The following is a 55281-nucleotide window of genomic DNA, read 5'->3' as shown; positions in this document are numbered from 1 at the left end:
TGGTCGGTGCCGACGGCAAACGCTACCTCGACGCCGTCAGCTCCTGGTGGACGAACCTGTTCGGCCACGCCGAGCCACGGATCGGGGCGGCCCTGAAAGACCAGCTCGACACACTGGAGCACGTGATCTTCGCCGGCTTCACGCACGCACCGGCGCTTGAGCTGGCCGAGGAACTCGTCCGCATCACGCCCCCCGGACTGGAACGCGTCTTCCTCGCCGACAACGGCTCGGCCGCGATCGAGGTCGCGCTGAAAATGAGCTTCCATTACTGGCTCAACCGCGGCCACGGCGAGAAGACGCGGTTCATTGCGCTGACGGGCAGCTACCACGGCGAAACCCTCGGCGCGCTCTCCGTCAGCGACGTGGCGCTGTACCGCAAGACGTACGCACCGCTGCTGCTCACGCCCGAACTCGCGCCGTCTCCCGACGCTTACGAAGGCGAACCCGGTGAGTCGCCGAAAGAGGTCGCGAACCGGCGCCTCGGGGAGATGCGCGCGATCCTCGAGCGCCATGCGCACGAAACCTGCGCCGTGATCGTCGAGCCGTTGGTGCAGTGTGCCGGTGGCATGCGCATGTACGATCCGTCCTACCTCTCGGGACTGCGCGCGCTCTGCGACGCATTCCAGGTCCACCTGATCGCGGACGAGATCGCCGTCGGCTTCGGCCGCACCGGCACGATGTTCGCCTGCGAGCAGGCCGGTATCTCGCCGGACTTCATGTGTCTCTCGAAGGGGCTCACGGGCGGCTTCCTCCCGCTCTCAGCGGTGCTCACCACGCAAGATGTCTATGCGGCGTTCTATGCGGAATACGCCTCGGGCAAGGCGTTCCTGCACTCGCACAGCTATACCGGCAATCCCCTCGCCTGCCGCGCCGCCACGGCGACACTGAAGATCTTCCGCGACGATCCCGTGCTCGAGCGCAATCGAGTACTCGCCGCGCACATGGCCGCGCGCATCGCACCGCTGGTCGATCATCCGCACGTGGCCGACGTGCGCCAGACGGGGATGATCGCCGCCATCGAACTGGTCGCGGACAAGGCACGCCGCACGCCCTTCCCGGCCGCGGACCGGCGCGGCCTGCGCGTCTATCGGCATGGCCTCGAAACGGGTGCCTTGCTGCGGCCCCTCGGCAACATCGTGTACTTCATGCCGCCGTACGTGGTGACCGAAGCGGAGATCGACTTCATGGTCGACACGGCGGTCGCGGGTATCGAAAAAGCCGTCGCCTAGAAGCGGGAAATACCAACGGGCAAGGCGCCGAGCCTAGCCATCTCGCCCTCCGCGAACAGGTCCGGATGGACGAGGAAATCCATCGCGAACGCGTGCGCGTCAGAGCCCCAGAACAGCTCGTCGCCGATCGCCAGCGTCGGCACGCCGAACACCTGCTGACGCATCGCCTGCTCGAAGTTCGCCTGCAACGCCGCCTTGACCTCGGGCGTGCCCAGCGCGGCGCGGACATCGACGATACCCAAGGACACCGCCAGCGGCTCCAGCGCTTCCGCCGTGTCGGCGGCGCGCCCGTGCGCCCATATCCATTCGAAGATCGCGCCGACCGCGTCCACCGTCGTGCCCGCCGCGATGCAGAGGCGCAGCGCGGGTAGCGGATTGAAGGGATGCGAGGGCGGGAAGCGAAGAGGGATGCCTGCCTCGCGGGCGCGCCATTGCGCATATCGGTAACTGAATTCCCGCTTCCGGGGGATCTCCGCGGGACCGCGCTGCTCCATCTGCTTCAGCAAGGCGCCGAACAGCATGGGCCGCAACGACACCTCGCGCTGCGCTGCCAGTGCGCGTATCGACGGCCATTGCAGCCAGGAGAACATCGAGACGAAATCGAAGTACCAGGCGATCGGCATGCGGCGGCTCCTCGGTGACCCTGCGGACGATAGCGGCCCCGGCGGATCGCTACAATGCATGTTCCGTGACACGAGGCACATCCATGCGCACCATCCGCATCCACGTCGACTCCCCGCTCGCCAGCGGCAGCGATATCGTCCTGCCCGCCCAGGCCGGGGAACACGTGGCTCGTGTGCTGCGGCTGGAAGCCGGCGCGCCGGTGGTGCTGTTCTCGGGTGAGGACGGGATGGAATACGACGCCACCCTGGTCAGCGTGGGCAAGCGGGAGGTCGTCGCGGCGGTCGGGTCCGGCCGTTCGCCCGGCAACGAATCACCGCTGGCGCTCACCCTCGCGCAGGGCGTGGCACGTGGCGAGAAGATGGACCTCATCGTCCAGAAGGCGACCGAACTGGGCATTGCGCGCATCGTTCCCCTGACGACCGAGCGGTCGGAGGTGAAGCTCGACGCCGCGCGCGCCGAGAAGCGCCTTGCGCACTGGCGCGCCGTGGCGGCGAGCGCGTGCGAACAGTCCGGGCGGGCGCGCGTGCCGGCGATCGAGCCTGCCGTTTCGCTCTCGGCGTGGCTGGCGTCGTTGGGCGATGGCGGGCCGATGCGCCTCGCGCTTCTACCGGAAGGCACGAAGCGACCGAGCGAACTGGCAGTCGCGGATACCGCGATCCTCGCGATCGGCCCGGAGGGAGGATTCGGTTCGCGCGATCGCGCAGCGCTCGAGGCGAGGGGATTCACCGGGCTGAGGCTCGGGCCCCGCATCCTGCGCACGGAAACCGCGGGACTTGCCGCCATCGCGGCGCTGCAGGCCCTGTACGGCGACCTCTAGGAGCAGGCCCTGCGCTCCTACGAGAGGGCGGTCGCGATCCGCCGCATCACACCATCGTCCAGCAACGGCACGGCATCGAGGGCTTTCAGGTTTTCCTCCAGCTGCGCGACCTTGCTTGCGCCAAGGATCACCGTCGAGACGTTGGGGTTCTTGAGGCACCACGCCAACGCCATTCGCGACATCGGGATGCCCAGCTCGTCGGCGATCGGCGCCAGCGCGCGGACGCGCTTGAGCCGTTCGCCGTCGTTTTCCAGCAAGGCGTCGCGCAGCCACGCGTAGTCGGGGTGACCGAGCCGCGAATCCTCCGGCACGCCGTTGTTGTACTTGCCGGTGAGCAACCCCGACGCCAGGGGGGACCAGATCGTGGTGCCCATGCCGTAGCGCTCGTACAGCGACGCGTATTCCTGCTCCACGCGTTCGCGATGCAGCAGGTTGTACTGCGGCTGCTCCATCGACGGGGCGACCAAGTTGCGCTCTCGGGCGACGCGGTGCGCTTCCTCGATCGATCCCGCATCCCATTCGCTCGTGCCCCAGTAGAGCACCTTGCCCTGGCGCACCAGCGTGTCCATCGCCAGGACCGTCTCTTCCACAGGCGTCTCGGGATCCGGCCGGTGGCAGAAATACATGTCGAGGTAATCGACGCGCAGACGCTCCAGCGCCTGGTGACAGGCGTCGAAGACGTGCTTGCGCGAGAGGCCGCGCTGGGTCGGACGCGGGTGTTCCGTTGCGCCGAAGTACACCTTGCTCGAGACGCAGTACGCGTCGCGCGGCAGGCGCAGGTCGGCGATGACGTCGCCCATCAGGCGCTCGGCGTCGCCGGCGTTGTATGTCTCGGCGTTGTCGAAGAAATTGATCCCGCGGTCATACGCGAGCGCGATCAACTCGCGGGCCGCGCTACGCCCGACCTGGCGTCCGAAGGTGACCCAGGCACCGTAGGAAAGTGCGGAGACCTTCAGGCCGGTCGAGCCAAGGCGGCGGTATTCCATGGGAATCACCTGGAGACGTGGAGGATCAGGAAGAGGACGACGGCCGCGAAGAGTCCGGCGATGACATCGTCCAGCATGACGCCCAGGCCGCCTTTCACCCGGCGGTCGAACCACCCGATCGGCCAGGGCTTCCAGACGTCGAACAGCCGGAACAGAACGAAGCCGCCGAGCACCGCCCACCACGGTGCCAGCAACGCGGGCAGCAAGGCGATCCACTGGCCGACGAACTCGTCCCAGACGATGCTGCGATGGTCGGCGACGCCGAGGATGCGCCCGGCCACTTCGCACGCCCAGACGCCCACCGCGAAGGCGACGACGATGATGGCGACCCACGCCGGCACGGAGAGATCGCGCAGCAGCAGCCACGGCAACAGCGCCGCGAGCGACCCGAACGTGCCTTGGGCTTTCGGTGCCAGTCCGGAGCCGAGGCCACACGCCAGCCAGCCTGCCGGCGAGGCGAGCAGCCGGCGCCGGTCGGCGGGGTCGAGGACGTATTTCGTGCTCATGCGGCGAAGTGGTTCCAGCCTGCGCGTGCCGTCTCGTAGACCTGCCCATGCGCATCGAGGACGCGCACGCCCGCGCCCTCGACGATGCGGCCCACGCGAGTCGCGCCACAGCCGAGGCGGGCGAGCGTCGCGCCGACCTCGCCCGCGCGGTCGGCGGGAACGGTGAAGCACAGTTCGTAGTCGTCGCCACCCGCCAGCGCGAAATCCAGCGCGTCGGCCTCGGCGAAATGAGTGAGCAACGCGGAGGACCGCGGCAGCATCGCCGCGTCGATGTCGGCGCCGACGCCGCTCGCCGCGCAGATATGGCCGAGGTCGGCGACGAGGCCATCGGAGACGTCGATACAGGCCGTCGCGATGCCCCGCAGCGCCTGCCCCGCCGATACGCGGGGCGTGGGGCGATGGAGGCGCTCCACCAGCGCCGCATAGACCGAGGCGTCGGGTTCGTCGAGGCAACGGAGACCGGCGGCGGCGTCGCCCAGTGTCCCGGTGACCATCACGACATCGCCCACCCGCGCACCCGAACGCAACAAGGCTTCACCAGGGGCGCTGAAGCCGTGCACGGCCACCGTCACCGTCAACGGGCCGCGCGTGGTGTCCCCGCCAATGAGCGCGAGCCGGTACGGCGTGGCGAGTTCCGCGAAACCGCGCGCGAGCCCGTCGAAGAAGGCCTCGTCGCCGTCAGGCGTCGTGAGCGCGAGCAGGGCCCAGGCCGGCGTGGCGCCCATCGCGGCAAGGTCGGAGAGATTGACCGCGAGGGCTTTCCAGCCGATATCGGCGGGCGCGGTGCCCGCTGGGAAATGCACGCCTTCGACGAGCGTGTCCACCGCGATGGCGAGTTCACGACCCGCGGGGACGGCGACCACCGCGGCATCGTCGCCGATGCCTTCGATGACGTCGTCGCGATTGACCTCGGTGTGCCGGCGGATCCGTTCGATCAGGTCGAATTCCATGCGTTTCCCTTCAGGAGCGAGCCTGGTGGACTGTTGGAAGCGCGCTAGGATCGCTTTTCGGACGTACGCCAATGTGTCGCGAGTTTGTCGAGCACGCCGTTCACATAGCTGTGCCCGTGGTCCGCGCCGAACCGCTTGGTGGCTTCCACCGCCTCGTTGATGACGACGCGGTAAGGCACGTCCGGGCGGTACTTCAGTTCGTACGCGCCCATGCGCAACGCGGCGCGCTCGATCGGATCGATCTGCGCCACGTCGCGGTCGACGAACGGCTTGATGCCATCGTCGAGTTCCTTCACATGCTTTTCGACCCCGCGCAGGATGTCCTCGAAGTACTCGAGGTCGGCCACTTCCATGTCCTGCTCGTGGCGGAACTGATCGATGACGCTGGTCATCTTGCTGCCGCCCACCTGCCACGCGTACAGCGCCTGCAAGGCGCGGCGGCGGGCGCGCGAGCGCGCGGCGAGGTCGATACCGTGCGGAGGCGTGGCGTTCATCGGTCGAGCTTCGCGTAGAGGTTGACCATCTCGATGGCCACCATGGCAGCGTCGGCGCCCTTGTTGCCGGCCTTGGTGCCCGAGCGCTCGATCGCCTGCTCGATGCTGTCGGTCGTGAGGACGCCGAAGCACACCGGCACGCCGGAGGCGTAGGCCGCCTGACCGAGGCCCTTGGCGGCCTCTCCCGCGACATAGTCAAAATGCGGTGTCGACCCGCGGATGACCGCGCCCAGCCCGATGACGGCGGCATAGCCGCCGGAGGCGGCGAGCTTGTGTGCCGCCTGCGGGATTTCCCAAGCACCGGGAACGCGGATCAGGTCGATCCCGTCGTCCTTCACGCCGTGACGAACCAGCGTGTCGCGCGCGCCCTGGACCAGCGCCTCGACGACGAATGCGTTGAAGCGGCCCGCGACGATGGCGAAGCAGCCCTTGGGAGTGGCGAAATCGCCTTCGATGATCTTCATGCTCGGAAAGTCCTGTGGCGGATCGGCCGCCGCGCGACCGGACATTTTACGGGGTTTTCGGCCGGGGGTGGCCGTTGAAGCGAAGCGTGGCATGGCCGTCCGCCACCGCGAGGCGGGCGGCGGCGCCGAACGGCAGGGTGAACTTGGCCGGCCCGTGGCCGAACGGCAGCCCGCGCACCAGGGGGATGCCCGCGGCAGCGGCGATGCGGTCCAGGGCAACGCCCACCTCGTAGCCGTTGTCATAGGCGGACATGCGATATCCGGTGAAGTCGCCCACGATGAGCGCCTTCTGGCGCCCCAGCACGCCCGCATGGAGCAAGTGGTAGAGCATGCGCTCCACCCGGTACGGCGGTTCGGCGACGTCCTCCACGAAGAGCAGCCCACCCTCGATGCGAGGGAAATACGGCGAGCCCACGAGTCCGGCGAGGATGGCGAGGTTGCCGCCCCAGAGGGTGCCTTCGAGGGCCAGTGCCGGGGTTTCCGGCGCGGCCCATTCGGCATGGCCGTCATCGTGGCCGAGCGTGTTCCAGAAGTGCTCCCAGGTGAGCGGGTCCAGTTCGGCGGCACCGAAGTCGGCGCCGAGCATCGGCCCGCCGTAGGTCACGATGCCGCTTTTCGCGTATAGCGCGCATTGCACGGCGGTGAAGTCGCTATGCCCGACGAGCGCCACGGGAGCATGGCGCAAGCGCACTTCGAGACCGGCGTAATCGAGCATCGGCAGGATCGGGTGCGCGCCATATCCGCCGCGGATCGCCAGCGCGATGTCCGGCAGCGGGCGCGATGCATCGGCGAGCGCATTGATGTCGGCTGCCCGCTCGGCGTCCGTGCCGGCGAAGCGCAGTTCGCGGCGGTCGAGCACGTCCTTGCCGCTCACGCGATGTCCCGCCCCTTCCAGCCGCGCGATGCCGCGCTGCATCGCTTCGGGGGCGTGCGGGTAACCGGAAGGGGCGATCAGGCGGATGTTGTAACCGGGGTGCATGCGTTGCGCCGTCATCCTGCCTGTTCCACCACCTCGAGGCCGAAACCGGCGATACCGACGAACTTGCGCGGCGTGCCCAGCACGCGCAGGCGGGTCACGCCCAGGTCGGCGAGGATCTGCGCGCCCAGCCCGAGTTGGCGCCATTCCTGGTCATCCTTCGGTGCCGGCATCGGCAGCGCGTCGCGCTTGAGACGGGCCAGCAGGGCGTCGGGCGTGTCCTCGCCTGACAGCACCAGCAGGACACCGCGATCCTCGGCGTCGATCCGGCGGAGCGCGTCGGTCACGGTCTGGCCCAGGTCGTCGCGGCGCAGGTGGAGCACGTCGGAAAGCGTGTTCCGCACGTGGACCCGCGTCAGCACCGGTTCGCCATCGGCCACGTCGCCGCGGACGAGTGCGAAGTGCAGGCCATTGCGGATCGCATCGCGGAACGCCACGAGGCGGTAGCGACCGAATTCGGTGACCACGTCTTCCTCGTGGACGCGCGTCACCGTCTTCTCCGTTTCCATGCGGTAACGGATGAGGTCGGCGATGGTTCCGATCTTCAGCCCGTGCTTTGCCGCGAACACCTCCAGCTCGGGGCGGCGGGCCATGGAGCCGTCGTCGTGCAGGATCTCGATCAGCACCGAGGACGGCTCGAGGCCTGCGAGGGCGGCGAGATCGCAGCCGGCCTCCGTGTGGCCGGCGCGGGTCAGGACGCCGCCGGGCTGCGCGGTGAGCGGGAAGACATGGCCGGGCATCGTGATGTCGCCCGGGCCGGCGTTCTTCGCCACGGCCACCTGGACGGTGCGTGCACGGTCGTGGGCGGAAATGCCGGTCGTGACGCCTTCCGCCGCCTCGATCGAGACGGTGAAGTTGGTGTGGTAGGGCGAATTGTTGTCGCTGACCATGGGCTTCAGGCCGAGCTGGCGCGTGCGCTGCTCGGTCAGCGTGAGGCAGAGCAGGCCGCGCGCCTCGCGGACCATGAAGTTCACGTCCTCGGGCCGCACCTTCTCGGCGGCCATGACGATGTCGCCTTCGTTCTCGCGGTCTTCGTCATCGAGGATCACGACCATGCGCCCGTTGCGCAGGTCCTCGAGGATCTCGGGAATGGTGTTGAATGGCATGTTCCCGCGTCCTCTCAGGCGAAACCGTGCTGCTTCAGGAACGCCTCGTCGAGGCGCGGACTGTCGCCGCTGGCAAGGAGGCGTTCGACATAGCGCGCGACGACGTCCACCTCGATGTTCACGGCGTCGCCGGGCCGGCGCGCCGAGAATGCCGTGTGTTCCACCGTGTGCGGGATAAGGTTCACCCCGAAGCGATGACCCTCGACCTCATTGACCGTGAGGCTGGTGCCGTCGATGCAGATCGACCCCTTGTGCGCGATGTATCGGGCCAGGCTGGCAGGCACCTCGAAGGTCCAGCGCAGCGAGCGGCCGTCGGGCACGACGGAAACGACCTTGCCCGTGCCGTCCACGTGGCCGGAGACGAGGTGGCCGCCCAGGCGATCCGCCAGGCGCAACGCCTTCTCGAGGTTCACGGGATCGCCCGGCTTGTGTTTGCCGAGGGTCGTGTGGGAGAGGGTCTCATTCGACACGTCGGCGGCGAAGCTGGCGGTGTCGAAGTCGATCACGGTAAGGCACACGCCGGAGACGGCGATGCTGTCGCCAAGGGCGACGTCGGCCATGTCGAGGCCCGCGGTATCGACGGTGAGGCGGACATCGCCGCCACGCGGTTCGAGCCGCGCGATGCGCCCGACGGACTGAATGATGCCGGTGAACATGTCAGTGGCCTCCCTGGCCGGACGCCGTGTGGTGCTGGTTTTTCATGGTCGTTTCCCGCGGTGGTGAGCGAAAAACGCCCCAAGGCATGGCATCGCTTCGCTCGACGAGGAGCGAACGAACGCCGTCTTCTTTCATCCGGACTGTGACCGTCGGCTCCGGCATCGGACCGGATCTGCTGACCTCCCGGTGTCACCGGGAGCGCTCGCGGGCTCGTTCCCTTGCGGGAACCTACCGCCGGTGGGGAGTTTCACCCCGCCCTGAAGACGCTGTGGAGGGCCGGCTCCCGGGAGGGGGCCAGCCACGGCAGGATACCATGTGCGCCAGCCGCCTCAGCGGCAAGGCGAGCAGCCCTACTTCAGCACCTGGTCCATCACCCAGCTGGTGCGGGCACCCGTGCGGGCCGTGGAGGGGCAGGTGCCCTTGCCCGTCAGTTCGGCCACGATGGACTCGATGAGCGGCTGCTGGATGTGCTGGGGATTCGCGATGCGGATCTCCTCGCGACGGTCGCCCGCATCGAGGAGGATCGGGCCGTCGCCGAAGGTGGCGAAGACGAGGCGGCCGCGGTCGCCGATGACTTCCACGCGGTCCTCGCGGCGATCGGCGGCGAAGTTCCAGAGGCCGGTGCCGAGCACGCCGCTCTCGAAGCGGAACGCCATGGCGACCGTGTCTTCCGCTGGATACGCCTTCGCCTGGTTCGTCGTCATCCCGCGCGCGCGGGCGATCGGACCGAGCAGGAAGTCCAGGATGTCCAGCGTGTGGCAGCCGATGTCGACGAAGATGCCGCCGCCGGAAATCTCCGGACGCACCGTCCACGGAAGGTTTCCGGGATCGCGGTAGCGATCCTCCAGCGGATGGTGCAGCAGCACGTTCGCGATCCGCGGGGTGCCGATGGCACCGTCGCCGAGCAGCCTCGCGATGGTGCGGAAGCGCGGCAGCATGCGCCGGTAATACGCCACGAACACCGGCACGCCGGCAGCCTCACCGGCGGCGATGATGTCCAGGCATTCGTCGTGATCGATCGCCATGGGCTTCTCGACATAGACGGGCTTGCCGGCGGCGATCGCCATGAGGGCGTATTCGCGGTGGCTGGACGGAGGCGTGGCGACGTAGATCGCGTCCACGTCGGGATCGGCGATCAACGCGGCGGCATCGTCGTACCAACGGGGCACACCGTGACGCTGCGCGTAATCGCGCGCTTTCTCGCCATCGCGGCGCATGACCGCCACGAGTGACGAGTCGGGGACTTTGGAAAACGCCGGTCCGCTTTTCACCTCGGTCACGGCGCCGCACCCGACGATGCCCCAGCGAACGCGAGGAAGCGCGGGAGTCACTGGACCCCAGGCTTCGCGGGGACGACGGCGTGCGGACGCAGTTGCAGACGGGTGTCGTCGCCGACCTGGCGGCGGTCGACCGTGTACAGCTTCCAGCGCGAGGCCATGTCGTCGAGCGGGGGGAGATGCAGCATCGGGCGCGCGCTGTCGCCAAGCAGGACCGGCGCGATGTAGACGAGCAGTTCGTCCGCGAGGCCGGCAGCAAGCAGCGCGCCGCACAGGGCGGGCCCGGCTTCGACGTGCACTTCGTTCGCGTCCTGCAGGGCCAGCCAGTGCAGGACCGCGGCCAGGTCGAGGCCGCCGCGCTCGTCGCGGCGGATGGCCACGCGCGGAACGTCGGCGAGATGGGCAGGCACCGGCACGTCGGGTGCGTGCAGCAGCACGCTCGGCGCCGTTCCGTCGAGCACGTGGGCGCTTGCGGGCGTACGAAGCGTCGTGTCGACGATCGCGCGCAGGGGCGGCACGAAACGCGCCTCGCCCGGCAAGCGCACGGTGAGGTGCGGGTCGTCGGCCAGCACGGTGCCGCTGGCCGATAGGATGGCCGATGCCCGCGCGCGCCAGCGCTGCACATCGGCGCGTGCGGCATCGCCGGTGATCCATTTCGACGAACCATTGGCGAGCGCGGTGCGTCCGTCGAGGCTCATGGCGAGCTTCACCCGCACCCACGGACGACCGCGCTGGATGCGGCTGAAGAACCCGATGTTGAGTTCGTGCGCGGCGTCGCGCATCAAGCCGACCTGCACGCCGATATCCGCCGCGCGCAGCTTCTCGATGCCGGCGCCGGCGACCTTGTCGAAGGGGTCTTCATGCGCGATGACGACACGCCCTACCCCCGCTGCGATCAGGGCGTCCGCGCAAGGCGGCGTGCGACCGAAATGCGCGCAGGGCTCCAGCGTGACGTAGGCCGTCGCGCCGCGTGCCGCGGTGCCCGCTTCGCGCAGCGCATGGACCTCCGCGTGGGGTTCCCCGGCGCGCTGGTGCCAGCCGGTGCCGAGCACGGTGTCGCCACGCGCGATGACGCAGCCGACGCGGGGATTGGGTTGCGTGGTATGCAGACCTTGCTCGGCCAGGCGCAGCGCGTGCGCCATGTGGACATGGTCCATCGCCGGGAAGAACGGTCGCGACATCAGGGCTTGCGGCCGCGCCGGGCCGCGTCGAGCAGCGGCAGTTGCAGGCCTTCCAGCGAAGGCAGGTCGCGCTCGAGCTTCTCGATTTCCTCGCGGAACGCGTGCACGTCCTCGAAGCGCCGGTAGACGGAGGCGAAACGCACGTAGGCCACCTGGTCGAGTTTCTTGAGTTCGCGCATCACCAGCTCGCCGACTTCGCGCGAAGGCACTTCGCGCTCGCCGGATCGACGGAGATCGTTGATGACCGCGCGCATCGCCGTGTCCACCGCGTCGCTGGCGACAGGGCGTTTCTGCAAGGCACGTTCGAAGCTGACGCGCAGCTTGTGTTCGTCGAAGGGCTCCCGGCGATCGCCGGATTTCACGATCGCCGGGAGCTTCAGTTCAGCGGTTTCGAAGGTGTTGAAGCGCTCGCCGCACTGCGGGCACTCCCGACGGCGGCGCACCGTGCTCCCATCCTCGGTGAGGCGGGAGTCGATGACTCGCGTGTCTTCGTGCTGGCAGAAAGGGCAATGCATCGAGAGTCGGTTCCTATCCGTAGACCGGGAAGGTCGCGCACTGCGCCGTGACCTTCTCGCGCACCGCGGCGATGACCGACTCGTCCGCCGGAGCGTCGAGCACGTCGCAGATCCACTGCGTGAGCTCCACCGTCGCCGCTTCCGTATAGCCGCGGGTGGTGATCGCCGGCGTGCCGACGCGCAAGCCGGACGTGACGAAGGGCGAGCGCGGATCGTTCGGCACGGCGTTCTTGTTCACCGTGATGTGCGCCTTGCCCAGTGCGGCCTCCGCATCCTTGCCGGTGACCTCGCGACCGATCAGGTCGATCAGCATGAGGTGGTTTTCCGTGCCGCCGGAGACGATCCGGTAACCCCGCTCAATGAAGGTTTTCGCCATGGCCTTCGCGTTCTTCACGACCTGCTTCTGGTAGTCGGTGAACGAGGGCTCCAAGGCTTCCTTGAAGGCGACGGCCTTCGCGGCGATGACGTGCATCAGCGGACCGCCCTGGATGCCCGGGAACACGGTGGACTGCAGCTTCTTCTCCAGCTCCTCGCCCAGGCCCTTCGCCACGATGATGCCGCCACGCGGACCGCGCAGGGTCTTGTGCGTCGTGGAGGTGACCACGTGGGCGTGGTCGATCGGGCTCGGATACACACCCGCGGCAACGAGGCCCGCGATGTGCGCCATGTCGACGAACAGGTACGCGCCCACCTTGTCGGCGATGGCGCGGAAGCGGGCCCAGTCGAGCACCTGCGAATAGGCCGAGAAGCCGGCCACGATCATCTTCGGCTTGTGCTCGACGGCGAGCTTCTCGACCTCGTCGTAATCCACGAGGCCGGTGTCCGGATCGATGCCGTACTGCACCGCGTTGAACAGCTTGCCCGAGAGGTTCACCTTCGCGCCGTGCGTGAGGTGGCCGCCGTGGGCCAGGCTCATGCCCAGGATGGTGTCGCCCGGCTGCAGCAGCGCAAAGTACACCGCCTGGTTGGCCTGCGAACCGGAATGCGGCTGCACGTTGGCGTAGTCGGCGCCGAACAGCTTCTTCAGGCGCGAGATGGCCAGCTTTTCGGCGACGTCGACGTACTCGCAGCCACCGTAGTAGCGCTTGCCGGGGTAGCCCTCGGCGTACTTGTTGGTCAGCGAGGAGCCTTGGGCTTCCATGACGCGCGGGCTGGCGTAGTTCTCCGAGGCGATCAGCTCGACGTGATCTTCCTGGCGACGGGACTCGTCGGCGATGGCCTTGGCGAGTTCGTCGTCGTAGCCGGCGATCGTTGCATCCTTCGGGAACATCTCGACCTCGTGCGGGGATGGGTAAGAAGACCGAAAGTGTAGCGCCCATCGGGGCTTGCGGCCACTCACGGCGCGGCCCGGGGCGACGTCGCACCGCCGGGCGCGGGCCGCGCCCGGGCCCACTCGTGGGCAATTCCGGCGTGACTTACTTGAATCACGGGCGAGGGCTTACAAGGCCGGCGAAGGCCCTGCGCTAGGTTTCACACGGGCCGTCGGCCCTCCCTCCCCCGCAAGGAACCACCCCCGTGACGACGAAAATCCTGACCCTGGCCCTCGCGCTGGGCCTCGCCTCCTTCACCCGCCTCGCGGCAGCCGCCCCGGGAGACCGGCTGTCGACCTTCGACGCGCACGCGAACGCTGCCCTTCCAACGACTTTCGCGCTGCCATCGCCAGGGGGCGGCGAGCAACGCATCTCCCTCCTGGAGGAGCTGGGAGCAGAGGTCGAGGTCGACGGTCGGCGTGCCGCCATCTTCCTAGCCGAGATCGATGGTCGGCCGGGGACAATCGTGCGCCTTGGCGACGCCCTGGACATCGCCCTCGATGAGGAAGCATGGGAGCTCCCACGTTCCGGCTACGCCATCGATCGCGAATCGGATGCCCCCTCGACCGCCCCGGCGCCGCCTGGCGCGGCGCGTAAGGCCGCACAGACCAACGCCGTCGATGTCCGGATCTTCCTGCACGACGAGTCCGGCGAATCGGACCGTGCGAAGTTCCTGAACTGGTACGTGGTCTGGTGGCTCAAGGACATGCAGGAGAACGTGACGCCCGGCGCGCCCGTTCGCGTCGCCGTGCATGAACATGTCCCCGGCCTTACCGACCTCGACTACCACGTCGGCACCATCGAGGATCGTATCCGAGACGTAGCCCGTCGTGGTCGCGAGTTCATGGGTTCCTGGGGGGATCGGGTGACTCCCTTGACCGAGTACGTCTTGTTCGTCGGTTCCGCCGGAAGTACCTGGAAGCCGGGCGTCGTCGGCGGCGCCGTGGAGCTTGCGGGCGCGGCCATCGCCAGCAGGCAAGGCCCAAGGCATGTCGTCGCCCATGAACTGGGGCATTTGCTCGGCGCCCGTCACGAGGACGCCCAGCGCGACCTTTTCTGCGTCACGAACATGAAGGACGACACCCTCACCGCGGGTGCCTGCAAACGGTATTCGGACGCCAACAAGGAACGCATCCGCCGATACGTGTCGCGCCGAAGCGGCGACTGAACCCGGGATGGCGGGCGCGGGCCGGAGCCAGGTGCCCCGGCCCCGCCCGGCAAGGCGAAGCACCCGTTATAATTGGCATTTGCCCCCCGGCGCCACGCCGGCGGCACGCCATCCGACGGAGCGTCCATGCAGTACATCTACACCATGAACGGGGTGAGCAAGATCGTTCCCCCGAAGCGCCAGATCATCAAGGACATCTCGCTGTCGTTCTTCCCCGGCGCCAAGATCGGCCTGCTGGGCATCAACGGCGCGGGCAAGTCGACGGTCCTGCGGATCATGGCCGGCGTCGACAAGGACTTCCAGGGCGAGGCTCGCGCCAACCCCGGCACCAAGATCGGCTACCTCGCGCAGGAGCCGGACCTCGATCCGGAGAAGACCGTCCGCGAGGCCGTCGAGGAAGGCGTGTCCGAGGTGCTCGACGCCCAGAAGCGGCTGGACGAGGTCTATGCCGCCTATGCCGAGGAAGGCGCCGACTTCGACAAGCTCGCCAAGGAACAGGAGGCCCTGGAAGGGATCCTGGCCGCGAACGACGCCCACGCCCTGGAGCGCCAGCTGGAAGTCGCCGCCGACGCGCTGCGCCTGCCGCCCTGGGACGCGAAGATCGGCCCTCTGTCCGGTGGCGAAAAGCGTCGCGTGGCGCTGTGCCGCCTGCTGCTGTCCAAGCCGGACATGCTGCTGCTCGACGAGCCCACCAACCACCTGGACGCCGAGTCCGTGGACTGGCTGGAGACCTTCCTGCACGACTACCCCGGCACCGTCGTCGCGGTCACCCATGACCGCTACTTCCTCGACAACGCCGCCGAGTGGATCCTCGAGCTCGACCGCGGCCGCGGCATTCCCTGGAAGGGCAACTACACCGAGTGGCTGGAACAGAAGGACCAGCGCCTCGCGCAGGAAGCCAACCAGGAGAAGTCGCGCCAGAAGGCGATCAAGAAGGAACTGGAATGGGTGCGCTCCGCGGCCAAGGGTCGCCAGTCGAAGGGCAAGGCGCGCCTGAACCGCTTCGAGGAGCTGAACTCGGTCGAGTACCAGCGCCGCAATGAAACGAACGAGATCTTCATCCCGCCGGGCGAGCGCCTGGGCCAGGAAGTCATCGAGTTCAAGAACGTCACCAAGTCGTTCGGCGACCGCGTGCTGATCGAGGACCTCTCGTTCAAGATCCCGCCGGGCGCGATCGTCGGCGTCATCGGCCCGAACGGCGCGGGCAAGTCCACCATGATGAAGATGATCATGGGCAAGGAAACGCCGGACACCGGTGAAGTGAAACTCGGCCACACCGTCAAGCTTGCGTACGTCGACCAGTCGCGCGACGCGCTGGATGCGAAAAACAACGTGTGGCAGGAAGTTTCCGGCGGTTCGGACATCCTGACCATCGGCAACTTCGAGATCCAGTCGCGCGCTTACATCGGCCGGTTCAACTTCAAGGGCACCGACCAGCAGAAGATCGTCGGCCAGCTGTCGGGCGGTGAGCGCGGTCGCCTGCACATGGCGAAGACCCTGCTGCAGGGCGGCAACGTGCTGCTGCTCGACGAACCGTCGAACGACCTCGACGTGGAAACGCTCCGCGCGCTCGAAGACGCGCTGCTGGAATTCCCCGGCTGCGCGGTAGTCATCTCGCATGACCGCTGGTTCCTCGATCGCATCGCCACGCACATCATCGCGTTCGAAGGCGACTCGCACGTCGAGTTCTTCCCGGGCAACTACAACGAGTACGAAGCCGACAAGAAGCGCCGCCTCGGCGACGACGCCGGCCCGAAGCGCGTGAAATACAAGAAGCTGGTCTGACCGTTACACCGGGAAAACCAGGCAAGCCGGAAAACATGTAGGAGCCGCTATAGCGGCGAGAAGCCAGCGAAGCGATGACGTGACGAGGGCACCTCCCCTCGCCGCCATGGCGGCTCCTACACGAGATTCGCCCAACGAAGGCATCGCCACCATGACGTTCATGACAGCCCTCGAGGCCGCTTGGCAGCGAAACGATTCGCTCGTTTGCGTCGGCCTCGATCCGGAGCCCGGCCGCTTGCCGGCCGGCCTGACCGGCAATGAGGGCATCTTTGCCTTCTGCCGCGACATCGTGGACGCCACGGCCGATCTCGTCTGTGCCTATAAGCCGCAGATCGCACATTTCGCCGCGCAGCGGGCGGAAGATGTCCTCGAGCGACTGATCGCGCACATCCACGACCGGCACCCCGGCATACCCGTCATCCTCGATGCCAAGCGCGGCGACATCGGTTCCACCGCAAAACACTACGCGGCCGAAGCCTTCGATCGCTACGGCGCCGATGCCGTCACGCTCAATCCCTACCTGGGGCACGACTCCATCGCGCCTTTCCTGGAGCGCGCCGACAAGGGCGTCATCCTGCTGTGCCGGACGTCCAATCCAGGCGGCAAGGACTTCCAGGCGCTCGATTGTGGCGGGCAGCCGCTCTACCTGCGTGTGGCGGAGACCATCGCCCGCGAGTGGAACGAAAACGGCAACTGCGCCCTCGTTACCGGCGCCACCTGGCCGGAAGAGCTGGGGCGCGTGCGCGCCGCCGTGGGCGACATGCCCCTGCTCGTGCCGGGCATCGGCGCACAGGGCGGAGACGTGGCGGCGGTCATGAGGCATGGGCGGACAGCCGCCGGCACCGGGCTCATGATCTCTTCCTCGCGCGCGATCCTCTACGCTGGCGGCGGTCTCGACTTCGCCGACCTAGCACGTCGCGCCACGGAAGAAATGAGAAAATTGACCAATTCTTACCGCCAATGAGCGATAAAGTTAAACGCAGTCGCAAATTGGACGATTCAGCAACAGCAAAAGGCTCGCCCTCGCGTTCCACGCTATCGAACAATACCGGACTAGTTAAAGCGCCTAAGCGTTCCACCGGAGTTGTTATGGCACCCAGTACCCGAGGATTCTCCCAACGCCTGCACGTTGCGCTGGACATGGCCGGCGTCAAGAAAGGTCGCGGCCGCATCACGCAGCTGGCCGATCTCTTCGACGTCAGCCGGGAAACGGCTCGGAAGTGGCTGAGCGACCTCGGCCTGCCGGAACTGGAACGCCAGATCGACATGGCGGTTCGCTTCGCGGTCAATTTCGAATGGTTGGCCACGGGCCGCGGTGCGCCCCACGGTGCGACCGGCGTGCGCGAAAGCCCCGCGCTCTACCGCGCCGATTCCCGCGAGCAGCTGCGCCTCGTGGGCCTGGTCAGCCGCATGCCGAAAGAACGGCGCAAGGCGCTGCTGGTCATCATCGAAGCGCTGGCCGACGCGGACTGATCCTACGGTTGTAGGAGCTGTCACTCTTGTAGGAGCCGCTATAGCGGCGAGGGGGATTCACCTCGCCGCTTCATCGCTTCGTGGGCTTCTCGCCGCTATAGCGGCTCCCACAGTTTCGACGATTCTCAATCGTCGCCCACGTCCATCCCCGGGAACAGCACGTCGGTAAAGCCGAACCGGGTGAAATCCGTGATGCGGGATGGATAGAGGCGGCCGATGAGGTGGTCGCACTCGTGCTGCACCACACGCGCGTGGAACCCCTCGGCGGTCCGATCGATCGGCTGGCCCAGCGGGTCGACGCCGCGGTAGCGGATCAGCGAATAGCGGTTCACCACGCCACGCAATCCGGGCACCGACAGGCAACCCTCCCACCCCTCTTCCATGTCCTGGGACAGTGGCGTGATCTCCGGATTGAGCAGGATCGTACGCGGAACCGCCGGCGCGTCCGGATAACGCTCGCTGCTTTCGAACCCGAAGATCACCAACTGCAGGTCGACACCGATTTGGGGTGCGGCGAGACCCACGCCACCCGCGTCGGCCATGGTGTCGAACATGTCCGCGATCAGCTCGTCCAGTTCGGGCGAGCCGAACAGCGCGTCGGGCACGGGCGGGGCGATACGCAGCAGGCGCTCGTCGCCCATCTTGAGGATCTCGCGAATCATGCGCGTTCCGGGGAGCGGGGATACCTCCAGCATGGCGGCGGAGGGCCGCCGGCTCAAGCCTGGGACGGGCTTCCCGCCACCTTCCGTCGCGCCCTGCCATTCGACCAATGGCTAATACGGGAAAGCCCCCGCGGTCATTGACCCCCAACGCGGCGGGGACGACCCTTGGAGCATCCGCGAGGGGAGTTCCCACCATGCACAGCGCCATTCCGAAACCCAGCCCGGCCGGAAAGATCCTCTGGGCCGCCATCGCCATCGTCGGGGCCTGGTGCCTCGGCGTCATCGCGTTGCGACGGGGCGAGCCGATCAACGCCATCTGGCTGGTCACCGCCTCCATTGCCGTTTTCCTCATCGGCTACCGCTTCTACAGCCGGATGATCGCCAACCGCGTGCTCCAGCTCGACCCCTCGCGCGCCACGCCATCGGTCCTGCATAACGACGGACTGGATTACGTGCCCACCGACCGCTGGGTCGTGTTCGGCCATCATTTCGCCGCCATCGCGGGCGCGGGTCCGCTCGTCGGCCCCGTCCTCGCCGCCCAGATGGGCTACCTGCCGGGGACCCTCTGGATCCTCGTCGGCGTCGTGTTCGCCGGTGCCGTGCAGGACTTCATGATCCTGGGTCTCTCCCTGCGGCGCGATGGCCGGTCGCTCGGCCACATGCTGCGCGAGGAGCTGGGCGAGGTCCCCGGCGTGATCGCCATGGTGGGCGTCCTGGTCCTGATGATGATCGTGCTGGCCGTGCTGGCGCTGGTCGTGGTCAAGGCGCTCACGCATAGCCCGTGGGGCACCTTCACGGTGGCCGCGACGATTCCCATCGCGCTGCTGATGGGCGTGTACCTGCGCTTCATCCGGCCGGGCCGCATTCTCGAGGTCTCGATCATCGGCCTCGTGCTCCTGCTTGCCTCGATCTGGTACGGCAAAACCGTCAACGACACGCCGGCCCTGGCCGCGCTGTTCGATTTCGACGCCAAGGCACTGGCCTGGCTGCTGATCGGCTACGGCTTCTTCGCCTCCGTCCTGCCGGTGTGGCTGCTGCTCGCGCCGCGCGACTACCTGTCCACCTTCCTGAAGATCGGCACGATCGCCCTGCTCGCCCTGGCGATCTTCCTCGCCGCCCCGACGCTGCAGATGCCGGCGGTCACGAAGTTCATCGACGGCACGGGGCCGGTTTTCGCGGGCAACCTGTTCCCGTTCCTGTTCATTACCATCGCGTGCGGTGCCGTCTCCGGCTGGCACTCGATCATCGCGTCGGGCACGACGCCCAAGCTGCTCGCCAACGAGGGCGAGGCGCGCCTGGTCGGCTACGGCGGCATGCTCATGGAAGCCTTCGTCGCCATCATGGCGTTGATTGCCGCCGCGTCGCTCCACCCGGGCGTGTACTTCGCCATGAATTCGCCGGGGGCCCTGGTCGGTACCACGGCCGAGCAGGCCGCGCAGACGATCAGCACCTGGGGCTTCATGGTCACACCCGCCGAGCTGACCGACACGGCCCGGAACATCGGCGAAGGCACCATCCTCGGCCGCGCCGGTGGCGCTCCGACCCTTGCGGTCGGCATGGCGCAGCTGCTCCACGGGATCATGCCTGGCGAAGGCATGATGGCCCTCTGGTACCACTACGCCATCCTGTTCGAAGCCCTGTTCATCCTGACCACGGTCGACGCGGGCACGCGCGTGGGCCGCTTCATGATCCAGGAACTGGCCGGCATGGCCTGGGCGCCGCTGAAACAGACGGCGTCGTGGACGGGCAATATCGTTGCCACGGTCATTTGCGTGGGCTTGTGGGGGTACTTCCTCTACCAGGGCGCGGTCGATCCGCTGGGCGGCATCAACACCCTCTGGCCGCTGTTCGGCATCGCCAACCAGATGCTCGCCGCGATCGCACTGATGCTCGCTACCGTGGTGACGGTGAAGCTGAAGCGCGAGCGCTACGTGCTGGTGCCGGCGGTGCCCGCCTGCTGGCTGGTGATCTGCACTTTGACCGCGGGCTGGCAGAAGATCTTCGACGACAAGATCAGCTTCACGGCCGCGGCCCAGAAGTACGCCAACGCGATGGCCTCGAACACCGTGCTCGCGCCAGCCAAGAACATGGAGGAGATGCAACGGATCGTCACCAACAACTACGTGGACATGGGCCTGACCGCGCTGTTCATGCTGCTGGTGCTGACGATGCTGTTCTTCTCGCTCCGCTCCATCGTCCGCGCGTGGCGCGCCACGCACCCGACCGCGCACGAAGAACCGTACGTCGCGCTGTCGAGCGTGGCGCCGTAAGGAGACGGGCATGGAGACGAACGCACCCGCGGCACCTCGCTCGCTCTGGCAATGGGCGGTGCAAACCGCCCGCCTTTGCTGCGGCGTACCCGACTACGACGTGTACGTGAAGCACCTGCGCGAACACCACCCGGAGCGGCCGGTACCGAGCTACGGAGAGTTCTTCCGCGAACGGCAGGAAGCACGGTATCGCGGCACGGGCGGGCGTTGTTGCTGAGGGCGCCCGACCGACCGTTCAGCGCCTGCGGGCTTTGCGCATGTTGGCGCGGGAGTCCGCGATCATCGTATGCATGGCCGCCGCGGCCTCGTTGGGGCGGCGGCGGCGGATGGCTTCGTAGACGGCGCGGTGGTGCGGCAGCGAATACTTGAAGTTCTTCGCCGTCCGCGCCGACATCACGAAGAAGGTCGCCAGCGCGGTTTCGATCACCGAGAACAGCGAACTGAGGAGTTCGTTGTTCGTCGCCATCAGAACGGCCTCGTGGAAGCGCAGGTCGGCCTCGGCCCAATCGTCCAGGTCCTTCGCGTCCTCCATCGCCTGCAGCGCCTCGCCGATCGCCTCCAGCTGCGCCGGATCGCGACGACGGGCCGCGGCCATGACCGCGGCGGGCTCCACGATCTCGCGCATCTCGACCAGCTTGTCCACGAAGTCGTCCGTGGGCATGGAAGCACAACGCCAGCCCAGCACGTCCGCGTCCAGGTGGTTCCAGTAGCGGTGCTCGCGCACTCGCATGCCGGTCTTCTGTCGCGTTTCGATGAGGCCCTTCGCCGCCAGCACCTTCAGCGCCTCGCGTAGCACGGTGCGACTGACCGCCATCTGGCACGCGAGCTGCGCCTCTCCCGGCAGGGGATCGCCGGGTTGGAACACGCCGCCGACGATGGACTCGCCGAGATCCTCGATGACCTGCATGTGCAGGTTTTTCGCACCGCCCGTTTTCGACGCCATGGCACTCCTCCCCCACGATTCCCGACCGCCATCGTAGCGGAGGACGCGCATGGGCATTGACGCGGCGCAGCTTGTCATTTGTCCAACAAATGTGATGTGGTCGCGTGATTCAACCGAGCGGAGATACCGTAATGAAGATCGGGACGAGCCTGGCGGCCGCCATCCTGCTGGCCACCAGCGTGGGGGCCAACGCGGGCGAAGCATCGAAGGCCTCGTTCGGCCGCACACCGGATGGCAAGGACGTCACGCTGGTGACGCTCAGCAACGGCCACGGCATGACGGCGAAGGTCCTGACACTGGGTGCGGCGCTCTACGCCCTCGAGGTGCCCGACCGGAACGGCAAGCCAGGCGACATCGTGCTCGGCTACCCGGACCTCAAGGGCACGTTCGCCAAGCCCCAGTATTTCGGCGACACCGTTGGCCGCTACGCCAACCGCATCGCCAAGGGCCGTTTCACGCTGGACGGCAAGGCTTATACAGTCCCCGTGAACGATGGGCCCAACTCGCTGCACGGCGGCAAGGTCGGCTTCGACAAGGTGCTGTGGACGATCGACAAGGTGGAATCCGGTGCCCGGCCGAGCGTGACCCTCAGCTACGTCAGCCCCGACGGCGACCAGGGTTACCCCGGCACGGTCACCACAAAAGCCACGTATTCGATCGACGACAAGAACGAGCTCACGATCGAATACACCGCCACGACCGACGCGCCGACCATCGTAAACGTCACCAACCATACCTACTGGAACCTCGCCGGCGAGGGATCGGGCAGCGTCATGGACCAGCGCCTGATGATCGCCGGCGACGCCTATCTGCCGACGGACGCCACCGCCATTCCCACGGGTGAAATCCGCAGCGTGGCTGGCAGCGACTTCGATTTCCGCAAGCCGAAGGCCATCGGTCGCGACATCCGCGACGCGAAGGAACAGCAACTCGTCTTCGGTCGCGGTTACGACCACAACTGGGTCATCTCGCGGAAGGAAGCGGCGCAGCCGCGCGAAGTGGCGAGGGTGAGCGATCCGAAGAGCGGCCGCGTGCTATCCCTTTGGTCGGCCCAGCCCGGGCTGCAGTTCTATTCCGGCAACTTCCTCGACGGCACCACCTCCGGGAAGTCCGGCGGCGTCTATCGCCAGGGCGACGCCTTCGCACTGGAGCCGCAGCTGTTCCCGGATACGCCCAACCAGCCCGCCTTCGGCTCCGCCCGCCTGGCGCCGGGTCAGACCTACCGGAACGTGATGATCTACAAGTTCTCGGTGAGTCGATAGGAGCGTAACGATCGGAGCCGCTTCAGCGGCGATGCAAGCACCCATCGCCGACAGGGTCGGCTCCCACCAAGCCGACGCTTCACACCTCGTGGTGCAGTGCTTCCGCCGGCTTCTTGCGGCGGAAGCGCGGGGCGAGTTCCACCATGTACATCGCGGCCAGCACCAGCGCGCCGCCGCCGAGCATGCGTCCGGTCAGCGCATCCACGCCGAGCAGCACCGCGAAGCCGGCGGCGAACACCGGCTCGGTGGTCATCACGATCGCCGCACGGGTGGCCGGCATGTGGGTCTGCGCCCAGGTTTGCACGAGCATCGACAGCGCCCCGGCGACCAGGGCCATGTAAAGCACGACCACCCATGCCTTGCCATCCGGCGGCAGCGACGGGCCGCCGTGCGGCAGCGTGATGGCGAAGCAGACGGCGGCAATGCCGACGATCTGGATGGCCGACATGCCGAACGCGTCGCCCGCCTTCGACCAATGCCCCAGTCCCACGATGTGCAGGGCATACAAGGCCGCCGAGGCCAGGGTCAACAGCACGCCTGCATCCACCTCGAAGCCATTGAGCGCAAGCACACCAAGGCCCAGCGCGGAAAGCAGCACGGCGAGCCAGGTCGTCCACGGCATGCGCTGGCGAAACAGCAGCAGCGAAAGGATCGGCGTGAACACGACGTACATGCCCGTGACGAAACCGCTCACGCTAGGCGAGGTGCGGGCGAGGCCTTCGGTCTGGAGCCACTGCGCCACGCCGTAGAGCACGCCGAGCGCAAGCCCGCGCAGCATCTGCGCACGTCCCAGTCGCCACAGCGGAAGCGCGAAAAGGACGACCATGGCGGCCGCGGCGATGACGAAGCGCACGGCGAGGAAGTCCACCACCGGCATCCGGCCGACGACGTCCTTGATGAGGACGAAGGTGGAGCCCCAGATGGCGGTGACCGCCAGAAGCCCGAGCGTGGCGAGGCCGGCACCGCGCGTCGCCCCGGTCACCGGCGCTTCCGCAGGATCTGCCCGGGAACCCTCAGGAGGAAATGCGCCCAGATACCGAGCCAGACGAGCGCTCGCACGAGTGGATTGCGCGCGGCGGGATCGTGCCGGCGAAACCACAGGTACATGCTGCGGTGCTTGTGCCGGCTGACGAACACCGGCCGGTGGCGACTCGACCCGCCCTTGCCGTGCAGGACACGCACGTCGCCGGCGAGGAGCACCTTATAGCCCGCGTCGCGCGCGCGGCGACACAGGTCCATGTCTTCGCAATGGAGGAAAAAGGTCTCGTCGAAGCCGTGCAGGCGTTCGAAGACCTCGCGCGGCATGAGGACGATGGCGCCCGAAACGATCTCGACCTCCTCGGCGCCGTCCGGCATGGGGCCATGGATATCGATACCCGCGTCGCCACCGCGCCCCAGCTTGGTGGCGAGGGAGCGGCGCAGCAGGGGATCGCGCCGGCGCGATGCGGGGTCGGGACGGCCGTCGGGGTCGCAGACCACGGCACCGACCATGCCCGTGTGGACGTCGATGTGCGCCGCCATGCGCCGGATGGTATCGGGCTCGACGAGGCAATCCGGGTTGAGCACGAGCAGCCGCGCGCCGCGCGCTTGCGCCGCCCCGCGATTCACGGCGGGACCGAAGCCGAGGTTGGCGCGGTTGTAGACGATGCGTACGCGATCATCGTCCGCGTAAGCGCGGTCGAGCGACTCGGGCACGCCATCGGTGGAACCGTTGTCGACGACGATCAACTCGACCGGCACGTCGCTCGCGAGCGCGTGCTCGATGCACTCCCGCGTAAACGGACCGCTGTCCGCGAGGACGATGACGATACTGGTGAGGGGGACGGCGTCCATCCGAGGGTGACCGGTCTCAGCCCACCCACACGCGCGCGTTGCGGAACATGCGCATCCACGGCGAATCCTCGCCCCACTGCTCCGGGTGCCAGCTTAGCTGCGCGCTGCGGAACACGCGCTCCGGGTGCGGCATCATGATCGTGACGCGACCGTCGGCGGCGGTGAAGGCCGCCAGGCCGCCCGGGGAACCGTTCGGGTTCAGCGGGTAGCTCTCGGTGGGCTTGCCGCGGTTGTCGACGAAGCGCGCTGCCGCATGGCTCTTCGACGGACTGCACACCATCGGGAAGTGCACCCTGCCCTCGCCGTGCGCCACCGCCACCGGAATGCGCGAGCCGGCCATGCCGCGGAAGAAGATGCTGCCCGAATCGAGGATCTCCAGCGTGGCGAGGCGTGCCTCGTACTGCTCCGACTGGTTGCGCAGGAACTGCGGCCAGTGCTTCGCATCGGGAATGATGTCCTTCAGCCCCGACATCATCTGGCAGCCGTTGCAGACGCCGAGGGCGAAACGCGTGCCATCTTCGAAGAAGCGCGCGAACTGCTCGCGCAGCGCATCGTTGTAGAGGATCGAGGTGGCCCAGCCACGGCCTGCGCCGAGCACGTCGCCGTAGGAGAAACCGCCGCAAGCGGCGAGGCCGATGAAGTCCTTCAGGTGGTGCCTGCCGGTCGCGAGATCGGTCATGTGCACGTCGACCGCGTCGAAACCGGCGCGGCTGAAAGCAGCGGCCATTTCCACCTGGCCGTTGACGCCCTGCTCGCGCAGGATCGCCACGCGCGGACGGGCACCGGTGCCGATGTACGGCGCGGCGATGTCGTCGGTCGGATCGAAGACGAGCTTCGGCGTGATGCCAGGATCGGCGTCGTCGAGGCGCCACTCGTTTTCCTGGTCGGCGCTATGCGGGTTGTCGCGCAGGCGCTGCATCGCGTAGCTCGTTTCGTTCCAGGCGCGGAACAACTCCGTCCAGTTCCACTTGAACGCGGTTTCGCCATTGAGATGGAGCTTGATGCCGAGCTTTTCCTTCGGGCGACCCACGTTGTGCGTCATGCCCGCGAGGTTGTGCTTGACCAGCAATTGTTCGAACGCCTCCCGGTTGGCCGAGGCCACCTGCACGACGGCACCGAGTTCCTCGTTGAACAGCGCACGCAACGTGGCGTCGGCCCAGCCGTCGAGGCGCAGTTCGAGGCCACAGTGGCCCGCGAAGGCCATCTCCAGCAGCGTGACGATGGCGCCGCCGTCGGAGCGGTCGTGGTACGCGAGGAGCAGGCCCGCGCGGTTCGCTTCCTGGATCAACTCGAACATCGCGCGCAGGCGCTTCGGGTCGTCCAGGTCGGGCGGCACGCCGCCACCGCGGTTGAATACCTGGGTGAGCGCCGAGCCACCGAGACGGTCGCGGCCGGCGCCGATATCGATCAGCCAAAGGTCGGTATCGCCACGGTCGAGCTTCAGCTGCGGCGTGAGCGTGCGGCGCACGTCGTCGACGCGCGCGAAGCCGGTGATCACCAGCGACACGGGCGATACGGTCTTCTGCGCCTTGCCGTTGTCGTCGGTCCAAACCGTCTGCATGGACAGCGAGTCCTTGCCGACCGGAATGGCGATATCGAGGGACGGGCACAGCTCCATGCCGACGGCCTTCACGGCGTCGAACAGCGCGGCGTCCTCGCCCGGATGGTTCACGGCGGCCATCCAGTTCGCGGACAGACGCACCTCGTCGAGTTTCATCGACGCCGCGGCGAGGTTGGTGATCGCCTCGCCGACGGCCATGCGCGCGGCATCGGCGCTGGAGAGCAGCGCCACCGGAGCACGCTCGGCCATCGCCATCGCTTCGCCGGCATAGCCTTCGAAGTCCGTCATCGTGACCGCCACGTCGGCGACCGGCACCTGCCACGGGCCGACCATGGGATCGCGCGCGTTGAGTCCGCCGACCGTACGATCGCCGATGGTGATGAGGAAGTTCTTGCTGCCCACCGCGGGCAGGCGCAGCACGCGCATGAGCGCCTCGTCCATGCCGATGCCGGTAAGGTCGGCGACGAGGTCCACGCGAGGCTTCACCCGCTTCGCGTCGCGATGCATGCGCGGCGGCTTGCCGAACAGCACGTCCATGCGCAGGTCGATCACCGTGGTGTCGCTGCGCGGATCGTGCACGATGAGGCGCGGCTCCTCGGTGGCCTCGCCGACGACGGCGAAGGGGCAACGCTCGCGGGCGCAGAAGGCCTCGAACAGCGCGAGGTCTTCGCTACCGATGGCGAGGACGTAGCGCTCCTGCGATTCGTTGCTCCACACCTGCATCGGCGACAGGTTCGGGTCGTCCGTGGGCAGCTTGGAAAGGTCGATGACGCCGCCGACGCCCGCGTCGTTGAGGATCTCGGGAATGGCGTTGGACACGCCGCCCGCGCCGACGTCGTGGATGCTGACGATGGGGTTGGCATCGCCGCGCGCCCAGCACGCGTCGATCACCTGTTGGCAGCGGCGCTCCATTTCCGGGTTGTCGCGCTGCACGGAAGCGAAATCGAGCTCCGCGCTCGACGTGCCGGACGCCACCGACGAGGCGGCACCGCCGCCGAGGCCGATGAGCATGGCGGGGCCACCGAGCACGATCACCTTGTCGCCGGGCCGGACCTTGCGCTTCAGCACGTGGTCCGGACGGATCGCGGCGAGGCCACCGGCGATCATGATCGGCTTGTCGTAGCCGCGGCGCACGCCTTTCTCGCCGGTCTCCTGCTCGAACGTGCGGAAATAACCGCCGAGGGCCGGACGGCCGAATTCGTTGTTGAACGCGGCGGCACCGAGCGGGCCGTCACGCATGATCTCGAAAGCCGACGCCATCCGCGGCGGGAGCGGGCGTTCCTTCTCCCACGGACGCGGCAGGCCCGGAATGCGCAGGTGCGACACGGAGAAGCCAGTGAGACCGGCCTTCGGCTTGCCGCCGCGCCCCGTCGCGCCTTCGTCGCGGATTTCGCCGCCGGCGCCGGTGGCCGCGCCCGGCCACGGCGCGATCGCCGTCGGGTGGTTGTGCGTCTCGACCTTGATCGCGTACGGCGCGGCTTCGGCGACCGTGCGGAACACGCCGTCCTCGGCGCTGACGAACAGGCGCTTGCCTTCGTAACCCTCGATGACCGCGGCATTGTCGTGGTATGCCGACAGCGTATGCGCCGGCGACTGCTGGTGCGTGTTCTTGATCATGCCGAACAGCGACGATTCCTGCGACGCACCGTCGAGCGTCCAGGTCGCGTTGAACACCTTGTGCCGGCAATGCTCGGAATTCGCCTGCGCGAACATCATCAGTTCGGCGTCGGTGGGCGCGCGGCCCATTTCAGCGTAGCGCGTGGCCAGGTAATCGATCTCGTCGTCGGCGAGCGCCAGCCCGAGTTCGGCGTTGGCGGCGGACAGCGCGGCGCGCGGATCGTCGCCGAGTTCGATGCGGCCGAGCGGGCCGGGTTCGCCGGCGAGGAAGAGGCCATGGGCCTGTTCGAGCGACTCCAGCGGCGACTGCACCATGGGATCGCAGAAGGCGGCCATCACGGCGGCATGCGCCGGATGGTCCACCGCTGGCATGCCGGTGACGCGCCAGGCGGTGCCGCGCTCGACGCGGCGCACATCGAAGCCCGCGCCATGCAGGATGTCGGTGGCCTTGCTCGACCACGGCGAGATCGTCCCCAGGCGCGGCACGATCCAGAACGTCGCCTCCTCGGACGAGCCGCTTTTCGCTTCCAGCACGGCCTGCAGGCGCGCACGCGCGTCGCCTTCCGGCACGACGTCGGCGTCGACGAAATAGGTGAACCAGGCGGCCTGCACCCGCGTCCCGTGATGCAGGGCATCCAGGTGGGCGTTCAGTCGTTCGAGGCGAAACGGCGAGAGGGCGCTCTGCCCGTCGAGTGCGATCATGCGGGGGAAAAGGCGCTGAAGGAAAACGCCTATTCTACATGATGTTGCGAGGCAGCATCCGGGGCCGGACTACCCCCCGCGACCCACGGTGCCCGCCGGGGCCTCCAGGGCCTGCAGCAACTGGGCCGGGGTGACGTAACCACCGACCACGTCGCCGTTCTCGGTGACGATGGTGGGGGTGCCGTTCACGCCCAGGCGCTCGCCCAGCTCGAAATCGTCCTTCACGGGGTTCGCGCAGGTGGCCGCCTTGGGGGTAGCGCCCTTCATGGCCTCGTTGAAGGCGTTCTTGCGGTCAGCGCTGCACCAGACCGAAACGGCCTTGGTGTACGACGGCGTGTCGTTGCCGGCCGTGGTCTTGAGGCCCTCGCGCGGCCAGAACACGTATTCGACGGCGATGCCCTGCTTGTTGAACTCGTCGATGTGCGCGTGCAGCTGACGGCAGAAGCCGCAGTCGACGTCCGTGAAGACGGTGACGGTGTGCTTCGGGTTCGCCGGCGCGTAGATCAGCCGCTGCGAGGCCGGCACCTTGGCCAGGGCGGCCTTGCGGGTCGCCGCCCAGCTGGCGGCGCTGAGGTCCGTCTTGCCCTTGAGGTCGATCAGGTTGCCGTTGAGCATGTAGCGGCCGTCGGCGCTCACGTAGACCATCCGCCCGGAAGCCACTACCTGGTAGAAACCAGGCATCGGCGCCGGGGAGATGCTGTCGACCTTGATGCCCGGGCCGAGGGCTTCGACGGCGTCGCGCACGGCTTTCTCGTTATCGGCCGCGCAGGCCGTCACGGCGAACGCGCCAGCCAGGATCGCCGGCAGGATTTTCTTCAACATCGGTACGACTCCATGTGTCACCGGGGGATGGCGGGAATCGCTTGGAACGCGATCCTCGCCGTCGGTTCGGTTCCCCCGATTGTGGCATGCCTCAGCCCCGCGGGTGGTGCTGCGCGTGAAGCCGCTTCAGGCCTTCTTTCGCGACGAGCGTATAGATTTGCGTGGTGCTCAGGGCGCTATGCCCCAGCAGCATCTGCAGGGCGCGCAGGTCGGCGCCGTGGTTGAGCAGATGGGTGGCGAACGAATGCCGCAGTACATGCGGCGAGACACGGGTCGCCGGGATGCCGACCTGCATGGCGTACCGCTTCACCAGCGTCCAGAACATCTGCCGCGTCATGGCGTCGCCGCGTCGGGACAGGAAGAGCGCGGTCGGCTGCCCGTGCCCCTGGGCGAGCAGCGGGCGCGCCTCGCGAAGGTACGCCTCGACATGGGCCAGCGCTTCCTCGCCCACCGGCACCAGGCGATCCTTGCCACCCTTGCCGGTGACGCGCAGCACGCCCTGGCGCGTGTTCAGGCCCGCCAATGGGAGATCCACCAGTTCGGAAACCCGCAGGCCGGACGAGTACATCAATTCGAGCATGGCGCGATCGCGCATCCCGAGAGGCGTGGCGGTGTCGGGAGCGACGATCAACGCCTCGATCTCGCGCTCCGCGAGTGCCTTGGGCAGGCTGCGCGGCATGCGTGGACGCTGCATCAGCAAGGTCGGGTCCTCGCGCTTGCCCTCGTCGCGCGCGAGCTGCGCATAGAAGCGCCGGAAGGCCGACTGCCGGCGTGCCATGCTGCGCACCGACACGGGCTGGCTTCCGTGGTACGCGGAAAGATCGTCGCGCGCCGCCGTGGCAAGCGTCTTCCCGCGCGTGCCGAGCCAGCGCGCAAGCTGCTGCAGGTCGCGGCGGTAGGCTTCGAGCGTGCGGTCGGCCAGGCCATCCTCGGCCCAGACGCGCTCGATGAAGCGTTCGATCAGGCGCGTGTCGTCGGTGGATGCGGTATCGGACATGGAGGCGATGGTCGCATGTCCGCCCCACGATGCGCTGCCACGGACCATAATGTTCCGATGCCCCCGCCAGACGAGTTCGCATGAGCACAGCCGTATCGCCCGCGCCGGCATGGCGCCGTCTTGCCGCCATCGTCTATGACGTCCTGGCCGTGGTCGCCATCGTGATGGTCGTGGGCCTGCTCGCGCAGTTCGCCACCGGCGGCTCGCTGTTCGATGCGCAGGGACACTTGCTGGCCTGGTGGTACCAGCCGCTGCAAGGGCTGGTGGTGGGTGCCTATTTCATCGTGTCCTGGGTACGCGGCGGGCAGACCCTCGGCATGCGGCCGTGGCGCATCCGGGTTACCGATGCCGAGGGCATGCCCGTCACATGGCGGCGCGGATGCGTGCGCCTCGCGGTGGCCGCACTGCCACTCCTGCTGCTGACCATCTATCCCCTGACGACGTTGAAGATCGCGCTATCGGCGCCGGTCGTCGGATGGCTGGTGGTGCTGCTGCCCGCGTTCTTCGACACGCGGCGCAGGGCACTGCACGACATGGTCGCCGGGACGGAGATCCGCCGGCTGGCCTAGCCCGATCAATGGGTGAACTGGTCGCTGGCCGGGACCCAGGAGCCTGACGTGGGCGACGGGGCCGGCACGTTGATCTTGATCGAGGCGTCGCAGCCTGCCGGCAACGGGCCGCCCGTGACGCGTGCCGTGGCGCAGAGGGCGGTGTTATCGAGGGCCACCGGCGCGGCCGCCACGGTGGTGCTGTTCGCCGGTGGCAGGTTCTCCGCGAGCGGCTTCGCCGGTGCCATCGTCTGCAGTTTCGCCAGTTCTTCCTGGCTCGCCGGTTTCGTCTGATCCGCGCCGGTGCAGCCGAAGGTGAACAGGGACACGGCCTTCATCGCCCCGCCCTTGTCCCCGGCATTACCCGGGCCGGCCACGCAGTCGAGGCGGATGCCACGCGGCAGGGAAATGGTGCTCCGTACCGTTGTCGCCTCGACGCCCTGGCGAATCGCCGTATCCACCGACGACTCCCCCTTCGGTGTCCACGCGCCTTCGAAACGGGTGGCCTTGTAATCGATGTGCACGCGCGACCCGGACTGCGGCACGAGGTTTCCTCGCGGCTTCAGTTCCACGTACGCGCCGCCGACCTGCCCAGTCTTGTCGCCTTGGCCGCCGACGACGCCATCGTCGCGCTGCGACGTGCCGTTTGCGCCGGTGAGGCGCTGGCCCTCGTCCACGCCCCTGGCGGCGCCTGGCTTGCCGGTCTCGGCCGCGGCACCTGGCGTGTTCGAACCGGAGGCAGCGGCCGTCGTCTGGCCAGGCACGATGGGCTCGGCCGGCGGACCGTTTGCCTCTCCGGACGCGCGCTCGGCCTCCGCCTTGCCCTGCTCCGCCGCGTTCTGCGCCGTCGACTGGCCGGCGGCGATGTCGCCAGGAGCTTGTCCCGATGGCGCCGGCGCGATGTCGATGCCCGCCACCGGCCGCTGCAGTTCCCCCGGCGTGACCGTGGGCGCCTGCACCGTGGGCCGCACGTCGGCGGCGACAGGCGCGGAAACCGCCGGTCGCGCGGTCGCGTCCGGCAGCGGCACCGCCTCGAGGTCCGCCGTGGCGTCGATGGCCGGCGCGCGCACGGGCTCGACCGATACCTTCGGCGGAACCGGGCGAGTGTCCAGGGCGAGGTCGGGCTTCGGTCCCGTCGGCTCGGGCGCCACCGCGGGTAGCGGCGTGTCCTGTGGCGTCGGCGGCGCGGACGACGCCTCGACCTCCGGGCGCGGCACCGTCGCGAGCATGATCGCCGTCGTCGGCACGGGCGCGGTACGTTCCGCCGTGATCGTGGGCGGCGTCGGTGTGATCGCCATCTGCGCCGCCGGCGTCTCCGGCAGCGCCAGCGAGGCCGGCGGCGGCATGGGCGCGGAGCCTTCCACCTGCGCCTTGCGCACGGGTTCGGGCTGGAAGCGCGGCGGAACGACCTGTGGCTTGGGCGTATCCACGGCGAGGTCCGGCGGTGCCTGCGTCGGCACGGGCACTTTTTCCAGCTCCGGCTGCGGCGGCGGCGCCTTCGGCTGGGTCAACGGACGCTCGGGCACGGCAACCACGCTGGGCGGCGGGGCGCTGAGCTTAACGTCGGGTTTCACCTGCGGAGGCTGCGCGGCGGGCACGGCGATCGCGGGAAGCGGCTTGGCAGCGGAAGCCACGGCGGCGGCACGCGAGCCGCTGGAGGCCCGGCTCGCCTTCGATCGCACGGTGTTCCAGCGTGTCTTGGCGACGGGCGCCTTCGACGGCGTGCCGCGCACGGGCGGAACGGGCGGCGGCGGCTTGTCGATGAGCCGGACCAGCAGGGCGTTCTCGTCCGGCTGCTCGGGAGGCGGCGGCAGGATGTCGTACGCCGGCCCAAGGATCATGCCGAACAGGAACACCAGATGGACGAGGATGGTCCCGACCCAGCCGAAGACGCGGAGCAGGCGATCTCGCGGCTTCTCGCGCAGGCGGCGCCGATAAACCAGCGCGCGCATCGCCGCCTCCCGTGGCGAGACGGGCAGCGCATTCGCAGCGATCGCACGATCGCTGTCCGGTAGGAACGTCTTGGGCATCGATCGCTAGTGTCCACGCTGCGGCGGCGTCACACAATCGCCGCGCGCGGAGTGGAGATCACCCGCCCGTGCGCCGCGCGCGCTCGGCGTTCTCCTGGTCCATCGCCTTCAGCGGAATGTCGGACGCGCAGCCCTGCGGCAAGGGCTTGTCCGCGCGGAATGCGGCGATGCATTCCGCTTCGGTCGGCGGCGCCGGCTGGTCCGGAAGGTCTTTCACCGCCGGATTCGCCGGAGCCATGTTGAGGCGCACGTCGCCGTCTTTCTTCGATGCCTTCGAGGGATCCTCGCCCCCGCAACCCACGGGAAGCACGAAGAAGACGGTGGCGCATTTCACCCGCACGCCGTGTCCCAGGTCGATGGTCTTCTTCACCGTGGTGGTTTCGATCGCGCGGCGCAGTCCCTTGTTCAGGAGGTTCTCGTCGCGCGGCGCCCAGTCCTTCTCGAAACGCGTCTGTTTATAGGTCACCGTCGTCTTGTGCGACATGATCCCGCTGTCGTCGGTCGGCTTGCGCGGCACGAAGTCGGCCTGCGTCGTCGACCCCTGGCCCTGCTTCGGCATGACGATGCTGCCGTCGGTACCGAAGAGGACCGGCCGCGGCTGCGCGTCGGGCGCGGGCGCGGCGTCCTGGGTGGGCGCGGCGGGCGCTTCCTCCTTCGGCTTCCTGGGGCGCGGCGGCTCTGGCCGCGTCGCTTCGGGCGAACGCACCTTGGGAGGCGGCTCCACGGCGGGGGGTGGCACGTCGGCCACCGGGGGCGCGGGACGCGCCGGTTCGATGAAACGCACTTCGAGCACGTCGTCGCGATCGACCGGCGGCACGTAGCCGACGGGCGTCCGCGGCTGCATCTCGTAGCGGACCACCAGCACCAGGAAGACGTGCAGGATGAGGGCGGCCACCATGGCCAGCACGCGGAGCACCCGCTCGCGCGGGGGCGGGCGCCGGCCGATGGCATGCAAGGCGGCCAACGTGGCCGCGTCGATCGGAAGGAGTCCGCGCGGGCGCGGCGAGTCCTCCGGCTCCAGCCGGTGGGGCTCGACGAACGGCGGTGGCGCCTTGCCGGGATATTGCACGCTGCGTAAGTCCTGTGGGCCGGACGGGAAAAGTCGAACAGCTTAGCGGCGATCCGCTAAACCCAGCGTAAGCCCCGGCCCTGTGACCGTGCGTGGGCCAGAAGATTCCCCGCCCCTTGATTCCGGCGGCCGGAAGGAGAAGGCTTGGGGCGGGCCCAGCCCAAACCCACCGCCATGACCGTCCGGACACCGGACGACCGTGACGGCCCGCATCTTTACGCCGGGGAACCATCCCCCAACTGAAGGAGGGTCGCATCGTGTCGCCATCCACGGAACGCATCCGCAGCCTGGCCCTCGCCGGCCACGCCGGAGCCGGCAAGACCACCTTGTTCGAAGCCCTGCTCCACGCAGGCGGCGCACTGACCGGCATCGGCAGCGTCGAACGCGGCAGTACCGTCTCGGATTCCGATCCCATGGAGAAGGCGCGCGGCCACTCCATCGACGCCTCGATCGCTTCCATCGAGCGCAACGGCTACCGCATCCACCTCCTCGACACGCCGGGATACGCGGACTTCCGCGGACCCGCGCTTGCCGCGCTCGCCGCCGCGGACACGGTGGCGATCGTGGTCAACGCCGCCAACGGCATCGAGCACGGCACGCGCAGCCTGATGGCGCATGCGAAGGAACGCGCCCTCGCCCGCATGATCGTCGTCAATCGCATCGACGCCGACGGCGTGGACCTGCCCGCGCTCGTGGACGAGTTGCGCGACGAGTTCGGCAGTGAATGCCTGCCGCTCAACCTGCCCGCGTCGAAGGGGCATTCCGTGCGCGACGCCTTCTTCCAGACGGCGGGCGACACGGACTTCTCCTCGCCGGGGGAGGCCCACCAGCGCATCATCGACCAGGTCGTGGAGATCGACGACGAAGTGATGGAGCACTACCTCGAGGCCGGCGAGTCGGCCCTCACGCCCACGGAGGTCCGCGATGCGCTGGAGCACTGCCTGCGCGATGGCCACCTCGTGCCGATCGTCTTCACCAGCGCACGCGAAGGCGTCGGCGTGAGCGAATTGCTCGACCTCGTCGAGCGCATCCTTCCGTGTCCTCGCGAGACGAATCCGCCGCCATTCCGCGACGGCGACGGCGCACCCTTCCCGGTCACCGCGGACGCGGACAAACACGTCGTCGCCGACGTGTTCAAGATCGTGAACGATCCTTTCGTCGGGAAGCTGGGCGTGTTCCGCGTGTGGCAGGGCACCGTGCGCAAGGATTCACAGCTCCTCGTCGACGACGGACGCAAGCCGTTCAAGGTCGCCCACCTGTTCCGGCTGAAGGGGCGCGAGCACGTGGAGGTGGACGAAGCCTTGCCCGGCGACATCGCCGCCGTCGCCAAGATCGACGACATCCACTTCGACGCCGTGCTGCACGACGCCGTCGACGAAGGCCGCATCCACCTCGAGCCGGCGGCCTTCCCCGCGCCCATGTACGGCCTGGCGGTCGAGCCAGCGCACAAGGGCCAGGAGCAGAAACTGTCGCAAGCGCTATGCAAGCTCGCCGAGGAAGACCCGTGTTTCCGCGTCGAGCACCACAAGGAGTTGAACGAGACCGTGGTGCGAGGCCTCTCGGACCTGCACCTGAAGCTCATGCTGGAGCGGATGAAATCGCGCTACGACGTCGACGTGATCACCCACCCGCCGCGCATCGCCTATCGCGAGACGATCGGGGCCGGCGCGGAAGGCCACCACCGGCACAAGAAGCAGACCGGGGGTGCCGGTCAGTTCGGGGAAGTGTTCCTGCGGGTGGAACCGCTGGCGCGAGGGACAGGCTTCGTTTTCGACGACGAAACCAAGGGTGGCGTCATCCCGGGACAGTTCATGCCAGCGATCGAGAAGGGCGTCCGCCAGGCACTCGATGGCGGCGCGATCGCCGGCTATCCGATCCAGGACGTGCGCGTGATCGTATACGACGGGAAGCACCATCCCGTGGACTCGAAGGAGGTCGCCTTCATCAGCGCGGGCCGCAAGGCCTTCCTCGACGCCATCTCTCGTGCGCGGCCACAGGTGCTGGAGCCTGTCGTGGACCTCGAGGTGTCCATCCCCGACCACTACGTGGGCGACGTCACCGGAGGCCTCGCCTCGAAGCGCGCGCAGATCATGGGCACCGATTCACTGCGCGGCGGCGAGACGCTGATCAAGGCCCGCGTGCCGCTGGCGGAACTGATCGATTATCCGACGCAACTGAAGGCGATGACGGGAGGGCTCGGCCGCTACGCGATGGAGTTCAGCCACTACGACCCGGTGCCTCCCGGCGTGCAGAAGAAGCTTTCGGAGGCGTGGAAGCCGAGGGTGGAAGAGGACTGACGGGCCAGTCGAGCGAATCAGTCGGCCTTCTTGCGCTTCGGCTTGAGCATCGTGCCGATGCACTTCGGCGAGCCGCAGCGGCAGGCCCAGATCTTCTTCAGGCGCGCCGTGTGCGGCATGTCGAGCGTGATGCCGTAGTCGTAAACGAGCTCCTCGCCCGGCGCGATGTCGCGGATCGCCTCGATCAGCACGCGGTCGTGCTTCGACGGCTTGCCTTCCACGGCTTCCTCGATCAACGCCTGGCAGTTGGGATCGCAGCCATGGTTGATCCAGCGGGCCACATTGCCGTGGCTGTTGCCGTCGACGATGTAACGCTCGTTGAGCGTGAACAGGAAGGTGTGGCCCGTTTCGCCGCCATCGCCATACCGCTTGTCGGCCTGGGCATGGGTGATCCTGTCGCCCTTGTATTCGATGACTTCCTCGCCGGCCTTGATCGGGGCGGTGGCGAAGACGCCATTTCCGTGGATGGGCGAACGTCGTGCGGCGATGCGTCGGGTCATGGCAAGTCGGATGCAGGGAATAATCGCCGATGATGCCTGCTCGCCCGCCGCTTGGGAACCGCGTTTGAAACGCATGGGTCGCGCGCGTGGCCCGACGGGCGCTACCATCGAACGACTGTTCGACCTCAACCGGAAGCCCTTGGGAATGACGCCGATCGTCCGCCATCCGTTCGTCCGTGCCGCGATCCTTTCCGGCCTGGCCCTGCTCGCCGCCTGTGGGCCGGCGAAGAAAAGCGTCTTCCCGCCGACGGTGACCTTGCAGGAAGTCGCGGCGAAGCCGGGCGGGCCGTGGCACATCACCCTGCGGATCCGCAACAACAGCTATGGCGGCATGGCTTTCGAGACCTTCCAGGGCACGCTGCGCGTGGGCGACCTGCCTGGCGTGTTGCTCGACGCGAAGGTCGACCAGGACATTCCGTCCTTCGCGGCGGATGTCGCCACGATCGACCTGTTGCCGACGGCCGAGATGGCGAAGGCTCTCGCGGCACTCGCCACCAAGGGCAGCGCGGGCGCCCTGCCCTACAGCATCGACGGACGGATCACCGCCACGCCGGAGAAGGAAAAGGAATCGCACGCTTATCCCGTGCGCGGGAAGAGCTGGCTCTCGCCCGTGCCCGGCATTCCCGACACCTATCGCTCGCCTTGAACCCATCCGCGCCACCCCGGCCGCACAGGACTCCCATGACGCTCTACAAAGCCCCGCTCGACGACATGCGCTTCGCGCTCTACGACGTGCTCGGCGCCGAAGCCGTGCTTGCCCGGCTGGAAGGCGGCGACGCCCATACGCGCGACCTCATCGACGCCGTGCTCGACGAAGCCGCCCGCTTCAACGAACAGGTGCTGGCCCCGTTGAACGCGTCCGGCGATGCGGAAGGCTGCCACTACGACAAGGCCACCGCGGCGGTCACCACGCCCGCCGGCTTCAAGGAGGCCTACCGCCAGTATGCCGAGGGTGGCTGGGCGGGGCTCACGGCGCGCGAGGCGTTCGGTGGCCAGGGCCTGCCGACGGTCCTGGGCGCGCTGACCAAGGAGATGATCGATTCGGCCAACCTCGCCTGGGGCATCTACCCGCTGCTGTCGCACGGCGCGACCGATGCGCTGGAGCACCACGGCGACGAATGGCAAAAAGAAGTCTTCCTGAAACCCCTCGTCGAGGGACGCTGGACAGGCACGATGTGCCTCACCGAACCCCAGGCCGGCTCCGACCTGGGCCTGCTGAAGACGCGGGCCGAACCGAACGCGGACGGAAGCTATCGCGTCACCGGCACGAAGATCTTCATCAGCGCCGGTGAGCACGATTTCGCCGAGAACATCGTGCACCTGGTCCTTGCCCGGTTGCCCGACGCGCCGGCGGGCAGCCGCGGCATCTCGATGCTGGTGGTGCCGAAGTTCCGCGTAGGGAAGGACGGCGCCATGGGCGAACGCAACGCCGTCGCCGCCGGCGCCATCGAACACAAGATGGGCATCAAGGGCTCGGCCACCTGCGTCATGAATTTCGACGACGCCGAGGGCTGGCTGATCGGTCCCCCGCACAAGGGCCTGATGGCGATGTTCACCATGATGAACGCGGCGCGCCTTGCCGTCGGCATCCAGGGACTCGCGGTATCGGAGCGCGCACTCCAGAACAGCCTGAACTACGCACGCGAGCGCCTGCAGATGCGCGCGCTCTCGGGGCCGAAAGTACCGGAGAAACCGGCCGACCCTCTGACCGTCCATCCCGACGTGAGACGGATGCTGCTGACCCAGCGCGCGTTCGTCGAAGGTGGCCGGTTGCTCGCGGCCTACGCTGCGCTGCAGGGCGACATCGAGGCGCGCGCCACCGATCCGCAGGAGCGCAAGACCGCCGGCGAATTGCTCTCGTTCCTCATTCCCATCGCCAAGGGCCTGCTCACCGAGGCGGCGCAGGAATGCACGAAGGAAGCCCTGCAGATTTTCGGCGGCCACGGCTACATCGCCGAGCACGGCATGGAACAATTCGTCCGCGACGCGCGGATCATCACGCTCTATGAAGGCACCACGCAGATCCAGGCGCTGGACCTGCTCGGCCGCAAGATCATGCAGTTGCAGGGTGCCGGGCTGAAGCACTTCCTCGGCGAAATCTCCGCGTTCTGCCAGGCCAACCAGGCCAACGACGCGGTCAAGGCGTTCATCGGTCCGCTGGCCGTCGCGGCCAAGACCTGGGGCGACCTGACCCAGGCCGTCGCACAGTCCGCGCAGGCCAACCCGGAAGAACTGGGCGCCGCGGCCGTGGATTACCTGTACTTCTCGGGCTACGTCACGCTGGCCTATTTCTGGGCCCGCAGCGTCCTGGCCGCGGAAACCGCGCGCCTCGCCCCCGAGCGGCGCCAGGCGAAGCGGGACACGGCCAGCTTCTACTTCGCTCGCATCCTGCCGCGCATCCACGTGCACAAGGCGGCGATCGAGGCCGGCGTGGCGACTTTGCCGGACGTGCTCTAAGCGCGCCGCGCCCGGAAGGGTGCGCGCCGCTTCGGCGGCGCCGCGAGCACCCCATCGCCGACAGGGTCGGCTCCCACCAGGCCGGCACGTTGCAACGTCTCCCTGGCTCGGTGGGAGCCGACCCTGTCGGCGATGGGTGCTTGCGGGCACGATGGCCCACTGCCGCGCATTCGCCGCTGAAGCGGCTCCTGCATGTAGCGCACCTACGACAAACGTGGGACTTTCCCCAGCTTCCGTGAAGGTGTAGAAAAAAGGTTCTGCCCGGACCTTCCACCGAGACGGTGCCCGATACGATGAGTGATTCCCCGTTCCTGATCCGTCTCGCCAAGAGCGACGACGACGAATTCATCCTCGGCCTGCTCAACCGTTTCGTCGACTTTCCGTTACCGAACGGGCGCACACGCAGCGACTGCCTCAAGGGCATCGAGGCCGACCTCGTGAGGCACCTCGACGAGCAACCCTCGAACAGCTACATCTTCGTCGCGGAAAACGAGGATGGGGATCCGGTGGGATTCGTCCACCTGCAGAAGACCAAGGACTTCTTCACCCATCGCGACAACTGCCACATATCGGATATCGCGGTGGCAGAAGAATACGAGGGCGCAGGTGCGGGCAAATTCCTGCTCGACCACGCGTACACATGGGCCAAGGAGCACCGTTGCCAGTTCGTCACGCTGGCGGTGTTCCCCGGCAACGAGCGCGCCCGCGACATGTACGTGAAGCACGGCTTCGACACCGATTTGATGCGCCTGGCCAAACCCGTGAAGTAGCAGCGCGCTTCCCACAAAAGAAGGTTCCACAAAAAAAAAGAGGCCGCCCCCGGGAGGGGCGGCCTCTTTACGACAGCGGAAATCCCTCAGGACTTCGCGGTCGCCGTTTCCTGCTGCTCGCGCGCATCGAGGCGAGCCGCCATGCGGTCGATGTTCGACAGCGAGACGAGGTGGGCGTAGATCCAGCCGAGGGCACCTTCGCGCAGGAATTCCTGGGCGGTCTTCTCGTCGAGGGCGCGCAGCTTTTCCTCGTTGATCACGAAGAGGCCGTTGAGGTTGATGCCCTTGCCTTCCTTCTGCAGGGTGATGGTGCGCGGCTCGAGCAGGTCGTGCTCGCGCAGCTTGCCCATGAACCACTGCGTGCGGGCGACGTGGTCCTGGAATTCACCGAGGAAGTTCACGGCGTTCGTGAGAGCCGGCGCATCGGTGCCGTCTTCATTGAACAGGCGCTCGCCTTCCTCGTTGTTGAAGCCTTCATAGGCTTCGTCGAGGAACACGGTGAAGTCGTCGCCCTCGGCGCCGGCCGGCTTCTCGGCCAGCACGAACGGATAGCGGCGAACGAAAGCCGGGATGTAGATACCCTGCTCCCAGAAACCGTTGTCGCCGACCAGCAGGTTTTCGCCCTGGCGCAGACCGAGGAGGGCCATCGGACCGGCTTCCTCCATCGAGTTGCCGGCGAACAGGATCGGGAAGTCGCGCGCGGCGGGGGCGAACTCAACGCCCGTCAGCGGCACGGAGTGCGCGGCGGCGGCGAAACGGATGTTGTTCACGGCCTTGAGACGCAGGTCGCGGTGGGCGGTGCGGTTCAGCGGAACCGGACGCTCGTAGAAAAGCACTTCTGCCACTGTGTAACCCTCATGGACCCGTCGGACCTGGGAAGCCACCCCGGCCCCCCTTCCAAACCCGCCGGGCTCGAATGCGAACCCCCACTATAGCAGTAGAAAATGACAGGGTAGCCCCGCAAGAAGCGTACCGGACGAATGCTTTTCCTTCGCGATAATCGGCTATGCTCGGGCGGAAGCCCCTCGTGGGCCTTGGATCGGTACGCCGATCCGCACGGAGTTCGGCTTGCTGGAACGCTCTTTCGCTTATGTGAAGGACGAGACCCGATGACGATGGAAGTGCTCCAAGAAGACCTGCCGAGGGTGGCCGCGTTGCATGCGACGCGGGTGCTTTCCCTCGATGCGGCGGGCCGTATCCTGGACTGGATCAGTTGGCAGGACGCGGTCTGCCTCTATGTGCGCGGGGTGGTCGCCTGGACCCTCGGCGATCCCTGCGTCACCGTCCGCGGCGGCACCAGCCGGGCCAGCGGACAGCGCAGCAGTCTCGAGCTGCACCCCATCGTGGCCAGCACCGGCCATTGCCGCGAACATGCCATCGACCCGGCCCCGGCCCTCACCAACACTGCCCTGTTCGCCCGCGACCGGCATATCTGCCTGTATTGCGGCCACCAGTACACCCGCCACGAACTCACGCGCGATCACGTCGTGCCGCTGTCCAAGCGGGGCGCCGACGAGTGGGAAAACGTGGTCAGCGCTTGCCTGGCCTGCAACCTGCGCAAGAGTAACCGGACGCCGCAGCAGGCCAACATGCCCCTCCTGGCCGTGCCCTACCGGCCGAGCTGGGTGGAGCACCTGATCCTGTCCAACCGCAACATTTTGGCCGACCAGATGGAATTCCTGGTGAGCCACCTGCCGAGGGACCGGCGGCCGGGTTAAGGTATCCGGCGCGGCTCCCACACGTCGGTTGCGTTTGGCATTTTGGCGATCTGCCCCTCGCCGTTCACCTATTGTCCCTTGCCCCGCCTCCTTTGGAGGCGAACAATAGGCGAATGAACGACCTCTCCCGCTACCCTTATCTGGCGCAGATCGAGTCGCCGGAGGACCTCCGGCGTTTTCCGGCGGACGAACTGCCGGCGATCGCCGATGAATTGCGCCGCTATCTCATCGAGGCCGTGGCCTCGTCGGGCGGCCACTTCGGCGCGGGCCTCGGCGTGGTCGAACTCACCGTCGCGCTGCACCACGTGTTCGAGACCCCGCACGACCGCCTGGTCTGGGACGTGGGCCACCAGTGCTACCCGCACAAGATCCTGACCGGTCGCCGTGACCGGATCACCACGATCAAGAAGAAGGACGGCCTCGCGCCGTTCCCCCGCCGCGAGGAGAGCGAATACGACACCTTCGGCGTCGGCCACTCGTCCACCTCGATCTCCGCCGCCCTCGGCATGGCGGTGGCGTTGCAGCGCCGCGGCGACCCCCGCAAGGTCGTGGCCGTGATCGGCGACGGGGCGATGACCGCGGGCATGGCCTTCGAGGCGCTGAACCACGGCGGCGACATCGAACCGAACATGCTGGTCATCCTCAACGACAACGGCATGTCGATCAGCGAGAACGTCGGCGCCATGACCAAGATGATGGCCCGCGCGATGTCCAGCCGCACGCTCAACGCGTGGCGCGAGCGGGCAAAGAAGGCGATGCCGCGCGAATCCTTCTTCGGCCGCTTCTTCAAGCGCTGGGAGGAACACGCCAAGGGCATGTTCGTTCCTTCCACCCTCTTCGAAGAGCTCGGCTTCCATTACACCGGTCCCATCGACGGCCATAACATGGCCCAGTTGGTGAACGCGCTGGAGATGGTGAAGGCCTTGCCCGGCCCGCAGCTGCTGCACGTGATGACCACCAAGGGCAAAGGCTACGAACCGGCCGAGAAGGCGCAGATCGAATACCACGCCGTGGGTCCGTTCGATCCCGTCGCCGGCCTCGTGAAAAAGGGTGCGCCCGCCAAGCCGACGTATACCGATGTCTTCAGCGACTGGCTCTGCGACATGGCCGCGGCTGACGAGCGCCTGCTCGGCATTACGCCGGCGATGCGCGAGGGGTCGGGGCTGGTCCGTTTCTCCAAGGAATACCCGCAGCGTTATTTCGACGTCGCGATCGCCGAACAGCATGCGGTCACGCTCGCCGCGGGCATGGCGGTCGAGGGCGCGAAGCCGGTGGTGGCGATCTATTCCACCTTCCTGCAGCGCGCCTACGACCAGGCCATCCACGACGTGGCGCTGCAGAACCTGGACGTCACCTTCGCGATCGATCGCGCCGGCGTCGTCGGTCCCGACGGCGCCACGCATTCGGGCAGCTTCGACCTGTCGTTCATGCGCTGCCTGCCGAACATGGTGATCATGGCGCCGGCCGACGAGAACGAATGCCGCACGATGCTGAGCACGGGCTTCCAGTACGGCGGCCCTGCCGCCGTGCGCTACCCGCGCGGCACCGGCCCCGGCACGCCGCTGGCGACCACGCTGGACACGTATCCCATCGGCAAGGCCGAGGTGCGCCGTCGCGGCCACCACGGACTGGCGATCCTCTCCTTCGGCACCATGCTCGCGCCCGCCGCGATCATCGCCGCCGAGGTGGACGCGACCCTGGTGAACATGCGCTTCGTGAAGCCGCTGGACGAGGAACTGATCCTCGAGCTGGCGCGCACGCACAAGGCTTTCGTCACCATCGAGGACAATGCCATCGCCGGCGGTGCCGGCGCGGGCGTGGCCGAATGCCTCGCCGCGCATGGCGTCACGCTGCCGATCCAGCACCTGGGCTTGCCAGACGTGTACCTGGAGCATGGCAGCCGCGAGGAAGTGCTCACGATGGCCGGGCTGGACCTGCCGCAGATCCGTCACGCCATCCGCGCGCGTTTCCCGCAGTTCTGCGCCTCGGCGGTCGCCAGCGCAGGCTGAACGCTCTCTTTGTAGGAGCCGCTATAGCGGCTCCTACAAAGGCGTGCCGGACCTTGCGCCCGTCACGCGGTCGCGTGCCTCGAGGTCCTGTACCGTGAACGCGTCAGCCAAGCCGGCCGTCGTTAGCACGTCGCGTACCGCGCGGCCCTGGTTCCAACCGTGCTCGAGTAGCAACCAGCCGCCCTCGACGAGGTACCGCTCCGCCCCATCCGCGATGCGACGGATGTCGTCGAGGCCATCGGCACCCGACGCCAGCGCGGACGCGGGTTCGTAGCGCAAGTCCCCCTGGGCAAGGTGGGGATCGCTCGCCTCGATGTAGGGCGGGTTGCTCACGATCAGGTCGAACCGGCGTGCATCGAGTGCCGCGTACCAGTCGCTTTCGAGCAGCGCGACACGGCCCAGCCCGAGCCGCTCGGCATTGCGTCGCGCCACGGCGAGCGCCGCCGCGCTCGCATCGACGGCCACCACCTCTGCGTCAGGACGCTCGCTGGCGATCGCGAGGGCGATGGCACCGCTGCCGGTGCCCAGGTCGAGGATGCGCCCTCGCTCAGGCAGGCGCGCGAGGGCCTGCTCGACCAGCAGTTCGGTCTCCGGTCGCGGGATCAGCGTCGCGGGCGTCACCTCGAGGGGCAGCGACCAGAAGTCACGACGGCCCAGGATGTAGGCAATCGGTTCGCCAGCCGCACGGCGCGCCAGCAGCGCCTCGAATCGCAAGACACCGGCCGTATCGGGGCGATCCTCCGCATGCGCGAAAAACCATGCCCTGTCGACGCCCAGCGCATGCGCCAGCAACAGCTCGGCCTCGAGCCGATCGCCCAGGACGTGGGCGGACTCGCGCAGGATCGTGCGGATATCGGTCATGCGCGGATTCTAGCCGCGACGCCACCTACAATGCGCCGATGCGCACGCCCCTCGTACTGATCGCGACCCTCCTGCTCGCCGGCTGCCATGCCACCTTCTTCGCAGGCGTCAACGCGATGCAGCCAGGCAAGGACGTCGTGGCACATCGCGACAAGCCCTTCGATTCGGCTCATGGCTTGTCGCTGGATGTCTACGCGCCGATCCATGCGGACCATGCCCCTGTGGTCGTGTACTTCTACGGCGGCAGCTGGATGACCGGCAAGCGCGCGTGGTATCGCTGGATGGGCGAGGCGCTGGCGGCGCAGGGCATCGTTGCGGTCATTCCCGATTACCGCTTGTGGCCCGCCGTGCGCATGGACGGTTTCCTGCACGACGGCGCCGAGGCCGTACGCTGGGCACGCGACCACGCGGCGATGTTCGGGGGCGACCCGTCGCGCCTTTTCGTCATGGGTCATTCGGCGGGCGGACACATCGCCGCGATGCTCGCCACCGACAAGCAATGGCTGGCTGCGGTCGGCATGAAGCCGCGCGACCTTACCGGTTTCATCGGGGTCGCCGGCGCCTACGATTTCCTGCCGCTGGACGAGCCCGAATACATCGCCATGTTCGGCGCGACGCCCGGAGAACAGGCCCGCTCGCAGCCGATCAACTTCGTCGATGGGGACGAGCCTCCGGCACTCCTGCTGCAAGGCGAGGAAGACACCGAGGTGTTCCCGTCCGAAGCCATATCGATGGAGGGCCGCTACAAGCAGATGGGCGAACCGGTGGAACTGAAGTTGTATCCGAAGCTGGGACACGAAGGACTGGTGTTCGCGCTGGGACCGCTACATCGCACGGCGCCGGTGATGGGCGACGTGCTGCATTTCATCCGCGCGGGCGCTTCTTCTCGCTAAAAAAAAGCCGGGCGATCGCTCGCCCGGCTCGGTGGTACTCGACGATGCCAACGTTTAGCGCAGGATCGCCTTCGGGTCCTGCTTGGCCTTCTGCGCGGAGCAGAGGAGGATTTCCTCGCTGGTCTGCGCCAGACCGCGCTCGGCGCCGCTCACCTGGCTCATGCGTGGCTTGAAGAACGCGCTCAGGCGATCGGCTTCTTCCTTGGAGCAGCCGCCACCACCGCCAAGGGCGGGGAGCCTGCCGCCGGCGAAACTGCCGGTGCGGCCCACGATCTTGTCGTAGTTGGTGGTGAACCACTTCCACATCTGCGCACGCGAGGCTTCCGAATCACGGCCCCCGCGCAGGACCATCGCCATCTCGCCCACCTTCACGTCCTTGCTCAGCGCGAAGTCGCGGGCCTTGTTCGCCAGCTCCGGGTCCTTGATCTCGGACAGGCCGTCGAGCATCGCGTTGCGCTTCGCCGGGTCCGAGGTCTTCGGGATCTCGGCGATGATCGCGTCGACGGCCGGTGCGCCGCGCTCCTGCACCGCCACGCCGAGCGCATCGCCCAGCAGGTCGGCGTCGGCCGCGTCGAGGTCCAGGTGGCCGTCCTTGGTCTTCAGCGCGGCATCGCCCTGCTTCAGCAGTTCAGCGCGCACTTCCGGCACACCGATGTCCTTGTCGGCGAGGAAGCCCGCCAGCACGGTGCGGGTCAGGGTGTCGTTGTCCGGCTCGCCCGCCTTCTTGCGATAACCCATTTCCTTGAGCTTCGGCAGGTAAGCGTCCGTCGCCCACGTGCGCAGACGCTCGCGCTGCGCGTCCGTCTGGGCCTCATGGGCGAGGATCCAGTTGAACGTGCCCATCGGCGCGGTGAAGACTTCGCGAGTCTTCGAAGCCGTCAGCGGCTTCAACGCCGCAAGCACGTCACCGGCATCCAGGTCGCCGTGCTGGAAGCCGGCGCGCACGGCGTCGGCGTAGGCCAGCTGTTCGGCATCGGTCAGCGAGCCGACCACTTTCGTGAGCGCGGCCAGGTCGGCCTTGCTCTGCGCGAAGCGGTAGTAACCGCGACCGTCGGCGTTCGGAAGCACCCAGCCATTCTTCGCCGCACCGTCGAGCACCATCGTGCCCGTGGCCTTGTCGAGAAGCTCGCACTTGACCTTGTTGCCACCGCCGTCGGTGCCGTAGCGCACGCACATCGGCACGCCCCACACGCGATTCGCGTCGCCCTTGCTGCCCAACGGCAGGTAGCGGCTTTGGGCGAGGTGCAGGACCGTCTTGCCACCTTCGGTCTTGACCTCGGTCGTGACGTAAGGCACGCCGGACTGGTCGAGGAAGCTGCGGAAGGCCTGCTTGAACGCATCGCCCTGACCCGCGGCTTCCGCGATCGAATCGATCAGGTCGTCGGCCGTGGCGTTGGCGAATTTGTGCTTCTGGATGTACGCGCGCATGCCCTTCTGGAACACGGGCTCGGTCACGTAGCCCTCGAACATGCCGAGGACGGCGGCGCCCTTCTGGTAGGTGATGCCGTCGAACGCCGTCTCGATGTCGCCATTACCGGTGATCGGCTGGCGGATCTTGCGCGCACTGACCAGGCTGTCGTTGTTCATCGCGCCCTGCGCGCCGCGGACGCGGTCGAGGTCGGCGCGGTATTCCGGATGAACCTTCGTGGTGACCTTCTGCTGCATCCATGTGGCGAAGGCTTCGTTCAGCCAGATGTCGTCCCACCACTTCATCGTGACCGTGTCACCGGTCCATTGGTGGGCCAGCTCATGCGCGTTGACGTTGAACGAGCCGCGCACGTATTGCGCCGCGGAATCCGGATCGATCAGCAGCAGCCAGTCGCGGAAGGTGACCAGACCGGCGTTCTCCATCGCACCCGCGCTGAAGTCCGGCGCGGCGAGCAAGTCGAGCTTGTCGTACGGATAGCCGAAGCCGTAGTAGTCCTCGAGCGTGTGGATGATCGCGTTGGTTTCGCCCAGCACGTGCTGCATGCGATGGCCTTCGCCCTTGGCGGCGATGCCGCGCAACGGGGTGGCGGTGGTGCGGTACTGGGTCGGCGTGATGTCCGGCCCCTTCACCACGTCCCACGGGCCCACCGCGAAAGCGACCAGATAGGTCGGCAGCGGCTTGGTGGTGGAGAAGGTGAGCGTCTTCCAGCCGGCGCCCGCCTTCTCTTCCTTGACCTGCGCGGTGTTGGCCACGCCCTGGTCGTCGGACGGAATCGTCAGGCTGATGTCGAACGGCACCTTGAACGACGGCTCGTCGAAGCCGGGGAAGGCATAGCGGGCGGAGACCGGCTCCATCTGCGTCATGGCGTACGGCACGCCTTCGTGCGACACCTTGTACAGGCCCTGCAGCTGCTTGTTCAGGGGCGCGGTGAATTCCATCGCGAGGGTGATCTCACCCTCGAGCTTCGCGCCCAGGTCGACCCGGGCGACGCCCTCTTTCTCGGCGGCGACGGTGTACTTGCCGGCGTGCTTCTTGCCCGCGGCGTCGGTCACGGTGACCTTGGCCACCTTGAGGTCCTTGCCGTGCAGCCAGATGAAATCGGACGGCTGCGTCAGCTTGATGCGGATCGTGGAGGAACCGGAATAGTTTTCCTGCTTCGGATCGACCTTGAACGACAGCTTGTAGGACTCAGGCTGGGCCCAGGTGGGGAGATGACCGAGCGGTGGCGCGGCGTCCGTGCCGGCGGCGAGTGCGGCGCCACAGCAGGCGGCGAGCGCGGTGAGAACGAGGGGACGGACGAAACGACGCATGACAGGTGGGACTCCCTGGGGGTTGATCCCACCATCGTGCGAACAGGGATGACCTTCGACACAGTGCCAGAAGGCACCCCTGGTTTCGCTGCGGTGCGTCAGGAGTTACTCAATACTCGACGATCGGCTTGAATCCGCCGAAGAACATCCGCTTGCCGTCGAAGGGCAATGCCTTGGGGTCGGAGAAGGCGGCAAGTCTCGGATCCTCCATGACTTTCTTCATGATGCGATCGCGCTCGCGGCGGTTCTTGTAGACGATCCAGGAGAAGACCACCACTTCGTTCGGCTTCAGCTTCACGGACTGCGGAAACGAGGTGACTTTTCCTGGCTTGACGTCGTCTGCCACGCACTCGGAATAGGCGAGCGCGCCGTATTCCATCCAGATCTTGCCGGCCAGCCGAGCCATCTTCTTGTAGTCGCCCAGCCGGTCCGTGGGAACCGGGGCGACGAAACCGTCGACGTAACTCATGGTGGAGCCTCCGCGCGTGGGTGTGCGCGGAGCGTCGCGCAAGAAGAAGAAAGGCCGCGTTAAACGCGGCCTTTCTTCAGTGCTTCTGTGGTAACAGATCAGCCGGCGGCGTCGGCCTGCTCGAGCACCACGGCCACGGCGTGCAGCACGGAGGCGATGCGCACGGCGCTCTGGATGGCCTGCACGCTGATGCCGCCTTCGCGCAGGACGCGGTCGTGCGAGTCGATGCACATGCCGCAACCGTTCACCGCGGACACCGCCAGGGAAACGAGCTCGAAGTCGTTCTTCGCGTCGCCCTTATAGGCACCGATGACGTTCATGCGCAGCTTCGCCGGAATCGTTTCGTATTCCGGATGGCTGACGAGGTGCTGGAAGCGGTAATAGATGTTGTTCATGCCCATGATCGCGGCGGAACCCTTGGCCGCGGTCACCTGCTCGGGGGAGGCGTGCTCGGCGGCGAAGGCGGCGATGGCTTCGGTCAGCGGCTTGTATCGCGACGCGTAAGCGGAGCCGAGGGCGACCATGGCGATCTGGGCCATGTTGAGACCGGGGGCGCCCGCCTCGCTCAGCACGGAGTCGAGGTTAAGCTTGAGATCTTTCGCATATTCGGGAAGCTTGCTGCGCAGGTCGGCGACGCTCATGGATGCACCTTTGTCTTCTGGAGTGAGGAGAGAGGCACGGAATGTCTCGGCGCCGGCGGCACCGGTTCACGTGGGAAACGCAAGAGGCGTGTGAGGAAGGACGAAGAGGGGGCGGTGAGATGAACTCACCGCCGGGTTGCCCACGCCGCGCGAGGGAGGGAGGGGAACGCGGCGTGGGACTTTGAACGACTTAGGCGACCTTGAGGGTCTCGTCGCCGGACTTCCAGTTGCAGGCGCACAGCTCGTCCGTCTGCAGGGCGTCGAGGACGCGCAGCACTTCGTCCGGGTTGCGGCCGACGGAACCGGCGGTCACGTAGGCGAACTGGATCACGCCATTCGGATCGACGAGGAAGGTCGCGCGCTGGGCGACGCCTTCATCGGTCAGGATGCCGAGGGCCGAGGTCAGGTCCTTCTTGATGTCCGCCAGCATCGGGAACTGGAGGTCCTTCAGGTCAGCGTGGTCCATGCGCCAGGCGCGGTGGACGAACTCGGAATCGGTCGAGGCGGCCAGGATCTGGCAATCGCGGTCGGCGAACTTCTCGTTGAGGTCGCTGAAGCCCTTGATCTCGGTCGGGCAGACGAAGGTGAAGTCCTTCGGGTAGAAGAAGACGAGCTTCCACTTACCCTCGTAGGACTTGTCCGTCACGTCGACGAAGGCGTCCTCGATCTTGTTGGCCAGCGGGCCGCCGGCCACGGCCTTCAGGTTGAACTGGGGGAACTTGTCGCCAATGCTCAGCATTTAGACTCTCCGTTGAGGGGGTTGGGTGAATTCTTCCAACCAAGCTTACCGGCCTGGTTCATATATTCCAAATCGATTGTAGGCATGATTGTGATAGGCTGAACCTATCGCAAGCCCGTCGAGGCAGCCACCATGAACCTGCGTGACCTGTCCTACCTCGTCGCCCTGGCGGAGTACCGCCATTTCGGGCGGGCGGCCGAAGCCAGCTTCGTGAGCCAGCCCACCCTGTCCACCCAGATCCGCAAGCTCGAGGACGAATTGGGCGTGGCGCTGGTGGAACGTACGCCGAGGAAGGTCCTTCTGACGGAAACGGGACGTGAAATCGCCCGCCGCGCTCGTGGCGTGCTTTCACAGATCGAGGAGATCAAGTCGATCGCCCAGCGCACCCGCGATCCCGAATCCGGCACGATCCGCCTGGGTATCTTCCCCACCCTCGGCCCTTACCTGCTCCCGCACGTGATCCCGCGCCTGCGCGAACGGTTCCCCCGCCTGGAACTGCTGCTGCGCGAGGAGAAGACCGAGCAGGTGCTGCACATGCTGCGCGAGGGCACCCTCGACGCCGGCATCCTCGCCCTCCCCGTCCACGACGAGTCGCTGCATACCGAGTTCCTGTTCGAGGAGCCCTTCGTGCTTGCCGTGCCAGGCGGGCACCCGCTCGCCTCGCGGCAAAAGCTGCGCATGGAAGACCTGTCTGACCAGGACCTGCTGCTCCTCGAAGACGGACATTGCCTGCGCGACCAAGCCCTCGAGGTGTGCCACATGGCCGGCGCCGGGGAGAAATCGGGCTTCCGCGCCACCAGCCTGGAGACGCTCCGGCAGATGGTGTCCGCCAACGTCGGCATCACGCTGCTGCCCGCGCTGGCGGTGAAGCCGCCGATCGCGCAATCGCCCAACGTGCACCTCGTGGAATTCGAGGCGCCGGCGCCCAGCCGGCGGATCGCGATGCTGTGGCGGAAGAGTTCGGCGATGACGCCATTCTTCGAGTCGCTCGCCGCGCTCATCCGCGACGTGCCGGCCGGTCTGCTCAGCACGCGCGGTTGCGCCACGGGTCAACCGGACGCCACCCCGGCCGTTGCCCTCCCATCCCCCTGAACGGTCGCCTCCTCCATGCGCGTCTGGCTCGTCGTCCTGCTCCTCCTCTGCGGCTGGGGCGGATACTCCTGGTGGAAGCATCGTCCCCAGCACAACGGCCCAGGCATCCTGGCCCCCGACGTACCGCGACAGGAATCCCTGGGCGATGGCACCTCGCTCAGCCGCGGCCACTTCACGCTCAGCCCGCGCGCCGCGTTCGCGATGACGGCGCGCGTGCTTTCGCGCGAGGACTACCAGCTGGACGACCTCGCGCCGATCGCGCCAACGGACCTCGCGATGGGTTGGGGCCGCATGTCGGACAGTTCGGTGCTCGACCGTATCCGCATTTCGCAGTCGAATCGCTTCTACTACTGGTATACCGACCACTTTCCGATCCCCCGGGCCGAGATCGAGGACTCCAGCGCGAACATGCACATGATCCCCGCGAACGACACCGTCGCCCGCGAACTGCGCAGTGTCCGCCAAGGTGAGGTCGTCCACGTCGAGGGCTTCCTCGTCGACGTGAAGCGCGACGATGGCTGGCACTGGAACACGTCGCTGACACGCGACGACACGGGGGCCGGCGGCTGCGAGATCGTGCTGGTCGAGCGCCTGAGCGAAGAAGCGCCCACGCGCGACTGATTCAGGGACCCTGCGTCAGTACCCGATCAGGACGTGCAGGGGCACGTCCCCCGGCCAGCGCGCGCGGCCGTTGAGGCCGGCCAGTTCGATCGCGACACTGGCGCCCACCACCTCCGCTCCAAGGCGTTCGACGAGCCGTCGCGCCGCCTCCAGCGTGCCGCCCGTGGCAAGCACGTCGTCCACGACGACCACCCGCTCGCCCGGGGCCAGCGCGTGCGTCCCGATTTCCAGGCGGTCGAGGCCGTACTCCAGTCCGTAATCGACGCCCACCACCGGCGGCGGCAGCTTGCCCGCCTTGCGCAGGGGCACGAAGCCGGCGCCCAGGGCCCGGGCCATGGCGGCGCCAAAAATGAAGCCGCGCGACTCGATACCGCAGACGGCGCCAATGCCCTGATCGCGCCACGGTTCGCACATAGCGTCGATGCAGTTGGCGAAGGCGGCGGCATCGGCAAGCAGCGGCGTGATGTCCTTGAACACGATGCCGGGGCGCGGAAAGTCAGGGACGTCGCGGACGAGGTCGAGAATGGCCTGCATGGGGATCCTGGAAGGTGGCGCGGGCGATCAGGCCGGAAGGGTAACCGCGCCGAAGTCGTCGTCGGAAGCGGCCGCGGCGCGGGCTTCGGCGAGCTGGGCGTCGATCCGGCGCACGATGCCTTCCGCGGCTTCGGCGGCCGCTTCGGGAACCATCACCGCCAGGAAATCGCGCGCCGGCAATTGGCCGACCGCGCCGGTAAGGAATTCGCCTGCGATGAACGCCGGGATTTCCGCCCGCTCGAGCGCGTCCTTCACCAGATGGGCGTCGATGAGGGATTCAGCGTGGTAGGCGATGCGCATGGCTGCACGCTACCCCGCGGGCGGGCCGTTGGGCAAGCGTCGCGCCTTGCTAAAAGTGGTCGCCGCGCGGCCATGGCGTTCGAGGGCTCGGCTTCGCCGTCGCGTTTCGCTGGACGCGTGAAACGTCTGGCCGGAGGCGTCGGGCTGTGCCCCTCAGCGCTCAAACACCGTTCGCGGAGCGAACGAACTCGCTCTGAGGGGCACAGCCCGACGCCTCACCGGATACTGAGGTGGCGGTTGGTAAAGCAGATGCGGCAGCGGGCGAGCTTGTCCGTTCTCGACGTCACAGCCTTGTCTGATGTCGCTGAGTTCCGTGCTTTTCGGATTCTCGCAGTCTGTAGTTCGCCGCCTCGAAAATCCGTCGGCTTTTTCAGAATCCTCCTAGAGCCAATCATCCGTTGCGTTGTTACGGTGCGTTCCCGTCTCAGGAAGCGTGCAACGCATGAACAACGTCTTCGCCGAATTTCACGACTTTCGGGAAGTTGTCAGATCCCATGGACGATCTTTACGGAAGCCTCGGCGAAGCTACGTTGAAGGTCGCGCTGATCGGCCTTGTAATGCCGCATCCTGGCACCGGACGATTTACCTTCAAAGTCACAGATGCCGGCTTTTATATCCGTGACACGTATGACTTCAACGGCGACCAATATCTCGGCGCCTGGGGGCAAGATCGCGTTCTGAGCTTGGCGCAAACAGCTCTAAACTTCCCGCGCCGGGACCAAGCATATCGCGGCAGCCCTGTACCGGTAACGCATGTGACCAACAGTCACTTCGACTCTTACCGACGGGCGACTGGCTGCGGCGGCGACTTCGTCATCTATTCCAACGTCATCTGGGAATCCGCGCCGATGGTACTTGAGATTGAGGTATGACAAGAGAGCGGTTTTCGCGGCGATTTTGGTCGTCGGCGGAGCCGGAATCCATTTCGCTTCTCTGTGGTGGGAGCGGGCCTTCGCAACCTTCGCCTGGTCAAGGACCAGCCCGGACGGCTGTATCCGCGTGGACACGTACGAGCCTTTTTGGGTGCTCCCCTCCTATCTTCATCGAGTGCCCGATCCGGACTCGATGATTCGCCATCCCATAGGCAAGCTTTGGGGATACCCCATCTTCGATCGCGCCTACGAGGCGAGCACAGGAGCCTTCCTCGGCGAAACCATCGTCTACGACAGCACAGCCTCCCATGACATCATGTTCTGGAACGAGGCGAAGGCACCGGGCCGGCGCATCGTGCTGTCCCATGGATTCCCGCTGGTCGATACCGACCGCTGCGCTCACGAATCCACGCTGTCGAACCTCCGTGCAATCCAGGAGGCCGAGGGGAAGGGGTACGAGGTCCGACGGAAACAACGGGAGGCCGCCGTTCGGTGACCGGCAACACCTCCTCCGAAAGCCCCTCAGTCCCCGGAAGAGCCCTCGGCCGCCGCCCTCGTCGCGTTTAGCGGAGGTGAGGGTGCACGGCGGACAAGGCCCGCAGGGGGCCGGCCAGGACGGCCGGCCTTTTCCGCTCGGCAGGATGCCGAGTCGGAAAACCCCGCCGTGCGCCCGTGCGCGCCGGGGCGCCAGCCATCAGGACACTGGCCGCGCAGCGGCCCTCCTTGCCCAAGCGACGCCGTAGCGGTAGCGGCGAGGGCGGCGGCCGAGGGCTCTCGCGGCAGCGCCGGCCCCCCGCCTGTCGATGCCAGATCGCAGCAAGAAGGGTAAACTCGGACGTTTGCCGCGCCCCACTTGCGAGCCCTCTTCGATGTCGACCGAAACGCCTGTCCTGCAGCAGCACTTCATTCGCCAGATCGTCCGCGACGACCTGGCGTCCGGCAAGCATGCGGCCATCCGCACTCGCTTCCCGCCCGAGCCGAATGGCTACCTGCACCTCGGCCATGCGAAGTCGATTTGCCTCAACTATGGCCTCGCCGCCGAGTTCGGGGGCGCCTGCAACCTGCGCTTCGACGACACCAATCCGTCGAAGGAAGACCTCGAGTTCGTCGAGGCGATCCAGCGCGACGTGAAGTGGCTGGGCTTCGACTGGGCGGAGCTGCGTCATGCGTCCGATTACTTCGAGGTGTTCTACCGCTCGGCGCTGAAGCTGATCCGTCTCGGCGTCGCCTACGTGGACGACCTCAGCGCGGAGGAAGTACGCGAGTACCGTGGCACCCTCACCGAACCGGGGCGCAACTCGCCCTACCGCGACCGCACGGTGGAGGAGAACCTCGACCTGTTCCAGCGCATGCGCGCCGGCGAATTCGCCGACGGCAGCAAGACCCTGCGCGCGAAGCTCGACATGGCCTCGGGCAACATCAACTTGCGCGACCCGGCGCTCTACCGGGTCCGCAAGGTGCACCACCAGAACACCGGCGACGCGTGGCCGATCTATCCGATGTACGACTTCGCGCATTCGTTGTCCGACGCGCTGGAAGGCATCACGCATTCCCTGTGCACGCTGGAGTTCGAAGACCACCGCCCGCTGTACGACTGGTGCGTGGACAAGGTGGACCTCGCCCACGATCCGGAACTGTGGGAGCCGCTCGTAAAGGCCGGGCTCCCGACGGCGCCAAGCAAGCCCCGCCAGATCGAGTTCTCGCGCGGCAACCTCAATTACACCGTGATGAGCAAGCGCAAGCTGATCACCCTGGTGGCGGAGAACCTCGTCGACGGCTGGGACGATCCGCGCATGCCCACGCTGGCCGGCGTGCGCCGCCGCGGCTTCACGCCCGCGGGCATCCGCCTGTTCTGGGAGCGCATCGGCGTCAGCAAGCAGAACAGCACGATCGACATGAGCGTGCTCGAAGGCGCGGTGCGCGAAGACCTCGATG

Annotated in this window: 52 protein-coding genes, 1 pseudogene and 1 riboswitch (2 of these 54 cut by a window edge); of the genes and pseudogenes, 22 read left to right on the top strand and 31 right to left on the bottom strand. The window is 67.3% G+C overall.

The window, feature by feature from the left end:
- On the top strand, positions 1-1229 hold the 3' portion of the coding sequence (locus ACQKIE_RS10395; RefSeq protein ID WP_427458698.1) for an adenosylmethionine--8-amino-7-oxononanoate transaminase. The gene continues 142 nt to the left of window position 1, outside the view; the window shows 1229 of its 1371 coding nt (coding positions 143-1371); the start codon falls outside the window, past its left edge; its stop codon occupies positions 1227-1229.
- Here the strand turns inward: ACQKIE_RS10395 and ACQKIE_RS10390 are convergent.
- Entirely contained in the window at positions 1226-1852 is a 627-nt protein-coding gene (locus tag ACQKIE_RS10390) for a 2-hydroxychromene-2-carboxylate isomerase (protein ID WP_427458696.1), read from the bottom strand. The genes ACQKIE_RS10395 and ACQKIE_RS10390 overlap by 4 nt on opposite strands.
- Positions 1853-1935: 83 nt before the next feature.
- On the opposite strand from ACQKIE_RS10390, the gene ACQKIE_RS10385 reads away from it, so the two are divergent.
- On the top strand, positions 1936-2670 hold the full coding sequence (locus tag ACQKIE_RS10385) for a 16S rRNA (uracil(1498)-N(3))-methyltransferase (RefSeq protein ID WP_427458694.1): 735 nt from the start codon (positions 1936-1938) through the stop codon (positions 2668-2670).
- A 17-nt stretch (positions 2671-2687) separates the two neighbouring features.
- Here ACQKIE_RS10385 and ACQKIE_RS10380 read toward each other — a convergent pair whose 3' ends face one another.
- The 12 genes from ACQKIE_RS10380 to glyA all read right to left on the bottom strand — a co-directional run bounded on the left by ACQKIE_RS10380 (position 2688) and on the right by glyA (position 13052).
- Positions 2688-3656: a potassium channel beta subunit family protein gene (locus tag ACQKIE_RS10380; protein ID WP_427458692.1), complete on the bottom strand. Its 969-nt coding sequence runs from the start codon at positions 3654-3656 to the stop codon at positions 2688-2690.
- A 5-nt stretch (positions 3657-3661) separates the two neighbouring features.
- Positions 3662-4162, bottom strand: a complete 501-nt coding sequence (locus ACQKIE_RS10375) for a phosphatidylglycerophosphatase A family protein (RefSeq protein WP_427458690.1) — start codon at positions 4160-4162, stop codon at positions 3662-3664.
- Positions 4159-5112 (bottom strand): thiamine-phosphate kinase, encoded by a 954-nt coding sequence (gene thiL, locus ACQKIE_RS10370; protein ID WP_427458688.1) that lies wholly within the window; start codon positions 5110-5112, stop codon positions 4159-4161. Before thiL ends, ACQKIE_RS10375 begins: the two co-directional genes overlap by 4 nt.
- A gap of 44 nt (positions 5113-5156) precedes the next feature.
- Entirely contained in the window at positions 5157-5606 is a 450-nt protein-coding gene (nusB, locus tag ACQKIE_RS10365) for a transcription antitermination factor NusB (protein ID WP_427458686.1), read from the bottom strand.
- A complete protein-coding gene (gene ribH / locus ACQKIE_RS10360) occupies positions 5603-6070 on the bottom strand; it encodes a 6,7-dimethyl-8-ribityllumazine synthase (RefSeq protein WP_427458684.1) in 468 nt (155 codons plus the stop codon). Before ribH ends, nusB begins: the two co-directional genes overlap by 4 nt.
- Positions 6071-6116: 46 nt before the next feature.
- Positions 6117-7064 (bottom strand): muramoyltetrapeptide carboxypeptidase, encoded by a 948-nt coding sequence (ldcA, locus tag ACQKIE_RS10355; protein WP_427458682.1) that lies wholly within the window; start codon positions 7062-7064, stop codon positions 6117-6119.
- Positions 7061-8152, bottom strand: a complete 1092-nt coding sequence (ribB, locus tag ACQKIE_RS10350) for a 3,4-dihydroxy-2-butanone-4-phosphate synthase (protein ID WP_427458680.1) — start codon at positions 8150-8152, stop codon at positions 7061-7063. Before ribB ends, ldcA begins: the two co-directional genes overlap by 4 nt.
- 14 nt (positions 8153-8166) lie before the next feature.
- Complete coding sequence (locus ACQKIE_RS10345; RefSeq protein ID WP_427458678.1) at positions 8167-8808, bottom strand: riboflavin synthase; 642 nt, start codon at positions 8806-8808, stop codon at positions 8167-8169.
- Between the two features lie 120 nt (positions 8809-8928).
- Positions 8929-9078: riboswitch (FMN riboswitch) on the bottom strand.
- An 81-nt stretch (positions 9079-9159) separates the two neighbouring features.
- Positions 9160-10140, bottom strand: coding sequence for a Gfo/Idh/MocA family protein (locus tag ACQKIE_RS10340; protein WP_427458676.1), 981 nt, complete (start codon positions 10138-10140; stop codon positions 9160-9162).
- The gene (ribD, locus tag ACQKIE_RS10335; protein ID WP_427458673.1) at positions 10137-11267 is read right to left on the bottom strand and encodes a bifunctional diaminohydroxyphosphoribosylaminopyrimidine deaminase/5-amino-6-(5-phosphoribosylamino)uracil reductase RibD; all 1131 of its coding nucleotides are present in this window, start codon (positions 11265-11267) and stop codon (positions 10137-10139) included. The genes ACQKIE_RS10340 and ribD overlap by 4 nt, the downstream gene beginning before the upstream one ends.
- Positions 11267-11782: a transcriptional regulator NrdR gene (gene nrdR, locus ACQKIE_RS10330; protein WP_427458671.1), complete on the bottom strand. Its 516-nt coding sequence runs from the start codon at positions 11780-11782 to the stop codon at positions 11267-11269. The genes ribD and nrdR overlap by 1 nt, the downstream gene beginning before the upstream one ends.
- Before the next feature lie 13 nt (positions 11783-11795).
- Positions 11796-13052: a serine hydroxymethyltransferase gene (gene glyA / locus ACQKIE_RS10325; protein ID WP_427458669.1), complete on the bottom strand. Its 1257-nt coding sequence runs from the start codon at positions 13050-13052 to the stop codon at positions 11796-11798.
- A 245-nt stretch (positions 13053-13297) separates the two neighbouring features.
- On the opposite strand from glyA, the gene ACQKIE_RS10320 reads away from it, so the two are divergent.
- The 4 genes from ACQKIE_RS10320 to ACQKIE_RS10305 all read left to right on the top strand — a co-directional run bounded on the left by ACQKIE_RS10320 (position 13298) and on the right by ACQKIE_RS10305 (position 17518).
- On the top strand, positions 13298-14260 hold the full coding sequence (locus ACQKIE_RS10320; protein ID WP_427458667.1) for a reprolysin-like metallopeptidase: 963 nt from the start codon (positions 13298-13300) through the stop codon (positions 14258-14260).
- Between the two features lie 126 nt (positions 14261-14386).
- Complete coding sequence (gene ettA, locus ACQKIE_RS10315; protein WP_427458665.1) at positions 14387-16045, top strand: energy-dependent translational throttle protein EttA; 1659 nt, start codon at positions 14387-14389, stop codon at positions 16043-16045.
- Between the two features lie 151 nt (positions 16046-16196).
- On the top strand, positions 16197-17009 hold the full coding sequence (pyrF, locus tag ACQKIE_RS10310; RefSeq protein ID WP_427458663.1) for an orotidine-5'-phosphate decarboxylase: 813 nt from the start codon (positions 16197-16199) through the stop codon (positions 17007-17009).
- A 125-nt stretch (positions 17010-17134) separates the two neighbouring features.
- The gene (locus tag ACQKIE_RS10305; protein ID WP_427458661.1) at positions 17135-17518 is read left to right on the top strand and encodes a helix-turn-helix domain-containing protein; all 384 of its coding nucleotides are present in this window, start codon (positions 17135-17137) and stop codon (positions 17516-17518) included.
- A gap of 125 nt (positions 17519-17643) precedes the next feature.
- On the opposite strand, the gene def is transcribed toward ACQKIE_RS10305, so the two are convergent.
- On the bottom strand, positions 17644-18180 hold the full coding sequence (def, locus tag ACQKIE_RS10300) for a peptide deformylase (RefSeq protein ID WP_427458659.1): 537 nt from the start codon (positions 18178-18180) through the stop codon (positions 17644-17646).
- A gap of 194 nt (positions 18181-18374) precedes the next feature.
- Here def and ACQKIE_RS10295 point away from each other — a divergent pair, with 194 nt between their 5' ends.
- Together ACQKIE_RS10295 and ACQKIE_RS10290 are read left to right on the top strand one after the other, a co-directional pair.
- Positions 18375-20450: a carbon starvation CstA family protein gene (locus ACQKIE_RS10295; RefSeq protein ID WP_427458657.1), complete on the top strand. Its 2076-nt coding sequence runs from the start codon at positions 18375-18377 to the stop codon at positions 20448-20450.
- A 10-nt stretch (positions 20451-20460) separates the two neighbouring features.
- Positions 20461-20667 (top strand): YbdD/YjiX family protein, encoded by a 207-nt coding sequence (locus ACQKIE_RS10290; protein WP_427458655.1) that lies wholly within the window; start codon positions 20461-20463, stop codon positions 20665-20667.
- An 18-nt stretch (positions 20668-20685) separates the two neighbouring features.
- Here ACQKIE_RS10290 and ACQKIE_RS10285 read toward each other — a convergent pair whose 3' ends face one another.
- The gene (locus tag ACQKIE_RS10285; protein ID WP_427458653.1) at positions 20686-21393 is read right to left on the bottom strand and encodes a FadR/GntR family transcriptional regulator; all 708 of its coding nucleotides are present in this window, start codon (positions 21391-21393) and stop codon (positions 20686-20688) included.
- A gap of 131 nt (positions 21394-21524) precedes the next feature.
- On the opposite strand from ACQKIE_RS10285, the gene ACQKIE_RS10280 reads away from it, so the two are divergent.
- Positions 21525-22655, top strand: coding sequence for an aldose epimerase family protein (locus ACQKIE_RS10280; RefSeq protein ID WP_427458651.1), 1131 nt, complete (start codon positions 21525-21527; stop codon positions 22653-22655).
- Positions 22656-22734: 79 nt separating this feature from the next.
- On the opposite strand, the gene ACQKIE_RS10275 is transcribed toward ACQKIE_RS10280, so the two are convergent.
- From ACQKIE_RS10275 to xerD, 5 genes are all read right to left on the bottom strand, one after another.
- A complete protein-coding gene (locus ACQKIE_RS10275) occupies positions 22735-23637 on the bottom strand; it encodes a DMT family transporter (RefSeq protein ID WP_427458648.1) in 903 nt (300 codons plus the stop codon).
- The gene (locus tag ACQKIE_RS10270; RefSeq protein ID WP_427458646.1) at positions 23634-24488 is read right to left on the bottom strand and encodes a glycosyltransferase family 2 protein; all 855 of its coding nucleotides are present in this window, start codon (positions 24486-24488) and stop codon (positions 23634-23636) included. The genes ACQKIE_RS10275 and ACQKIE_RS10270 overlap by 4 nt, the downstream gene beginning before the upstream one ends.
- Positions 24489-24504: 16 nt before the next feature.
- Complete coding sequence (gene purL, locus ACQKIE_RS10265) at positions 24505-28368, bottom strand: phosphoribosylformylglycinamidine synthase (RefSeq protein WP_427458643.1); 3864 nt, start codon at positions 28366-28368, stop codon at positions 24505-24507.
- Between the two features lie 69 nt (positions 28369-28437).
- Positions 28438-29190, bottom strand: a complete 753-nt coding sequence (locus ACQKIE_RS10260) for a DsbC family protein (protein ID WP_427458641.1) — start codon at positions 29188-29190, stop codon at positions 28438-28440.
- 91 nt (positions 29191-29281) lie between these two features.
- A complete protein-coding gene (xerD, locus tag ACQKIE_RS10255; protein ID WP_427458639.1) occupies positions 29282-30235 on the bottom strand; it encodes a site-specific tyrosine recombinase XerD in 954 nt (317 codons plus the stop codon).
- A gap of 32 nt (positions 30236-30267) precedes the next feature.
- On the opposite strand from xerD, the gene ACQKIE_RS10250 reads away from it, so the two are divergent.
- Positions 30268-30756: an RDD family protein gene (locus ACQKIE_RS10250; RefSeq protein ID WP_427458636.1), complete on the top strand. Its 489-nt coding sequence runs from the start codon at positions 30268-30270 to the stop codon at positions 30754-30756.
- Between the two features lie 5 nt (positions 30757-30761).
- Here the strand turns inward: ACQKIE_RS10250 and ACQKIE_RS10245 are convergent, their stop codons facing one another.
- Both ACQKIE_RS10245 and ACQKIE_RS10240 read right to left on the bottom strand, forming a co-directional pair.
- Entirely contained in the window at positions 30762-32765 is a 2004-nt protein-coding gene (locus ACQKIE_RS10245) for a hypothetical protein (RefSeq protein ID WP_427458634.1), read from the bottom strand.
- A gap of 58 nt (positions 32766-32823) precedes the next feature.
- The gene (locus ACQKIE_RS10240) at positions 32824-33834 is read right to left on the bottom strand and encodes a hypothetical protein (RefSeq protein ID WP_427458632.1); all 1011 of its coding nucleotides are present in this window, start codon (positions 33832-33834) and stop codon (positions 32824-32826) included.
- Positions 33835-34091: 257 nt separating this feature from the next.
- On the opposite strand from ACQKIE_RS10240, the gene fusA reads away from it, so the two are divergent.
- Positions 34092-36131: an elongation factor G gene (fusA, locus tag ACQKIE_RS10235; protein ID WP_427458630.1), complete on the top strand. Its 2040-nt coding sequence runs from the start codon at positions 34092-34094 to the stop codon at positions 36129-36131.
- 17 nt (positions 36132-36148) lie between these two features.
- Here the strand turns inward: fusA and ACQKIE_RS10230 are convergent, their stop codons facing one another.
- On the bottom strand, positions 36149-36631 hold the full coding sequence (locus ACQKIE_RS10230) for an SET domain-containing protein (protein WP_427458628.1): 483 nt from the start codon (positions 36629-36631) through the stop codon (positions 36149-36151).
- Positions 36632-36776: 145 nt separating this feature from the next.
- Here ACQKIE_RS10230 and ACQKIE_RS10225 point away from each other — a divergent pair, with 145 nt between their 5' ends.
- The 3 genes from ACQKIE_RS10225 (at position 36777) to ACQKIE_RS10215 (ending at position 39858) form a co-directional block, all read left to right on the top strand.
- The gene (locus tag ACQKIE_RS10225) at positions 36777-37277 is read left to right on the top strand and encodes a hypothetical protein (protein ID WP_427458626.1); all 501 of its coding nucleotides are present in this window, start codon (positions 36777-36779) and stop codon (positions 37275-37277) included.
- Positions 37278-37312: 35 nt separating this feature from the next.
- Positions 37313-39088 carry an acyl-CoA dehydrogenase C-terminal domain-containing protein gene (locus ACQKIE_RS10220; RefSeq protein WP_427458624.1) on the top strand — a complete coding sequence of 592 codons (1776 nt, stop codon included), beginning with the start codon at positions 37313-37315 and terminating at the stop codon, positions 39086-39088.
- Between the two features lie 293 nt (positions 39089-39381).
- Positions 39382-39858 carry a GNAT family N-acetyltransferase gene (locus tag ACQKIE_RS10215; protein ID WP_427458622.1) on the top strand — a complete coding sequence of 159 codons (477 nt, stop codon included), beginning with the start codon at positions 39382-39384 and terminating at the stop codon, positions 39856-39858.
- Positions 39859-39944: 86 nt separating this feature from the next.
- On the opposite strand, the gene ACQKIE_RS10210 is transcribed toward ACQKIE_RS10215, so the two are convergent.
- Positions 39945-40703 carry a SapC family protein gene (locus ACQKIE_RS10210; RefSeq protein ID WP_427458620.1) on the bottom strand — a complete coding sequence of 253 codons (759 nt, stop codon included), beginning with the start codon at positions 40701-40703 and terminating at the stop codon, positions 39945-39947.
- A gap of 270 nt (positions 40704-40973) precedes the next feature.
- On the opposite strand from ACQKIE_RS10210, the gene ACQKIE_RS10205 reads away from it, so the two are divergent.
- Both ACQKIE_RS10205 and dxs read left to right on the top strand, forming a co-directional pair.
- A complete protein-coding gene (locus ACQKIE_RS10205) occupies positions 40974-41576 on the top strand; it encodes an HNH endonuclease (protein ID WP_427458618.1) in 603 nt (200 codons plus the stop codon).
- A 113-nt stretch (positions 41577-41689) separates the two neighbouring features.
- The gene (gene dxs / locus ACQKIE_RS10200) at positions 41690-43585 is read left to right on the top strand and encodes a 1-deoxy-D-xylulose-5-phosphate synthase (protein ID WP_427458616.1); all 1896 of its coding nucleotides are present in this window, start codon (positions 41690-41692) and stop codon (positions 43583-43585) included.
- Between the two features lie 33 nt (positions 43586-43618).
- Here dxs and prmC read toward each other — a convergent pair whose 3' ends face one another.
- Positions 43619-44446, bottom strand: a complete 828-nt coding sequence (gene prmC, locus ACQKIE_RS10195; protein WP_427458614.1) for a peptide chain release factor N(5)-glutamine methyltransferase — start codon at positions 44444-44446, stop codon at positions 43619-43621.
- A gap of 38 nt (positions 44447-44484) precedes the next feature.
- Here prmC and ACQKIE_RS10190 point away from each other — a divergent pair, with 38 nt between their 5' ends.
- Positions 44485-45339: an alpha/beta hydrolase gene (locus ACQKIE_RS10190; protein ID WP_427458612.1), complete on the top strand. Its 855-nt coding sequence runs from the start codon at positions 44485-44487 to the stop codon at positions 45337-45339.
- 54 nt (positions 45340-45393) lie between these two features.
- On the opposite strand, the gene ACQKIE_RS10185 is transcribed toward ACQKIE_RS10190, so the two are convergent.
- The 4 genes from ACQKIE_RS10185 to ACQKIE_RS10170 form a co-directional block, all read right to left on the bottom strand.
- Positions 45394-48078: a M1 family metallopeptidase gene (locus tag ACQKIE_RS10185; RefSeq protein ID WP_427458610.1), complete on the bottom strand. Its 2685-nt coding sequence runs from the start codon at positions 48076-48078 to the stop codon at positions 45394-45396.
- Positions 48079-48187: 109 nt separating this feature from the next.
- A complete protein-coding gene (locus tag ACQKIE_RS10180; protein ID WP_427458608.1) occupies positions 48188-48547 on the bottom strand; it encodes a DUF1428 domain-containing protein in 360 nt (119 codons plus the stop codon).
- Positions 48548-48645: 98 nt separating this feature from the next.
- Positions 48646-49188: a carboxymuconolactone decarboxylase family protein gene (locus ACQKIE_RS10175; RefSeq protein ID WP_427458606.1), complete on the bottom strand. Its 543-nt coding sequence runs from the start codon at positions 49186-49188 to the stop codon at positions 48646-48648.
- Between the two features lie 190 nt (positions 49189-49378).
- Entirely contained in the window at positions 49379-49927 is a 549-nt protein-coding gene (locus ACQKIE_RS10170; protein ID WP_427458604.1) for a peroxiredoxin, read from the bottom strand.
- 132 nt (positions 49928-50059) lie between these two features.
- Between ACQKIE_RS10170 and oxyR the strand changes: the two genes are divergently transcribed.
- Together oxyR and ACQKIE_RS10160 are read left to right on the top strand one after the other, a co-directional pair.
- Complete coding sequence (gene oxyR / locus ACQKIE_RS10165) at positions 50060-51019, top strand: DNA-binding transcriptional regulator OxyR (protein WP_427458601.1); 960 nt, start codon at positions 50060-50062, stop codon at positions 51017-51019.
- A gap of 15 nt (positions 51020-51034) precedes the next feature.
- Positions 51035-51640 (top strand): hypothetical protein, encoded by a 606-nt coding sequence (locus tag ACQKIE_RS10160; RefSeq protein WP_427458599.1) that lies wholly within the window; start codon positions 51035-51037, stop codon positions 51638-51640.
- A gap of 15 nt (positions 51641-51655) precedes the next feature.
- On the opposite strand, the gene ACQKIE_RS10155 is transcribed toward ACQKIE_RS10160, so the two are convergent.
- Together ACQKIE_RS10155 and ACQKIE_RS10150 are read right to left on the bottom strand one after the other, a co-directional pair.
- Positions 51656-52174 (bottom strand): adenine phosphoribosyltransferase, encoded by a 519-nt coding sequence (locus ACQKIE_RS10155; RefSeq protein WP_427458597.1) that lies wholly within the window; start codon positions 52172-52174, stop codon positions 51656-51658.
- A gap of 27 nt (positions 52175-52201) precedes the next feature.
- Entirely contained in the window at positions 52202-52474 is a 273-nt protein-coding gene (locus ACQKIE_RS10150) for a putative signal transducing protein (RefSeq protein ID WP_427458595.1), read from the bottom strand.
- 473 nt (positions 52475-52947) lie between these two features.
- Here ACQKIE_RS10150 and ACQKIE_RS10145 point away from each other — a divergent pair.
- The 3 genes and pseudogenes from ACQKIE_RS10145 to ACQKIE_RS10135 all read left to right on the top strand — a co-directional run.
- Positions 52948-53346: pseudogene (locus tag ACQKIE_RS10145) on the top strand (DUF6402 family protein); the annotation flags it as partial.
- Entirely contained in the window at positions 53336-53842 is a 507-nt protein-coding gene (locus tag ACQKIE_RS10140) for a hypothetical protein (protein WP_427458593.1), read from the top strand. The pseudogene ACQKIE_RS10145 and the gene ACQKIE_RS10140, both read left to right, overlap by 11 nt.
- Before the next feature lie 373 nt (positions 53843-54215).
- A protein-coding gene (locus ACQKIE_RS10135; protein ID WP_427458591.1) for a glutamine--tRNA ligase/YqeY domain fusion protein crosses the window boundary here: on the top strand, positions 54216-55281 show its 5' portion. It continues 662 nt past the right edge of the window; 1066 of the gene's 1728 nt are visible here — the first part of the coding sequence; its start codon is at positions 54216-54218; its stop codon lies off the right edge, out of view.

Source organism: Luteibacter sp. NPDC031894, from assembly GCF_050273135.1.
In the GTDB taxonomy this organism is placed as follows: Bacteria; Pseudomonadota; Gammaproteobacteria; order Xanthomonadales; family Rhodanobacteraceae; genus Luteibacter.
The sequence above is the reverse complement of the archived record's forward strand: the minus strand, read 5'-3'. Positions and strand labels throughout refer to the sequence as shown.

Excerpts from the sequence above, each read along its gene's own strand:
- ACQKIE_RS10390 (WP_427458696.1), bottom strand. The coding sequence starts at position 1,852 with ATGCCGATCGCCTGGTACTTCGATTTCGTCTCGATGTTCTCCTGGCTG.
- ACQKIE_RS10385 (WP_427458694.1), top strand. The coding sequence starts at position 1,936 with ATGCGCACCATCCGCATCCACGTCGACTCCCCGCTCGCCAGCGGCAGC.
- ACQKIE_RS10380 (WP_427458692.1), bottom strand. The coding sequence starts at position 3,656 with ATGGAATACCGCCGCCTTGGCTCGACCGGCCTGAAGGTCTCCGCACTT.
- ACQKIE_RS10375 (WP_427458690.1), bottom strand. The coding sequence starts at position 4,162 with ATGAGCACGAAATACGTCCTCGACCCCGCCGACCGGCGCCGGCTGCTC.
- thiL (WP_427458688.1), bottom strand. The coding sequence starts at position 5,112 with ATGGAATTCGACCTGATCGAACGGATCCGCCGGCACACCGAGGTCAAT.
- nusB (WP_427458686.1), bottom strand. The coding sequence starts at position 5,606 with ATGAACGCCACGCCTCCGCACGGTATCGACCTCGCCGCGCGCTCGCGC.
- ribH (WP_427458684.1), bottom strand. The coding sequence starts at position 6,070 with ATGAAGATCATCGAAGGCGATTTCGCCACTCCCAAGGGCTGCTTCGCC.
- ldcA (WP_427458682.1), bottom strand. The coding sequence starts at position 7,064 with ATGACGGCGCAACGCATGCACCCCGGTTACAACATCCGCCTGATCGCC.
- ribB (WP_427458680.1), bottom strand. The coding sequence starts at position 8,152 with ATGCCATTCAACACCATTCCCGAGATCCTCGAGGACCTGCGCAACGGG.
- ACQKIE_RS10345 (WP_427458678.1), bottom strand. The coding sequence starts at position 8,808 with ATGTTCACCGGCATCATTCAGTCCGTCGGGCGCATCGCGCGGCTCGAA.
- ribD (WP_427458673.1), bottom strand. The coding sequence starts at position 11,267 with ATGTCGCGACCGTTCTTCCCGGCGATGGACCATGTCCACATGGCGCAC.
- nrdR (WP_427458671.1), bottom strand. The coding sequence starts at position 11,782 with ATGCATTGCCCTTTCTGCCAGCACGAAGACACGCGAGTCATCGACTCC.
- glyA (WP_427458669.1), bottom strand. The coding sequence starts at position 13,052 with ATGTTCCCGAAGGATGCAACGATCGCCGGCTACGACGACGAACTCGCC.
- ettA (WP_427458665.1), top strand. The coding sequence starts at position 14,387 with ATGCAGTACATCTACACCATGAACGGGGTGAGCAAGATCGTTCCCCCG.
- pyrF (WP_427458663.1), top strand. The coding sequence starts at position 16,197 with ATGACGTTCATGACAGCCCTCGAGGCCGCTTGGCAGCGAAACGATTCG.
- ACQKIE_RS10305 (WP_427458661.1), top strand. The coding sequence starts at position 17,135 with ATGGCACCCAGTACCCGAGGATTCTCCCAACGCCTGCACGTTGCGCTG.
- def (WP_427458659.1), bottom strand. The coding sequence starts at position 18,180 with ATGATTCGCGAGATCCTCAAGATGGGCGACGAGCGCCTGCTGCGTATC.
- ACQKIE_RS10295 (WP_427458657.1), top strand. The coding sequence starts at position 18,375 with ATGCACAGCGCCATTCCGAAACCCAGCCCGGCCGGAAAGATCCTCTGG.
- ACQKIE_RS10290 (WP_427458655.1), top strand. The coding sequence starts at position 20,461 with ATGGAGACGAACGCACCCGCGGCACCTCGCTCGCTCTGGCAATGGGCG.
- ACQKIE_RS10285 (WP_427458653.1), bottom strand. The coding sequence starts at position 21,393 with ATGGCGTCGAAAACGGGCGGTGCGAAAAACCTGCACATGCAGGTCATC.
- ACQKIE_RS10280 (WP_427458651.1), top strand. The coding sequence starts at position 21,525 with ATGAAGATCGGGACGAGCCTGGCGGCCGCCATCCTGCTGGCCACCAGC.
- ACQKIE_RS10270 (WP_427458646.1), bottom strand. The coding sequence starts at position 24,488 with ATGGACGCCGTCCCCCTCACCAGTATCGTCATCGTCCTCGCGGACAGC.
- purL (WP_427458643.1), bottom strand. The coding sequence starts at position 28,368 with ATGATCGCACTCGACGGGCAGAGCGCCCTCTCGCCGTTTCGCCTCGAA.
- ACQKIE_RS10260 (WP_427458641.1), bottom strand. The coding sequence starts at position 29,190 with ATGTTGAAGAAAATCCTGCCGGCGATCCTGGCTGGCGCGTTCGCCGTG.
- xerD (WP_427458639.1), bottom strand. The coding sequence starts at position 30,235 with ATGGTCCGTGGCAGCGCATCGTGGGGCGGACATGCGACCATCGCCTCC.
- ACQKIE_RS10250 (WP_427458636.1), top strand. The coding sequence starts at position 30,268 with ATGAGCACAGCCGTATCGCCCGCGCCGGCATGGCGCCGTCTTGCCGCC.
- ACQKIE_RS10245 (WP_427458634.1), bottom strand. The coding sequence starts at position 32,765 with ATGCCCAAGACGTTCCTACCGGACAGCGATCGTGCGATCGCTGCGAAT.
- ACQKIE_RS10230 (WP_427458628.1), bottom strand. The coding sequence starts at position 36,631 with ATGACCCGACGCATCGCCGCACGACGTTCGCCCATCCACGGAAATGGC.
- ACQKIE_RS10225 (WP_427458626.1), top strand. The coding sequence starts at position 36,777 with ATGACGCCGATCGTCCGCCATCCGTTCGTCCGTGCCGCGATCCTTTCC.
- ACQKIE_RS10220 (WP_427458624.1), top strand. The coding sequence starts at position 37,313 with ATGACGCTCTACAAAGCCCCGCTCGACGACATGCGCTTCGCGCTCTAC.
- ACQKIE_RS10215 (WP_427458622.1), top strand. The coding sequence starts at position 39,382 with ATGAGTGATTCCCCGTTCCTGATCCGTCTCGCCAAGAGCGACGACGAC.
- ACQKIE_RS10205 (WP_427458618.1), top strand. The coding sequence starts at position 40,974 with ATGGAAGTGCTCCAAGAAGACCTGCCGAGGGTGGCCGCGTTGCATGCG.
- dxs (WP_427458616.1), top strand. The coding sequence starts at position 41,690 with ATGAACGACCTCTCCCGCTACCCTTATCTGGCGCAGATCGAGTCGCCG.
- prmC (WP_427458614.1), bottom strand. The coding sequence starts at position 44,446 with ATGACCGATATCCGCACGATCCTGCGCGAGTCCGCCCACGTCCTGGGC.
- ACQKIE_RS10190 (WP_427458612.1), top strand. The coding sequence starts at position 44,485 with ATGCGCACGCCCCTCGTACTGATCGCGACCCTCCTGCTCGCCGGCTGC.
- ACQKIE_RS10185 (WP_427458610.1), bottom strand. The coding sequence starts at position 48,078 with ATGCGTCGTTTCGTCCGTCCCCTCGTTCTCACCGCGCTCGCCGCCTGC.
- ACQKIE_RS10180 (WP_427458608.1), bottom strand. The coding sequence starts at position 48,547 with ATGAGTTACGTCGACGGTTTCGTCGCCCCGGTTCCCACGGACCGGCTG.
- ACQKIE_RS10175 (WP_427458606.1), bottom strand. The coding sequence starts at position 49,188 with ATGAGCGTCGCCGACCTGCGCAGCAAGCTTCCCGAATATGCGAAAGAT.
- ACQKIE_RS10170 (WP_427458604.1), bottom strand. The coding sequence starts at position 49,927 with ATGCTGAGCATTGGCGACAAGTTCCCCCAGTTCAACCTGAAGGCCGTG.
- oxyR (WP_427458601.1), top strand. The coding sequence starts at position 50,060 with ATGAACCTGCGTGACCTGTCCTACCTCGTCGCCCTGGCGGAGTACCGC.
- ACQKIE_RS10160 (WP_427458599.1), top strand. The coding sequence starts at position 51,035 with ATGCGCGTCTGGCTCGTCGTCCTGCTCCTCCTCTGCGGCTGGGGCGGA.
- ACQKIE_RS10155 (WP_427458597.1), bottom strand. The coding sequence starts at position 52,174 with ATGCAGGCCATTCTCGACCTCGTCCGCGACGTCCCTGACTTTCCGCGC.
- ACQKIE_RS10150 (WP_427458595.1), bottom strand. The coding sequence starts at position 52,474 with ATGCGCATCGCCTACCACGCTGAATCCCTCATCGACGCCCATCTGGTG.